Below are 42,675 nucleotides of genomic sequence, written 5' to 3'. Positions count from 1 at the left end.
AAAGATCCCAAGCCTTTTGTATGGACCGCCACTGCGGAACGCATTTTCGAAAAGATTGAAAAGTTTTGCGGTAAACTAACCTAACACAATACTAGCATGACCTCAAAAACCGCATCTGCCGTCATCCTTGCGTTGTCTAGCTTTGTGTTGTGTGCCTCTGGGCAGCCGGCGGCCAAAGATGCCAAGGCGGACCTGAGCAAAAAATACCCCTCCCTCCACATCCAGGCCAAGGTGGGCAAGCGCAACGCTCCCTATCAGGGGTCCACATACATGATGACGATGACCATGACGCCGGAAGTCGTCATCGAGAGCGCACGCACCCAGCCCATGGCGTCAGCTTCAGCCACCTTTCTGCTCGTGACGAGTGATACCTCCGCCAAGTACAGGCGTGGAGAAGAGCAGCTCGTCATCGCTACTTCGGAGACCCTGGGGATACCCGCCGTGTCCAAAGGATCGCGCCGAAGCATTGAATTCAAGCCTCTGTCAACACGCTATGACTCTGACCGCGATGAGACCAACGTCGGCGGTCAGGAATACAAATACTTCATCATGGCTGTTTTCTCCGATGATAATCAGTTCCTGCATATCGAGACGAACTGTGCGGAGCTGTCGAGACATCTTCAGGCACATCCAGACCTGCGGGTGCAATTTCTTGGCATGAAGCCAGGAGCAAAGTTTACCACGAATTTCAAGTGAGGAACCTGTCCGCGACAGCGTCCCCGGATTGCGGTGCTTGAGCACCGCTTTTGTCAGCTCTATTGCTCACTCTCTGGTTGAAAATCATCCTCCACCTGAAGCCGGTCCGTCTTAAAGCGTGAAATTGCACGCATCATCGCTGGTGGTGTCTCTTTCTCAAACCAGGCTGCCGAGCACCATGGGTAGTCCCGGGCAGCACTGACGAGCCCGTGCTTCACCGGATTGTTGTGCGTGTAGTTCAAGCGTGCAAAATATGACGTCTGCCGGGTTAGCAGGGTTTCCCGGTAGTTGTGCCAGACCTGACGTTCTGGTGCTTCGTCCAGTTTGTTCACCCAAACGGATAGCGGACCATGCAGGGCACGAATCATTTTCGGCAGTGAGTTGGCGTCCTTGGCATCCGGAGGTGTTTTTGCGATGAAGTGGTAGTGATTGGAGAAAATGGCCCAGGCTTCGAGTCGCCAGCCGAAGTCGTGAGTGACTGTGAGCAGGCCGCGCTGCAGGACATCCAGGCGGGCAGGTGAGCGGAAATGGTGTTGTTTCAGATGCGTGGAGGCGGTGACGAAATAGATGCCGGTGGCGTCGAGCAGATGTGTGGGAGCGTGTGGCCAGGGTGGCGGCTGATCCGAACGGCGAAGCATGTGCGCACGGTGTGAGGTGGGAGTGGCGGGGGCAAGGGAAGACTTGTTTCCGCTGGGCGTGTCGAGAGCGGTGCTGAAGCACCGCACTCCGGGGACGCTGGCGCGCGCTAGAACGCCATGCGCAGAATCATGACGAGTTCCTCATGCGTCAGCGAAACCGGATTGGCCTTCATGCTGCTGGCGGCAGCTGCTTTGAGGGCGATTTCTTCAAGGTCGCTTTCCTGGATGCCCCATTGGCTGAGTTTGGGAATCTGCAGGCGGCTGGTGAGGTGGTGAAGATAGGAAATAGCATCGCCGCCGAGAAGGGTGTCCACCTGGGTGAACTTGGCGCGGTCCTGCACGCGGCGGGAGTTGGCCTCCCACACAGGGGCCAGCAGGGCGGCGCAGACGGCACCGTGCGGGGCGTGAAACATGCCGCCGATGGGAGCGGCGAAACCGTGCACAGCGCCGAGTCCGGCATTGGCGAGGGCGATGCCGCTGTTCAGTGCGCAGAGGGCCATGTCTTCGCGGGCGTCGATGTCGTGGCCGTTTTCAAAGGCGCGTTCCAGAGAGCGCACGGCGCGCTGGATGCCATCGAGGCAGAGGGCATCGGTCATGGGCTGCGCACGGGAGCAGACGAAGGCCTCGAGGCATTGCGTCAGGGCGTCCATGCCGCTGGCGGCGGTAACGGATGGCGGGACATCGACCGCCAGTTCGGGATCGATGAGCGCGATGCGCGGCAGCATGGAGATGTGGCGCAGGCTGGCTTTGACGCGGTGCGCGGAGCTGGCGATCACGGCATTGCGCGTGGCCTCAGCGCCGGTGCCGGCGGTGGTGGGCACGGCGATGAAGGGAAGGGGGGAGGCGTCGAGCGGTTTGCCTTCGCCGATGACCTCGATGTAGCGCAGCAGATCTGCCGGCTGCGTGCTCATCGCGGAGATGGCTTTGCCAGCGTCGACGGCGCTGCCGCCGCCTATGGCGACGATGACATCGGCACGCAGTTCTTTGGCGAGTGCGACACCGCTTTCGATGTCCTGAACGGTGGGCTCGCCACTGATGGAGTGGATGCCCACGTGGGGAAAGCGGTCTGCCCACTGCTGCGGGCGGCTGCCGGTGACGAGCAGCGTGCGCTTGCCGAAGCTGCGGCAGAGATCCGGCAGCTCGCGGAAGACGCCACGGCCAAAGATGATGCGCTGGGCGGTGGCGAATTCGAAACGGTTCATCGGCTCAGAGTCATGACGCACTCGAGATGCTTGGTCTGCGGGAAGAGGTCAAAGGGCTGCACGGTACCGAGCTTGAAGCCTGCTTCGGTGAAAAGAACGAGATCGCGCATCTGCGTGGCGGGATTGCAGGAGATGTAAACGACGCCCTTGGGACCGAAGGCGAAGAGCTGCTGCAAAAACTCAGGGCTGCTGCCAGCGCGCGGCGGATCAATGATGACCACGGTGTCGGCTCCGGCATGCGGCACATCTTTGAAAACATGCTGGGCATCGGCGGCCATGAAGCGGCAGTTGGTCAGGCCGTTGATCTCGGCGTTGTGAGCGGCTTTTTTGACAGCGGTTTCAGAGATCTCCACGCCGATGACCTGCTCAAAGTCGCGGGCGGCGCTGATGGCGAAAAGGCCGCTGCCGCAGTAGGCATCCACGAGATGCTTGGCACCGGTGGCCTTGGCCTCGTCGATGGCATGGCGGACGAACTTGGGCAGGATGAAGGGATTGTTCTGGAAGAAGTCGCCAGCCTGGAATTCGAAACGTACGCCGTCCACGTCTTCGACGGCGATTTCATCGGGGCGGGTGAGGACGCCATTGCTGGCGGCGCGCATGAGGAGGGTGGCGCCGTTTTTAAACTCGGCGGAGTTGGCGCGGGCGCGGGCACGCACGGCGGCCAGCTGGTCATTCAGCTGCGGCATGGCGATGGGGCAGTGCTCCACATCCACCATCGCATTGCGCGTGCGTGCACGCAGGAAGCCGATGGCGCCGATGCCGCCCTCCTTGGGCCGATGGAAATGCGGCGTGATCTTGGAGCGGTAGCCGTATTGCACCGGCGAGGGGATGACCGGGCAGACGGGATGCTCGATCTTGGCCATGTGCCGGAGCAGATCGGCCACCTGGCGCTGCTTGGAGAGCAGCTGCTCCTCATAGGAGAGGTGCTGGTACTGGCAGCCGCCGCACTGGCCGAAGAGGGCGCACTGCGGTGCGACACGCTGCGGCGAGGGCTCGATGACGGAGACGAAGTCGGCCTCGCTGTAATTTTTGTGATTGCGGAAGACACGGCATTTCACCAGCTCGCCCACGAGGGTGAAAGGCACGAAGACGACCCAGCCGTCCACGCGGGCGACTCCGGCGCCCTCGTTGGTGAGGCTCTCGATGCGGACGTCCAGCTCCTGGTGGTAGGCGAAGGGGTGGGGATTGAATTTGCGCGGCGGTTGCATGCGTCGCGTCAGTTGTTCTTCACCGGGTCTTCCAGTGTCATGTATGTGCGGCCGATGACATCGCCATTGGCAGGATTGACGGACTCGATGCGCAGCTCCTTGAGGGTGGTAGCCCCCTCCACTTTCTGCACCTTGGTGACCTGGTAGCGTTTCACGATTTTGCTATCCCAGTCAAAGGCCTGCATTTTGGCAGCACCGCCGCTGCCCTGGTGCACCCAGAGATCGACCGCGTAGTAGGGACCTCCACGATCCGGATTGGTGACACGCACGACCCAGCATTTCTGGCCGCTGACACGGTCCTCATTCATGAGCTGGGGCCTCGGCCAGTAGAGGAAGGCGAGGGAGAGGTCCTCGTAGTTGAACTCCATGCCGCGCACTTTGTTGCCATGCTGGCTGGTGGGCACCACGGAGGAGCCGCCCTGGCGCACCTGATAGAGGGTGGCGGGAGAGGTGTTCATGTCCAGGTGCACGATTTCAGGCGGCGGGTTTTTGAAGAGGAAGCGCATGACGCGCTCCTGCATCGTGAGCGTTAGCGGCTCCACGCGGCCGGTGGAGTCGTCGCGCAGCTGGCCGTTCATCTTGTAGTTTTGCAGGGCGTAGCTGTTCTGCACGATGCGGATGATTTCCTCGGCAGTCTTTGGCTGGGCGTCCTCGGCACGCAGGGCCGGGGCCAGAAGCAGCAGCGGGAGCAGGTAAAAGAGTTTCATGAGAGTGGACAGGTTGGGGGTGACGACACTTTGACATGCGCGTGGCGTCCTCTATTCAATGCGCCCAACCATCATGCCGCGCCAGCGCTTTCTCTTAGCCGCCCTGGGCCTGCTCACGCTCTGGCGCTGGGCCCTGCTGCCGACGCTGGAACTCGCGCCGGACGAGGCGCTGGCGGTTTTTCAGGCGAAACACGGGCCGTGGAGTGGTTTTTTTGGCCATGGGCCGCTGGTTCCCCTGCTGGCCAGGCTGGGGATGCTCTGCGGCGGAGCCAGCGAGGCTGGGGTGCGGCTTTTTGCACCGCTGCTGGCGCTGGCGGCGTCTCTGCTGGTGTGGCGGCTGGCGCGGGAGCTGCATGATGAGCACATCGCGGGCTGGGTGGTGGTGATTTTGAATGTGCTGCCGGTCTTCAATCTCGCTGCCGTCACGCTGACTCCGGCGCTGCTGGTGTGTGTGCTTCTGCCTGAGGCGGTGCTGCTGATGCGCCGGGCGTTGCGGGAGGAGGATCCCCGGCAGCGGCACTGGAAAGCGGCTGCGGCATGTGTGGTGGGGGTGGCGCTGGCGCAGCCGCCTGCTCTGGCGGTCATGGTGGCGGTGGCTCTTGCGCTGGCGTTTCCGATGCAGGCACGGCACCAACTGCGCGCAACGGGATTTCGCTGGATCGCGGGCGGTTGGGCGGCGGTGCTGGTGCTCTGGCTGATCTCGCAGGCTGCGAGCGGTGGGCCTGCCTTCATGGCATGGCGCTGGCTGCCGGAGTGGCGGATGGTGCCCAGTCTCATGCGCTGGATTGTGCTGGCCTCGCCCATGCTGCTCATCTTTCTGGTACTGAGCGTGCGTGCGGGGCTGGCGGGCGGCATGCTGCAGACCGCTCGCGGGCTGCCCCTGGCCCTGCTGCTGCCGCTGGCAGGTATAGACTTTTTCTATGGGCCGCACGAGAGCTGGCCTGGGACCAGCGGTGCGGTGTGGATGCTCTTTGGCGCGGTGCTGCTGGCGCATCGCGGCACTGTGGCGCGCGCAGCGGTGATCGAGCAAAAGATCAGCCTGCGCACGGTGGCACTCGTGCTGGCCGCGCTGCAGAGCGCTTTCCTCCTGCAGACGGACCTGCCGCGCACGCTGGGGCTGCGGTGGCCTTTTTCATCCGGCACAGGTGCTGCCACAGACTATACGCGTGCCATCCTGGCCGATCCGGCCCGGGTCATGCACGGCTGGCGGGAGAGTGCACGAGTCGTCGCCTCGGTGCTTGAGCAGTCGGGAGGCGGATATTTTGTGGTGGCGGATGACCAGGTGCTCGCGGCAGAGCTGGATTTTTACCTGGGGCGTGCTGAGCCAGTGCAGTCTTCTGAGGCAGATTGGGGTGCTTTTGCGGGGCGCAGTGCGCTGTTTGTCGCGGAAGACAGGGATGCCAGCAGGCCGCCCATCTGGGTGCGGCGGCGCTTCCAAAGCACCGAGCTGCTCACAGTGGCGCGGGTCATGCATGCGGGGAATGAGGTCCGCTGGCTCAAAATCTTCGCTTGCCACGGGGGGCGTACGCCCGACTCTTGATGCCCTTTTTCACCCTTCGCCATGCCCTCGTCTCCCGCCGTTTCCGTCGTCGTGCCTCTTTATAATGAGGAGGACAATGTCGTGGAGATGCAGCAGCAGATCGACACCGCGCTGCGCGGCCTGGACTACGAGCTGGTGCTGGTGGACGACGGCTCCAAAGATCAGACCCTGGCGCGTGTGCAGCCCGGCCCGCGCGTGCGGGTGATGGTCTTTGAAAAGAACAGCGGCCAGAGCGCGGCCATGCACGCCGGCATCCACTCCGCGCTGGGAGATGTTATCGTGACGCTGGACGGCGACCTGCAAAATGACCCCGCCGACATCCCGGCCATGATCGCCAAGCTGGACGAGGCCCCCGGTTACGACCTTGTCTGCGGCTACCGCGCCAAGCGCAAGGACACCGCCTTCAAGCGGCTGCAGAGCCGCATCGCCAATTTTGTCCGCTCCCGCTTTGTGGGGGACCATGTGCGCGACACCGGCTGCACGCTGAAGGTCATGCGCCGTGACTGCCGCGAGGCCCTGCTGCTCTTTAATGGCATGCACCGCTTCATTCCCGCCCTCATCCGCAACATGGGCTGGCGCGTGACCGAAATGCCGGTGAACCACCGCCCGCGCATCCACGGCGTGAGCAAGTACGGCTTTGGCAACCGCGCGCTCCGCGCCACGATGGACATGTTTGGCGTGCGCTGGCTGAACAGCCGGCGCACCCGCTATGTCATTCGGGAGGAGCGGCGCGGCTGATGCGTTTCTCTTGTTGACGAAACAACTGCTTCGCGGCCATGCTGTACCACAGCACCAAGGATGAACCTACGCGAACAACTGCGACTACTGCTGCCCGAAATCTTACCGCAAGATCCTGCGGATTCGATCAAGGGCACCGAACTCATCCGTCTCGTGCGCCTGCGCCTCGGCGATGGCTACAGCGACGCCACGCTGCGCTACCATTTTTCCATCCTCAGCTACGACCCGACGTCCCCCATCGCCAAGGTGGATCAGGGGCAGGGCTACTACCAGCGGCAGAAGAAGACCTTTGCCGGGACCAACGGCACCACACGCCAGGGCCTCTTTGACAGCGAGCTGGGAGAGAGTGACCAGTGCTGGTCGCGCTACCTGCGCATGGTGGCCATCTATGAGCGGCTCTGCCTGCAGCGCTCGCGCTACCCTTTTCTGCTGAACCGCAACAGCAGCGGAGCCCCCAGCATGGAGGGAGAGTGGGACATCCCCGACCTCGTCGTGGCGGACTGGGATCTCGACACCGGCAGCGACGATGCACCGCGTTTTGACCCCGCCATGCTCGATCTGCGTCGCCATCTCGGCGGGCCTGAAGTCAGTCTGGCCGGCGTGCAGCTCAAGCTCAGCGTGGCGCTGGACACCTTCAGCGCCGACTTTTTCCAGGCGCTCAGCGCCACCCGCTGGACGCTGCAGAGCGAGCTCGTCATCGCCGAAGGCCTGAACGACGAGGCGCTGGTGGATGCCCTGCGCAGTCTCGGTCATCAGTTTGGCGTGGGCATCAGCACCCTGGGAGTGCCGCTCAACGTGCTGGACGAACTGCCATCCGCCAAGGACCTGCGCGCTATGAGCGCGGCGGAGTTTGAGGCTGTGCACAATTTGCTGCACATCCAGAAGATCACGCTGCCAACGCCACGTCATACCATCGACTGGTCCGCGCTCAACGCCCTGCGGAAGAAGCATGAATCGGTGGCCGATCTGGTGCGCTGGCTCTCCGAATGCCTGGCCAAGCGGCAGCCGGAGTGGGTGGGCGGGGTGGTGAGGTGAAGATATTTCAAAGCCATGATCCAAGGATGGTGCCAAAAGGACTATTTCATTCTTTTTGAAGATCAGGCGGAGGCGTCTCTCATGACAGAGCGTTATGCTGTGAACAGCTTCCTGCCCGGCTACATTCTTGTTGGCATCAAAAGCTGGGACGATTTCATCCTATGCGATGCCGACAACAATCTATACACAGTACCTACCATTCCGTTGGCTGCCAAAGAGCTTTGTCCGTGTTCCTTGGAGATTGATTCAGCCGGGCTTCGTGCAGACACTCAGGTCGCCGATAAGATCAAATGGTACATTCAGCCTATCATCTTCGGTGGTGACCCCAAGCCCGGTGAAAACATGACATGGGTTACGCTGGATCAGCATATCGATTTGGTTAAGTGGTGGAACAATCAATATCGCAGTCTGCAGTGAGGCACCAATTTTTGTATCTGCATTCCCAGCGAGGTGCGCCAAAATGGTTGGTGGGTTCAAGTAAAACAAACCTATCAATTCGTGCGGCCAACAAAATGCTAGCGAAGGCATCTGGAAATCTTTGCCTGCTCATCTTCGTTCCCTGAAACCCAATGACCCGCCGCACCTTCCTCACCTCCGCCGCCGCTTTTGCGGCCGCCCTGCCTTCATCGGCTGCTTTGCAGGGGAAGAGGATGGGCATTGTGATCCACTCGTACTGGAAGCGCTGGCAGGGGAAGTACTCGAACATCAAATACCCGCCCTTTGAGCACGCGCTGGATGTGCTGGATCATGTGCGTGATCTAGGCGTCGGTTCGCTGCAGACGATGGTGGGCGGTTGGACGGCGGAATTTGCCGGGCAGGTGCGCGCCACCTGCGAGTCCTACAGCATCAAGCTCGAGGGCAGCATCACCCTGCCGAAGAATGAGAACGATGTGGCGAGGTTTGAGCAGGAGGTGCGCATTGCCAAGGAGGCCGGGGCGGTGATCTTTCGCTCCGCCACGGGTGGGCGGCGCTACGAGCTGTTTTCCTCGCTTGAGGAATTCAAGCACTGGAAGGAAGGCGCGTTCAAGTCCATGCAGCTGGCCGAGCCGGTGGCACGGCGGCAGAAAGTGAAGATCGGCATCGAGAATCACAAGGACTTCCACGCCGCCGAACTGGCGGAAATGCTGGGTCGCCTGAGCAGCCCGCACATGGGTGCCTGTGTCGATACCGGAAACAGCATCGCGCTGCTGGAAGATCCGATGACGGTGGTGGAAACGCTGGCTCCCTTTGCTGTGACCACGCACATCAAGGACATGGCTGTGCAGGAGACACCCACCGGATTCCTTCTTTCCGAGGTGCCGCTGGGAGAGGGCATCCTGGATCTTCCGCGCATGTTTGCGCTGTTTGAGAAGTACAATCCGCAGGTGAACTACTTGCTGGAGATGATCACGCGCGATCCGCTGGACATCCCCTGTCTCAAGCCCGCTTACTGGGCCACCTTTCCAGAAAAACCCGGCACCGAACTGGCGCGCACGCTGACGATGGTGCGCGAGCGCAAAGCCGCCAAGCTGCCCAAGACCACCGGGCTTCGTCTGGAGGAGGCGTTGGAGTTTGAAGAGACCAACATCGTCAAATGCCTGAGGCAGGCGGGGGAGAAGTATGGCTTCACACCGTCGCTGAAAGCGAAGGATGCGAAGAAGAAGGACGAGCATTGAAGGGGGCGCTTTGGCCGTAGGCTGGGTGTGTTTGGCGTCCAGATCATGCCGATGCTTCCACGCTTCTTCGCCAAACCGCCCGGCTGCGAGGACGTTCGTGCGCCGTGGTGTTTGCCGTGCGCTGATGGACGGGCGGGCTGTCGCCACACCCATCCTACGAGCTGGCATGATGCGCCGTGCCGGAAGCGCGCTGCTTGGAAGCATGGCCTTTGATATTTTTGCGTCTTCTTGCGGCCATTCCTCATCGCATCCAAGATGCGCGGTCCGTGTCCGACCTTCTTCCCACTGCAGACTCCACACCCATTCATGACGCCAAGATGGCGTTGCAGAAGTACTTTGGCTTCCGCGAGTTTCTGGACGGGCAGGAGACGGTGATGGCCAGTATTCTGAGCGGCCGGGACACCATGATCATCATGCCTACCGGTGGTGGCAAATCGCTGTGCTACCAGCTTCCTGCGATGGTGATGGATGGCGTCACGGTGGTGGTGAGTCCGCTGATCGCGCTGATGAAGGACCAGGTGGATGCGCTGGAGCGGCGCGGCATTCCCGCCACGCTGATCAACAGCTCGCTCTCGCTGGGAGAGCAGCAGGAGCGCATCCAGGCGCTGCGAAACGGAGAGTACAAGCTGGTTTATGTGGCGCCGGAGCGCTTCCGCAGCCGTACGTTTACGAATGCGCTGCGGCAGGTGCAGATCGCGCTGTTTGCCGTGGACGAGGCGCACTGCCTTTCGCAGTGGGGGCATGATTTCCGCCCCGACTACATGCGGCTGGGCGAGGCGCTGGCGCAGCTGGACCGCCCGCAGGTCGTGGCCCTCACCGCCACGGCCACGCCGGAGGTGCGGAGCGACATTCTGAACACGCTCGCGCTGCGCGATCCCTTTGTGACCATTCGCGGGTTTGAGCGGCCAAATCTCAGCCTGAACATCATCCACACCAAATCGAACGCGGACAAATACGAGCGGCTGCAGAAGCTCATCGCGCAGTTCAAGACGGGCATCGTTTATTGCTCCACCCGCAAGCGTGTCGAGGAGGTGGGCGAGGAGCTGCGCTCGTGGAAGCTCAAGGTCATCGAATACCACGGCGGGCTGGACGACAAAGAGCGCGAGTCGCGGCAGACGAAGTTCATCACCAAGAAGGCGGATGTGGCCGTGGCCACGAATGCCTTCGGCATGGGCATCGACCGCTCGGACGTGCGCTTTGTGGCCCACTTCGACGTGCCCGGCAGCGTGGAGGCTTATTATCAGGAGGCAGGTCGTGCGGGGCGTGATGGCGAGCCCTCGCAGTGCGATCTGTTTTTCAACTTTGCCGACACCCGCACACAGGAGTTTTTCATTGATGGAAACAACCCCGGCGTGGACGTCATCCGCAGCGTGTACCAGACCCTGCTGAATGCGGCAGACGCCAGCCACGAAGTGCAGGCATCCATCGATGAAATCACCGAGCGTTCAGGGGCCAAGAACAGCATGGCGATCGGATCGGCGCTCATTCATCTGGCGCGCAGCGGCTACATCGAGCGCTTTGACATTCCCGGCAAACGCATCCGCGGCACACGGCTGCTGCAGCCAAACATGCTCACGCGGGACCTGGAGTTTGACGTGGATGCGCTGCGCGAGAAAGACCGCCGCGACCGATCCAAGCTGAAGGCGATGATCGACCTCTGCTACGATGACAAGGCCTGCCGTCAGGAGCAGATCCTGCGCTATTTTGGCGAGACCGAGAGCACGCCCTGCGGCACCTGCGACGTGTGCCGCGCCGAGGGCGTGCAGCCTCCGCGAGAGGGCACCGCCGAGGAGGTCACCATGCTGCGCCAGGCGCTGAGCGGAATCGCACGCATGTCCACCAAGCTGACCGATGGCACCTGGGAGGGGCGCTTTGGCAAAGGGCGTATCATTCAGATGCTCGTGGGCAGCAAATCGAAGGAGATCGTGGACGCAGGGCATGACCAGCTCACGACCTACGGCCTGCTCAAGCACATTGGCACCCAGGCGCTGCACCCGCTGTTTGCCGAGTTGGAAAAACTCGGGCTCATTGAGACCAGCACAGGCGAGTATCCGAAGGTCACACTGACCTCACGCGGAGCGGAGGTGATGAGGAAGGGGCTGAACGTACGCATGCGCTGGCCCTCGCTGCATGCGCCTGTGTCCAGCAAGCCGAAGGGCAAGACCGCGATGAACGAGGAGCTGGCCGCGCGAGAGCTCGGCTTTGACGATGCGCTGTTTGAAAAGCTCAAGCGCCACCGCACGGCCGTGGCTGAGGCCGAGGGCGTGCCGCCCTACCTCATCTTCAGCAATCAGACGCTGGAATTCATGACACGCCTCAAGCCGAAGACGATCGATGCTGGTCTCAAAATCCGTGGTGTGGGCGAGAAGAAGGCGAAGGAGTACCTGCCGGAATTTATCCAGATCATCAAGAAGCACGGCTAGCGCATGCTCAGTAGCGCGGCACCGGGCGTTTCACGATCTGCGCCCGGCGAATGATGTCGGAAGGATGCTCCGGCGTGCCGCGATCCATGAGGTTTTCGAGACTCTGCGAGGCATCGAGGATGGAACGCACCTGCCCACCGATAGAGGGAGCGGGATTGAGATAATCCTCAAAGCCCGCCACCGCTTTATAGACGACAGACATCTCGACCACGAAGAGATCATCCAGCCGGTAATACTCGCTGCCGGTCAGCAGCCCTGATCCAGGCCTGCCTGTGGGGGTAGCCGGTGAGGCTGGGGGGAGAGTTTTGTAAAGACGCGCGCGGCTTACAGGAAATTCGAGACTGTGCAGGCGGAGCTCGTAAAACTGGCGGCGGCCGTACTCATCACGCGGTGGCGTGTTGCAGCCAGCAGCGGTGAAAATGAGCAGGAGCAGAAGGAGAGCGTGAACGGACTTCATGAATGGTAAGTCAGCAGCGGAGTTTAAAATGCTCAAAGTGCCGCAATGAATTCTTCCGCCGGTTTAAGCAGAGCTGTCAGTTGCATAAGAGCAATGTGACAAACAGGCCGGGTGAATCAAGCATGCAATGTGGTGCTCACCTGGCCTTGGCGGCCGTGCTGAACTGAGAGGCCTCGCCGGTTTCCATTTTGGCGGTCAGGCTGCGGTGGAAGTCGGTGCCGGAGGGTAGTTTTGCCAAGGCCTCGCTCTGCGCTGCCTCGACGGCCATGGTGTCCGCATGCTGCTGGCTGGTGGTCGTGAGGGCCATGACATCGCTGACCGCTGGATGTGCGGCGGAGCTGATGATGAGCTGCTGCGCACGGTGTGCTGCCGGGATGTCGTCGAGCTGGATGGCCAGTGAAACGATGCTGCGCAGGGCATTCTCATCTCTCTGCGATTCGGGGATCGACTGCAGCGTGCGCAGCGCCTGCGGGTATTGTGCGCTGGCCATCTGGAGCTTCGAAAGCTCTCCCAGGGCATGCACATCATCGGGAAAGCGTTTGAGCAGAGTCTCCCACAGCACGGGTGCCGAGGCCTCTCCGCGCTGCATGATGTCGATCTCTGTCAGCAGATGCCAGGCGGCGCGATCATTTGGCGAAGCTTCGAGGTGCGGAGCCAGCACGGCGCGCGCCGCAGCCGGAGCGCCTCCGTCTGCCAACGCCTGCGCCAGCTGGATGGGGCCGAGGCGACTCTGCAGGCTGGCAATCACGCTGGAGAGTTCCTTGTCGCGCCGCATCTGCGTCGCGAGCGTGTGCAGGCGGGCCAGCACGCGGGTTTCTCCCATGGCAGCGAGGCGGAAAAACAGATCGCAGGCGATGCTGCTCTGATGGTTCAGGTCGGCAATGCAGGCGCCCTCATTCACCCAGCGGCGGTATTCCGGATCCACCTTCGTGCCTGTGGACAGAGATGAAACGGAACGCTGATGATCCGCAAAGGTGCGCAGCTGAAACTCGATCCATGGCAGCAGCTCGGCGGATTCACCGGCAGCGCGAGTGGCCAGCAGGGCGCGCTCCAGCATACGTGGCGGCAGGCCTGCGGAGGGCTTGAGGGCACGCAGGGCATCGAGGGAGATGCGGCTGGCCTCGGCATAGCGGGAGCCTTCCAGCAGGAGAGAGAGCTGCAAATCCAGCGCCTCTTCCTGCTGCTTGGCATCGAGGCGCGAGGGTTTGGCAGCGAGCCATTCATTCACCACTCGCAGTGCTGCGGCCGGACGCCGGGCAGCGTGTGCGGCCTCGGTAAGGCTCAGCACATTTTGCCATATGGCGGAGGGAAACTCGCACACGCGCTCGTGAATGGAGATGGCCAGGCTGTGTTCGTTGGTTTCAAGAGCCTGGGTGGCGAGCATCTCCAGCGCGGCGATCTTGTCCGCCTCTTCCATCCTGTCTCCCGATGCACTGACAAACATGCGGCTGTCTTCGAGGAGAGGTGCGTCAGGCTGTTGGATCTCGGCAAAGATTAGCGCGGTGTTCAGCGGGCTCGGGGTGGGCAGCGGTCCGTGCTGCACGGTGAGCTGGCGCACGCGCTGCTCGGGCATCATCTTCGTCCAGTTTTGCAAGGCCCTGAGCTCAGCATCCGGCAGCAGTCCCAGCTGCATGACTGCGGCCATTTGCAGATGTTTCGGGGCATGTGCCAGCTTCGCGGCCAGGCCGGTGCGCGTGGCCTCCAGAGAGGCGTCCACTTTCGCGTCCGGGATCTTGTCATTGGCATGCAGGCGCCAGCCCCACGCCACGGCCAGCATGGAGTAGGAAAAGATGAGCAGCAGTGCCTGGCGGGCGGAGCGTGACATGTGGAAGTGGCAGAGAGTGGGAGGAAAGATCAGCGCATCGCGGCATTGGCAGCCGGAGGCAGGGACTGGAGGGAGACGGTGGCGCGGCAGGTGAGATCCAGACGGACGATGCCCTGGGCATCTGCGTGCGCAGTGTAGGGGCGGCCGTTTTCCAGATAGGCGCACTGGCCGCGCGGCTCAAAGCCCGCCAGCACGATCTCCACCGGGCGCAGATCGCAGACCTGGAAGGTGGCGCGGCGGGAGTTCAGCTCCAGAAACTCCACCTGGGCGCTGCATTCGGCGAGGCGCAGATGCTGCACCGGCACGCTGCGGGTCAGCACCAGGTCGGTGCGCTGCCGGCCCATGGTGTGGATGTAAAGCTGCCCGGCATGCAGATTGTAGCCGGAGACGCCCTGGCAGCGCGCCATGTCCGGCACGCCAGCGGTGGCTGGCATGCGCAGGGTGCGGCACTGGCCGCCGTTCAGGATGATCCAGCGGTCTGCACCAGCGCTCAGCACGCGGGTGTGGCGGGCGTCGCGCACGCTCGCGGCATAGGTGGCGGCGGTCATGGCATGCAGGGGCTCGCTGGCGCAGGTGTCAAAGGCCCTGCCCAGAGCGGCCACTCCCGCCTCGGTGCGTGCATCGGCAAAGCTGAAACGCAGCGCGGCTGGCTCCAGGCGTGCCGTCACATCCGGACTCACGGTGGCACCTGCGCCAGCCTGCAGGTTTTCGATGCCCATGGAGCGGCAGTATTCCACTGCCTCGCTGCTCGGGGTGGCTTTGGCAGGCCACAGCATGAGGCTCACGGATTTGCCTGTCGGCAGCAGGCGCCGGTGGATGTAGCTCATGGAGCCTGCGATCTCGCGTGGCAGGTCATGACGTGCTGTATTGGCGCGCTCATTCAGCTGGCTGCTGATGTCAGCGCCAGCAGTCCAGGTGGCGGGGCGGGAGAGGGAATTTGAGGCCGCCTGGATCTGCGGCATTTCAAAGAGACTCCGTGCCACATGCTCCAGCCGTGCGGCTTCCGTCGCTGGCTGGCCAGGCAGCCAGGCTCGCAGCTCGGCCTCGCACACGGAGACGGTCACGGGCAGCAGGTAGCGGCTGAGGACCTGATCGCGCAGCACCTCGGAGCATAGCGGGAGGCCTGGCAGAGTGCTGGGCGTGGAGAAGCCGGTGCCGTCGATGTGGCTGTAAAACACCCGGCGGCCTTCGCGTGTGGTGGTGTCTGGCACCGGGCCGCTCTGGGCGGCCTCCATCCAGCGGGCGAGAAAGGCTGGGAGATTGAACTGCGTCGGCGCAGCAGAGGCGGCGGGCTCGATCCATGCCCCACCCCAGGTGGCGAGAAAGGCCTGGTCAAAGCGATGCTCCGCACCCATGGCATCCAGTCCGCTCTGGGCCAGCACCACGTGGGCCTCTGCCGGTGCGGTGAAGTCAAGGAAACCCAGCGAGCGCGGGCTGACCCGGCCATTCGTGCCCAGCAGACTGGAGTCCATGGCCACCACCTGGGTCTTGGTCAGGCGTGGCGCGGGCTTGGTGCTGCCGCCCATGCCGAGATGCTGCATGGCCATGTGCAATGCGGCACTGTCGTTCCAAGGCATGCTGGTGAGCAGCAGCGGAATTTTGCGCGCCTGGAGCGAGGGCAGCCAGGAGGCCAGCGTGCGCTGCTGCTCGGCGCTGAGGATCAGGCCGGGATCGAGAATGACGGCGGTGAAATCGTGATCTTCTGGCAGGAAGTCTGTGCCGCTGGCAGTGCGGTATCGGAGTTCGCAGCCCAGCCATTCCAGCGACTGGCCCAGCACACGTGCGGTGGTGGTTCCACTGGCAGGAGTGGGTTTCTGACCCACATGCTTTTCATCCCAGCCATGCAGCACAAGCACCCGGCGGGAGGATTCCTCCAGCGGGCCGAGGTTCACCCCGCTGAGCGCAGGCGTGGTGATGAACGGCAGCACTCCCGCACTGGTCAGGCGCTGGGCAGCCTCGCGGCAGGCGCTGCGATCATCGGCGGCAGCATAGTCCACACCAAAGACGCGCATGCCCTGCATCTGCACCGTGCGGATGCTGCGAAGCACGCGCTGGGTTTCCGCCAGCGGCACCCACTCCATGGCACCGTCTTTGCCTTCACGGGTGAAAACTCCCAAGGCCAGAAAGCCTTTCGCCACAGGCACGGCCTCGATGCCGTGTCCCATGCGCAGGTCCAGCAGCAGAGGCTTGTCATGATAGCGCTGGCGCAGAGCAGTGGCAAGAGACAGCACCGCTGCGCGTGCGACAGGTGTGGAGGGCTCTTCGCCCAAGCTGATGACGAAGCCGTCAAAACCCTTCTGCGCCGCAGGATCGGCCATGGTTTCGATCGCCCATGCGACCCAGTGCTCATCGCTGAGATCGATGCTCCGAAGCTGCGCTTTTCCATCCACCGGCTTGGAGCCCATCTTGCGGCTGGCGCTGAGCATGGCGGCTTTGGAGCCGGTGCTGAAGTGCGCCACATCCAGCAGCGCGTAGTAGTGATTTCCCAGCGCATGCCCGGGCTCCATCTCGACTTCCGCCTGCGGGTTCAAAACACAGAGGTCAAAGGCCGCGAGAGAGCGCGCATCTGGGCGCGTCGAGAGATCCACAAACAGGCTGCGGTAGGCGGGCAGGTCTGCCGCCATTGCGGAGACTCCTGTCAGTCCTAGAAGACACAGCGCGCCGAGTTTTGAAAGCAGGCCGGAGGCGTGACTTTGATGCCGTGGAGTGAGTGATGCGGAGTGCATGACAATGGCGTTGTGCTTTCAAAACTGCGAACGCTGTCATGATAGAGATTCAATAATTAGAAGCAATGCACGAGGCATTGGCTTACAAACAACTTACCCGCCTCACACAATCCAGAAATCAGTCGCTAAAATGGCTGTCGTGGGAATCATGACAGTCATGATTCCAGCTTCCCCTATCCGCACTTTCGCTGAAGGCCTTTTGATCGACCAGCCGTGGGGAAAACTCACCTGGCTGGCCTCGCGTGAAATGGGGAACTCCACCACCATGACCTTCGGTCATGTGATCATCCCGGCGGACCAGACCAACCCACGCCATCGCCACCCGAACTGCGACGAAATCCTGCACCTCCTCAAAGGCAGGCTGGAGCACAGTCTGGGAGATCAAAAATTCATCCTCAATCCCGGCGACACCATCTCCATCCCCGCCGGTCAGTGGCACAACGCCCGTGCACTCGATGGCGTGGATGCCGAGATGGTCATCTGCTTCTCTTCAGCGGACCGGGAGACGGAGTTTGAGACAGCGTGAGTTTGATCTCGGCGCAGTCAGGGAGTGGAACCTTTGATAATCGGAGTGAAGTCGCTCCAATTCTCAATGCGGAACCCCCGGATATCCCGCACGACTTTGGCGAACCACGGCAGAGCCTTGAGTGCCAGCAGGGCGGCAAACCGATTCGCCATGTCATCCTTTTGCTCACGTAACACTGCCCTGTACCCGGTCGAAGGAGTACTTTTTCAGTGTGACGCCAATGTCGGTGTAGGCAGCCGTCGCGCCACGTGGATGGTGCTGAACAGCGTCGGCCACTACAAGGTCAAAAGCGATGGCAAACATGATTACCTGGCCGCTGGATCCTGGATCGCCTGTTCGATCGGGTAATCAAGTTCTTCGCCTGTCTGGACGACAACAACGTGAACTTTCTGTCCGTTGACCCTGTCTGTGATCTGATAGACCGGGCCATACTCACCAAAGCTGCGGAAGCTGCCGACCAAGTCCGCAGGCACAGGTGTTGTGGCGAGAGTTTCCATGCGGCGAAGTTACCCTTTTTGGCCGAGGTATCAATCCATGATTTGGAGATGGTGCCTCACCCCTTCGTCACCACCTCATCCAGGTTCAGCACGAGATTGGCCACCATCGTCCAGGCGGCGAGTTCGGCGGGGTTGAGTTTGTCATCGGGCTTGGATTCGCCGTAGCTGATGGCTTTTTTGGCTTCCTCGGGCTTGGCGGTGTAGGAGGCAAGTTCCTTCTGGTAGGACTGTAGGATGATCTCGGCCTCCTGGGCGCTGGGGTAGCGACCGGTGGCGGTGCGGAAGAGGGCGGTGATGCGTGCATCTGTGCCTGTCTGTGACTGCATGACGCGCTGGGCAAAGTTGCGCGCGGCTTCAAAGAACTGCACATCGTTCATCAGCGTCAGCGCCTGCAGCGGGGTGTTGCTGCGTTCGCGGCGCAGGCAGTAGCTCTCGCGGTTCGGCGCGTCAAAGGCGGTCATGTTCGGCGGCGGGGCGGTGCGCTTCCAGAAGGTGTAAAGGCTGCGACGGTAGAGGGACTCGCCGTGGTCCTGGATATAGTTGCGCGTGTTGCTGCCGCCAAAGCCCACGGGTTCCCAGATGTTCTCAGGCTGATAGGGCTTCACGCTCTTGCCGCCGATTTTGGGACTGAGCAGGCCGGAGACAAACAGCGCCTCATCGCGCACGGCCTCGGCATCCAGGCGGAAGCGCGGGCCCCGTGCCAGCAGGCGGTTTTCGGGGTCCTTTTGCAGCACGACATCGGAGCACTGCGCGCTCTGCCGGTAGGTATGGGAGGTCACGATCAGGCGTGCAAAGGCCTTCATGTCCCAGCCGCTCTCACGGAAGGTCACGGCCAGCCAGTCGAGCAGCTCGGGGTGGCTGGGGGGCTCGCCCTGGGAGCCGAAGTCGTTGCTCGTCTTGACCAGACCGATGCCAAAGAACTGCTGCCACAGGCGGTTTACCTCCACACGCGCGGTCAGCGGGTGCTGCGGGCTGAGAAGCCACTTGGCCAGGTCCATGCGCGTGTGTTCGGCCTGCTGCGGCAGCGGCGGGAAGATGGCCGGCGTGCTGCGCGTCACCTTGTCCTTGGGCTTGTCATACTGCCCGCGATCCATCACAAAGCTCTCGCGCTTTTCAGGCAGGTCGGCCATCACAAAGGTGGCGGGGATCACATCGTAGAGCGTCTTCTTTTGCCCCTCCAGAGCCAGCTTCTCGGCGCGTGCTCCATCCACCAGGCTGCGTGCGCCTTGGTATTCGTTTTCAAACCACCATGCCTTGAGCTTGGCCACTTCCTGCTCGGACCACTCGGCGGCTTTCTTGCCACGCACCAGCGTCTGCAGGTCATTGGGCAGCTCGGCCACGCGCGTGCCCTGCTTTTTCTCCACCCACTTGCTCCAGGACCACTGCGTGTCTTTGGCGGGATCGACACGGGAGTTCATAGCCAGACGATCCCAATAGACGGTTCCGTCAAACTGCGTGAAGGCAAAGCCGTTGACCTTGATGCCAGGCTTCAGGCCCAGTTTCTCAGCGGGCACTTCCAGCTTCACCCACTCCCCCTCCTTGGGCAGCGCTCCCATCTGCACCTTTTCCGGCGTGCGCACCTGGCCAAAGGGGATGGCTCCCTCCTGACCCCACACGGCGCGATGGTTCCAGCCCGAGGTGTGGAACTGCAGCATGATGGCCTTGGGCGGATTGGCGGGATCAATGTAGCACTGCACGCTGATCTTGCCGTTGGGCGGGATTTCATACTTGGCGCCATTGGTGAAGAAATCCTGCGCCACACCGGTGGCGGTTCGTTTGAGCGCGGCATTCCCGCTAAACACCGGTCCCTTGTCCTTGGTCACAAACTGAGTCGGCGCTCCAGCCACGCCGACCTTGGCACCTGCAGGGAATGCATCCTCAAACCACACCAGCTCGCTGCTTTGCACGGGGGGAGGCGGGTTCAGCGTGGCGGGGTCGGTGTATTGAATGGACTGGATGGCGTTGCGGATTTTCGTTTCCGTGGCGGCCAGCTTTTGATCCAGCACCGCCAGCTGCTTCTTCTGCTCCTCGTTGCTCAGGCGCAGGATCGGCGGCGTCAGCAGAATGTTGCCGTCCATGGCCGGATCTGCAGCGCTGTTGAAGAAGGCGTACAGGGAGTAAAACTCCTTCTGCGAGATGGGGTCAAACTTGTGGTCGTGGCACACGGCACAGCCAGCGGTGAGCCCCATCCACACTGCCACGGTGGATTCCGTGCGGTCCACGGCATAGCGGAAGATGAACTCCTCATTGATGCTGCCGCCTTCGCTGGTCGTCACATTGCAGCGGTTGAACCCGGAGGCGATCTGCTGGTCGATGGTGGGGTTTGGCAGCAGATCTCCCGCAAGCTGCCAGATGGTGAACTGGTCGTAAGGCAGGTTTTGGTTGAAGGCGCGCACCACCCAGTCGCGGTAGGGCCACATGCTGCGCTCATTGTCCAGATGCAGGCCGTGGGTGTCGGCATAGCGCGCCGCATCCAGCCAGTAGCGTCCCATGTGCTCGCCATAGCGTTCGGACTTCAGCAGGCGGGACACGACTTTTTCATACGCATCAGGGCTGTTGTCTGCCAGAAAGGCATCCACCTCCGCCAGCGTGGGCGGCAGGCCAGTCAGGTCCAGCGTCACACGACGAATGAGTGTCTCCTTCGATGCCTCAGGCTGCGGTGTCAGTTTTTCCTCCGTCAGCCGTGACTGGATAAAGGCGTCGATCGGATTGCGAATGGTGCCGCCTTTAACTACCGGGGGCGCTGTTTTGACCGGCGCTTCAAAGCTCCAGTGCTTCTTGTATTCCGCGCCTTCCTTGATCCAGCGCTTCAGGATCTCCACCTGCGCCGGACTCACGTGCTTGTTGGACTCCGGCGGCGGCATCACTTCATCTTCATCCTTGGTCAGGATGCGCTGGATGATGGTGCTCACATCCGGGTTTCCTGGTTTGATGGGGAAAGCACCGTCGATGGCTTTGTAGGCACCCTCGGCCACGTCCAGCCGCAGATCGGCCTTGCGCTTCTTGGCGTCAAAGCCGTGGCAGGCAAAGCAGTTGTCGCTCAGGATCGGCCGGATGTCGCGGTTGAAGTCGAGCTTCGTCGCCGCAGAGGCGGTGGCGGTCAGAAGGGAGGCTGCGATAAGGGCGCGGTAAAGCATGACCTTGGAGTACGAAGGCCGGGCCGCCGGGCTTTCCGGCTTCAGCGTCCAAAGAAATAGCTCGTGGCGTGGAAAAACACCGGCGCGGCAAAGGCCAGGGAGTCAAACCGGTCCATAAAGCCGCCGTGGCCGGCGATCGCCCCGCCCCAGTCTTTCACCCCTCGGTCACGCTTGATGGCAGACATCACCAGCCCTCCTGCAAAACCCATCACTACCACGAGCGCCGCCATCGCCGAAGCCTGCAGCGGGGAGAAGGGCGTGGCCCACCACAGGCCAGCTCCGAGCGCCGTGGTCGTCAGACCTCCACCGATGAATCCCTCCCACGTTTTGCCCGGACTCACCGTGGGGGCTATCTTGTGCTTCCCGCAGGTCTTGCCCCACACGTACTGCATCACATCGCTGAGCTCCACGACCGCCACAAACCAGAAAAGCAGATTGGCCCGCGGCTCCTGCCAGCCGGGTACATCCACCCAGAGCAGTGCTGGCGCGTAGCTGATGCAGTACACGCAGACCATCAGGCCCCACTGTATCTTGGCCGTGCGCTCCAGAAAATGATCACAATCTCCTGCGAGGGCGGAGCGCAGCGGGATGAAAAGGAAAGCGTAGACCGGGATCAGGATGAGAAACAGGATGTACCACCACGTGGCCAGAAAGTAATAGTGCAGCGGCGTGATGACGAAGAACACCCAGAACAGCGTGCGGTGGTCTCCGGGCCTCGTGGGCGTCAGGGTGATGAACTCCCGCAGCGCCATGAAGGAGCTGATGCCAAACATCAACACGGTGCCCTTGGGGCCCACAGCCAGTGCGGTGGCAAAGACCGCCACCATGCCCCACCACGCCCGGGTGCGTGCATTCAGGTTGGCCACCGTGGCCTTGGCGGCGTCTGTGGCCGCTTTTCTGGCCAGTGCCCGGCCGATGACCGAGGCGAGGACGAGCAAAACCAGCGTACCCAAAAGCAAACGCCTCAGCGCGGGATCGGAAAGAGCAGCCATAGCTGCGCAAGATTCACGGCCATTCCGCTTCTTTTGCAAACTGGTTTGCTCCGCAGTCGTTCTAGCGCCCTTCGAATATGCGTCACTTCGTCCTTTCTCTTCTATTCTGTCAGCTCGTCTCTCTGCCTGCCGCAGAGCCCATCAGCCGCATTTACAAAAAGGTGGGAGAGCGCGAGCTGAAGCTCACCATCGTCAATCCGCCAGACTGGAAAAGCACCGATCAGCGCCCGGCGCTGGTGTTCTTCCACGGTGGTGGCTGGGTGGGCGGCGGTCCAACCCAGTTCACCCAGCACAGCGAGTACCTGGCTACGCGCGGCATGGTCTGCATTCAGGTGGAGTATCGTCTGATCAAGAAGGGAGATGCTGGTCCGCCCATCGACTGCGTTCACGATGCCAAATCCGCCATGCGCTGGGTTCGCGGCCATGCCGCAGAGCTGGGCATCGACCCCGCCCGCATCGGAGCCGGTGGCGGCAGCGCCGGTGGCCATCTGGCGGCATTCGTCGGCATGGTGGAGGGGCTGGATGATCCACAGGATGATCTGAAAATCTCCCCCAAGGCCAACGCGTTGGCCTTGTTCAATCCGGTCTTCGACAACGGTCCCGACCAGGGCTGGGGCCACGCCAGAGTGGGAGAGCACTACAAGGAATATTCTCCAGCGCACAACATCACCGCTGATGATCCGCCCGCGATTGTGTTTCTCGGCACCCAGGACAAGCTCATCCCCGTGGCAGTGGTCGAGCGCTTCAAGGAGAACATGACCAAAGCAGGCGTGCGCTGTGAGGCCGTCTTTTACGAAGGACAAGGGCATGGATTCTTCAATCCCGGCAAAGGCGGCAAAGTGCAGTTTTACTACGAGACCCTGCTGGCCACGGATAAGTTTCTGACTTCTCTCGGCTGGCTCAAAGGCGAGCCGACGCTGCAAAAACCCTCCGGCCCCTGACCACGGCTGCCTGGATTCACCACGGCAAAGCTCTTTCGTTGCAGGCCTGTCGTTGACAGCAGGGGGATTCCTTCGCTAGACAGAGAAGCCCAACCCGCATGAACCTGCCCAACAAGCTCACTCTCTCCCGCCTCGTCCTCACGGCGGTGTTTGTGGTGTGCTTTTATATTCCTTGGGCCAACACCGTGTCGCTGGCCCTGCTGGTCTTTGGCGTGGCCTCCATCACCGACTACTACGACGGCAAGATAGCGCGGGCACGTGGCATCGTGACCAACTTTGGCAAGCTCTTCGACCCGCTGGCAGACAAGATCCTCATCGCCGCCGCCTTCATTCTTCTGGCCTCCGACACAAACATCCCCGAGGCCTCACGGCTGCCTGCGTGGATCGCCATCGTGATCCTTTCGCGGGAGTTTTTTGTGACTGGTATCCGGCTGGTGGCGGCAGGGCAGGGGGCGGTGCTGGCCGCAGAGACGTTGGGCAAGCACAAGATGCTCTGGCAGATCCTCACGGTCATCTACTTCATGATGCGCCAGGCTTCGGGAGAACCCATTTTTGGTTTCACCCATGCGGCCTTCACAGCCAGTCCGGAGGTGGAACGCATGGTTGCTGCAGGGGTGATGTACTTCACCACACTGCTCACCCTGGTGTCTGGTTTCAGTTATTTTTGGAAGAACAGGCACATGTTTGACGATGCCTGAATCCAGTCATTTCACGAACTCCCCCTGACCTCCATGAGCGCAGAACAGCAAATCACCACCCTCGGACTCACCCTGCCATCAGCCCCACCGCGCGGCGGTGTTTACAAACCGGTCGTGATCGTCGGAAACATTGCTTACGTTTCAGGTCACGGCCCCTACCTCGGAGATGGGGAATACCTCACCGGGCGAGTTGGTGCAGATCTCACCCTCGAAGAAGGCAAAGCCGCCGCCCGGCAGACTGCCCTGGCCCTGCTCGCCACGCTGAAAAGCGAGCTCGGCAGCCTGGACCGCGTCAAGCGCGTGGTGAAGCTGCTGGGTATGGTCAATAGCACGCCCGATTTTGGAGATCATCCCAAGGTCATCAATGGTTGCAGCGAGCTCTTTGGCCAGGTGTGGGGTGAGGAGAACGGCATCGGTGCCCGCAGTGCCGTGGGCATGGGCTCCCTGCCAGGAAACATCGCTGTCGAGATCGAGGGCATTTTCGAGCTCCAGTAACGTGGCATGAAAAACCCGCGCTGTGCTGCCACAGCGCGGGTGTCAAAGTAGGAGCTGAAGTGCTGATCAGAACCAGCACGATCCCAGCCCGAGGCCGATGCCCCAGTTAAAAGGCTGGCCAAAGCCGTAGCCACCACCCCAGGGCCGGTTGGTTCGGCTGTAAACGGAGGAGGAACTGCGGCTGTAGTAGGGGCTGCTATACAGACTGTTCGAGTAATACGGATGCAGCTGGTACGAGCGCGGGTAGATGGAGGCCGGTCGGCTGTTCACTGGCCGGGCGCCGTAGTAGCGCTTCCCGGCATCATTGCCACGGATCACGTAGTAGTAGTGGTCGCGGTTGGCACCCAGCGCACTGGAGGACAGGTCACCGATCGGGCCGCGACCCGTGTAGCGGTAGGGAATGAAGGTGCCCGCATATGGGCCCGACGAGTTGTAGCCGTAGCCATACGGATACTGGCAGGAGGTCATGGCCAGCGAGACGCCGACCAGAAGCACCAGAAGGGATGAGAGAGACTGCATTTTCACGGCGAGCGGGAGTTAGTGACTGGATTAGCCACAAAATCCCCCGCACTGGCAACGTTTTAGCCTGAGGTCGGGCAAAGTATAATTTCGCCCAAATGGAGTCGCTCTGGATATTATGATGGAGAGCGTTACAAATCTTAGGATTTCTTAAAATCCAATGATCTGGAATGGCATGCTGTCCTTGATCTGCTTGTCATCGGGCGTGCTCATCAGCTTCTCAAACTGTGTGGCCCATTCCCGGATGGCAAACTTGGCCTGTCCCGTGGGAAACAGCTCCTGCGGGAAGAAAAAGAACAGGGTCTTGGCCTCTTCTTTGTCAGCAAATTCGAAGTAAGATTTGCCTGTCTTGGGTTCTGTCAGGACACCTTCGATGGCAATGGTGCCACGCGAGGGTTTGCCCAGCACACTGCCTCCCACCATGGGCAGGGTCACCAGATCCACCGCCTCACGCACCACGAGGCCGGAGTAGGTGTTGGGCTCCCACTCGATGATGGAGAGTTTCAGGGTCATCGCGTCCTTGGCCGGTTCGTCCACGACGGTGAAGCGAGACTTTTTGTTCGCTTTGAAGGCGCTGACAAATTTGTCATGCGCGTAGGTCAGCAGCATCTTCATCTTGGCGTCGCGGCGTTTTTCGCTGAACTCCATCTGGGTGAACTTCTGCTTCATGGGGCGCAGCTGATCCGAAACAACCGGGGCGATGTAGATGGTCTTCACCTTCTCGGTGGCTGCCAGCACGCGCTTGTCGGTCGTCCACCAGTTGCCGATGAAGGGAGATCTTTTACGGTTTTCCTTCAGTTCACTGGCATGGGGCAGGAAGCCTGTAGGTTTCACATCGACTGCGGCCACCACGCTTTTGGCGGTACGGCAGGAAATCATCATCCAGGGGATGAGCAGCATGAGGATGGCGCGAGTCAAAATCATGGTGATAGGGGCAAGAGGCTACGGGGATACGCCTGACAGGCGGGGATGGCAAATATTTCACTCCTTAGATTTGTCATAAACTTCCCCACATCATTTGCGCCACCCGTGGGGGGGTGTTAAATTTTCGCCTGCATCAGGCGAATGCGTGGCAATCCCGCTGCTCTCCTTCTGATCCCCCCCAACCTCCGTTTCTATGGCATGGCTTTCCTCTCTCGGCACCTTTGGTGAGATGATTCGTTTCATCATTCTCATCCTGGAGGTGATCTTGGTCTTCAACCTCATGATCGTCGTGCACGAGTGGGGCCACTTCCTGGCAGCGCGCTGGCGTGGTCTGAAGATCGACAAGTTTTACATCTGGTTTGGCAAGCCCATCTGGAAGAAAACCATCAACGGCGTGGAGTACGGCCTCGGCAGCATTCCCGCTGGTGGTTTTGTGGCACTGCCGCAGATGGCGCCCATGGGCGGCCTGGAGGGCGAAGCCAGCACCGAGCAACTGCCTCCCATCACCCCTCTGGACAAAGCCATCGTCGCCTTTGCCGGCCCCCTTTTCAGCTTCATGCTGGCCTGTGCTTTTGCCGTGTCGGTCTGGGTCGTGGGCAAGCCGGAAAGCGAAGCCCACACCACCACCGTCGTGGGTTATGTGGCCAAGGACAGCCCGGCCTCCAAGGCGGGCATCCTGCCTGGAGACAAAATCCTCAAGGTGGACGGCCAGCCGGTGAAGCGCTTTGAAGGTCTGGTGGACAGCGTCCGCTGGGGCGTGGTGGCCAGCGAAGGAGACAAAATCGAGGTCGAGCTGGAGCGCGCAGACAAAGGCGTGATGAAGATGGAGATCGATCCCAAGGCCTGGCCCAAGATCGAAGAAAAAGCTGAGCCTGCTTCCTGGTGGAGCTCTGTTTTCAAGCGCCCTGAGCTGCGCACCGTCGGCTGGGAAGGCCAGATGACACCCATGGTTGGAGGCGTGGCCAAAAACAGCCCCGCAGACGAGGCTGGCATCAAGCCCAATGACCTCGTGCTCCGCGCGGATGGCAGGCCTCTGCGCAGCATTGGAGATCTTGGCGACTACATCCGCGCCAACCCGGGGAAGAGCATCACGCTGGACATTGAGCGCGAAGGAAAAGTCATTCAGATCTCCGTTCTCCCGCGCATCCCCGACAAGAACAATCTCAAGGAGGTCACCGAGGACCATCAGGAATACCCCATGGTGGGCGTGGCCTGGGACGTGGAAGGCAAGCGCACTCCCACCACCATCACCCCCTGGGAGCAGATCAGCGATGCCGTGCGCCACATGGGCAATCTGGTGTCCAAGCTCATCTCTCCCAAGTCCGACCTCAGCCCTGCGCATATGAGCGGTCCCGTCGGTGTCGGCCGTCTTTACTACAAGCTCTTCCAGCATCCCGATGGCTGGCGCCTCGTGCTGTGGTTCAGCGTCGTTTTCAACATCAACCTCGCCATCCTCAACATGATGCCCTTCCCCGTGCTGGACGGTGGTCACATCACCATGGCCATCGCCGAGGCCATCCGCCGCAAGCCACCGCAGGGCAGGATCCTCGAATACGTCCAGACCGCCTGCGCTCTCATGCTCTTTGGTTTCATCATCTTCGTGACCCTCAAGGACACCGGAGACATCTTTGGCGGTGGCAAGGACAGCGGAGGCAAGGCATTGAAAATCGAATGGCTCTCCAAGGAGCAGCGTGCTGCCCTCCCTGCTGCGGGCGCGTGATGTCCGCAGGCCATGCGCGTCCTCATTCTGGTGGAGAACCTCCCCGTGCCCTTTGACAGGCGCGTGTGGCAGGAGGCCTGCGCGCTGAGGGATGCCGGGCATGAAGTCACCGTCATCTGCCCGCAGATGCGCGGCTGCACTCAGCCGGAGGAGGTGCTGGAGGGCATTCAGATCTACCGCCACTGGATCAGCGGAGAGGCTGGCTCACTTGGCGGCTTCATCACCGAGTACGCCTCCGCTCTGTGGGGGGAACTCACCTGTGCGCTGAAGGTCTGGAGACGTGGTGGCTTTGACATCATCCATCTCTGCAATCCGCCCGATCTGCTCTTTCTCGTGGCCCTGCCCTTCAAGCTGCTCGGCGGTGTGAAGGTCATCTTTGATGTGCATGATCTCTGGCCGGAGATGTTTGAGGCCAAGTTTGGCCGGCGTGGCCTGTTCTACTGGGCGGTGCGCCTGGCAGAGCGCTGCACACTGGCGCTTGCAGATGTCGTCATCGCCACCAACCAGAGCGTGCTCGCTGCTGTAAAAAAGCGCGGCCGCTTGCATGATGACCGCGCCTTCGTCGTCCGCACCGCGCCGAATCGCATGAATGCCGGCGCAGCTCCAGATGCTTCTCTCCGTGCCGGGAAAATGCATCTCGTGGGTTATATTGGTGTCATGGGCAGTGCAGACGGGGTGCAGTATCTCGTGCATGCCGCCGCTCATATCCTCAAGACGAGGGGGCGTGCGGACGTGCACTTTCTTCTCATGGGCTCGGGGCCGGAGCATGCGGACCTCCTGGCGCTGCGGGATCAGCTCGGCCTGCAGGATCACATCAGCATGCCTGGGCGCGTGAGCGATGAATTTCTCTGCCGTGCCCTCAGCAGCATCGACCTCGGCGTGGCCTGTGATCCCATCAATGCCTACAACGACCACTGCACCATGAACAAGGTGCTGGAGTACATGGCCTTCGCCAGACCCGTCGTCATGTTTGACACCGTGGAAGGGCGCTTCTCCGCAGGAGATGGTGCGGTGTATGTCGGTGAAAACTCCGCTGAAAAGCTCGGAGATGCCATTCTTGCCCTCCTCGATGATGAAGCCCGCCGCCTGGCTCTGGGTGCCGCCGGGCATGCACGCCTGACACAGGAGCTGAACTGGGAGCGCAGCGTGGAGCAGCTGCTGGCGGCTTATCAGAAGGCGTAAGGTTTTCCTGGCTCAGCCGCTGCTGAGGAAAGCTCAAAGTGGGAGTTCAACGTGCGTGGCAGCCTGGAGCGGTTGACAAGGCGGTGCAAAAAAGTCCTGAACCGCATGGTGGGGTCATGCCATTTCAGGTGTCCCGGTTTCCCCGGCGGGTGTTTCTGGCGGTGCCCGTTCCACGAGGGAGGCGGGTTTGTCGAAGCTGCCTTCCCACATCTGACGGTGGCGTTCGATCCAGTTCACGGCTTCGTGGAGGGGTTTCGGATTGGCGGTGATGTAATGGGTGCGGCCATTAATTCGGCGCCTGAGCAGCCCTGCATCCTCAAGCACACGCAGGTGTTTGGAGACGGCCGGCAGGGACATCTGCAGCGGCTCCGCCAGCTCTCCCACCGTGGCTTCGCCATCGATCAGGCGCGTCAGCAGCCCGCGCCGGGTGGCGTCGGAGAGCGCGGCAAACACGAGGTCTAGGAGCATCGGCTTGGGGGTGCGTCTCATGGAGAATCGAGTGGATGCTGCATACCAGACTGGCAAGCGGGCTTGCGGCATACGCTCAAAGTTGAAGATCGGTTTATCCGGAGCCTTTTGCTGTCGGCGTTGATCTCCCTATCCGTCCTCAGTTTTTTCAACAGCGTGCGCGCTTCTGCATCTACGCTTCGAAAGGGAGACGAGATGTCCCTGCGGGGTCGGAACACCACTTCCGCGCCCCGCAGGTGTCTGATCCAACCTAATTCAGATCAAAATTTCAAGCTGCCGCCGACGTAGAAGTTGCGGCCATAGGCAGGGATGATGCCACTGCTGTTGACGAGTGAGTAGTAGTGCTTGTCGAAGACGTTGTTGAGGCCGGCCATGACGGAGAAGTTTTTGCCGATGGGGACTTCGGCGGTGAGATCCCAGGTGGTGTAGGCGGGAATGTCGAAACGGCTGTCCGCGTTGTCACTGCCATTGTGGCGGGCCATCAAGGTGCCGAGAAAGGCGATCTTCAGGCCGCTCTTGCGTTTGTAGATCGCGCCGGTGCGGATGATGTAGGGCGGTGCGTACTGCGGGCGCCCGCCGTCGTTTACGCCGCCGGACAGACGGGCTTCGAGCACGGAGATGTTGCCGTAGAGATTGAGGGCGCCGAGGCGCTCGCCGCGATGGGTGCCATTGAGGGCATCGAGCCCGCCGATGATGTCGAACTGCGCGGCGCCTTCCCAGCCGTAGTTGATGCTGCGGCCGACGCTCTGGATGTTCACGCCGGCGGTGCCCAGCTTGTCATCGAGATCCACGAGGAACAAGGAGGTGTCATAGCTGAACCAGGGTTTGGGATTGCCACGGAGGCCGAGTTCATAGCTCCAGCCCTGAGATGGGGCCACATCGCTGGCTGTACCACCTGCGGCAGGAATCAGCGACTGGCCGAAGGTGGTGGCACGGTAGCTCTGGGAGATGTTGGCATAAACAGCGGTCTGGTTGCCGAGATCGTAGGAAAGACCGAGGCCGAAGAGCGGCTGCTTGTCGAACTTGCTCGCATCACGCTGCGTGGTGGCGACACCAATGTTTTTGACGGTGATGTTTTGATTGATCATCTCCATGCGGAAGCCGGGAGTGATGGTGAGGCGGCCAAAGGTGAACTTGTTTTCAACGAACATGGAGCCGTAGATTACATCACGGGAGGCGACGGTGTTGACGGTGCCGATGTTGTCCGTCGGATAGGCGCCAGTGGCATCTTTGCGGGGAGAGTGGCACATGTAGAACTGCATGCCTGCGGAGATGGAGTGGTCGCCGCCCCAGAGCTCGTAATCATGGCGGATGCGGGGCTCGATCCCCCAGTTGTAGAACTGCTGATGCTGGATCGCCGACGTATTGGCGGTGACGGTGCCGAAGCCGCCCGTCTGACGGTTGCTCCAGCGGTCGTAGGCGCCAGCCCAGGTTTTCACGCTGAGTTCAGTCCTGCTGGAAAACTTGTGCTGCAGCTCTGCACTGGCGACGACACGGCTCAGGTGGAATCGGTCGGTTCGGCGCACGGTTTGATTGCGGTCGGCGTTGTAGGCCGCTGCGGTCAGTCCGCCGGGTTCGCCATGGCGGTCAGAGCCGGCATCGAGGGAGAAAATCCAGCGTGTGTCGGGGGCCTGCTGGTAGATGAGCTTCAGGCGGCCGCCATCCACGTTGAAATCGCTGTTTGCCTTGCGGAAACCAGTGCCGGAACGGTGGTTAAACCAGCCGTACCAGCTCCATTTGCCTGCGCTGCCGTCGATGGAGGTGAAGGTGGAGTAGAGGTCGTTGCTGCCAAAGATGTGCTTGGTCTGCATGCCAAACAGGCGGTCTGTGCGCGGCATGGAGGAGACGTAGTTCATGGCACCGGCCGGCTGCGGGCCGTAGAGCAGCGAGGCACCACCTCGGACGAAGTCGATGCGCTGGGTGGACTCCAGCGGCGGGGTCCAGTAGGACTCGGGGTAGCCTTGAGGGTCGGCGGCGATGGGGATGCCATCCTGCAGCATCATGAAGTACTGGGCACGATCTGGCGATCCGATCCCACGATAGCCCAGGCTGACCAGCGGAGTGCTTTCTTCGGCAGTGATCAGGCCGGGCGTCATGGCAAAGGCCTGGCTGTAATTGTTTGCCTGCACCTGAGGTAGCGCCTGGATGTTCAGGGAGCTCGCTTTCTTGCCAGCGTAGATCTTGGTGCCCTCGACGGGAGGAAGGTAGGGAATGATGACCTGTGGCTCAGGTTCGGCTTCTGCGGTGATGGTGATTTCAGGGAGCTGCTGCGATGTTTGTCTGGCAGTCTGGGAACGACTGTGAGACGCCAGTGCAAGGAACAGGATGGCCGAAGCAGCGATGATCGGTCCGGCGGAAAGGCGGATAAGAGGAGCGAAAGTCGATGGCATGAGAGTGTTGATACTGAGATTCCGTCGCAAAGAGGGCTGGATACTGAGCGGAATTGATTAACGCTCAAGTCCTTTCTGCGATAGAGTCTCAATTGCAGTATTTTGAGCCTATCTTGCGCTTCCGTTTTTCTTACGGAGCCTCATGGCAGGCGTTACGGCTTAACAAAACGTCGCCAAGCCAGAGCAAAACCGGTCCAAATCAGGATGATGGTACACAAAGTGCAGAGGGCTGCCACTGTTTGGCCAAAGAAGCCAAAGAGCTCGCCGGTGTGGAGAAAGCGGGCATACATGCGCAGCCTGCGGCCCAAGTTCTGCTGCAGGAAGTCATCCGGGCTCGGCAGCACTTTTCCCTGGGATGCATCGAGATTCAGCATGGTGCGGAGATGCACCTGACCTCGGCCGCCTCGGTCCACCATGAGCGAAAATGGGGCCCCAGGCGTCTGCGGCATACGCAGACTCAGAGTGGTCCAGCCAGGCATTTGCTGTTTTACTTGCGCTAGCAGCGGGGCCAGACCCGACAGCGTGGGCATGCTCTTTTCACGGGGGCCGCTTGCCTCGCGGCGGTCAGGACCGCCCGCACCTCGGGGGCCGCCTTCGCGGCGCTCTTTGGGGGGCGGCGGCTTGCTGCCAGCAAGAGTGAATAGCAGGTTGTTGGCCCAGCCGTAGGACATGACCAGCCCTGTCAGAATGATGAACAGCAGCGGCAGCGCACTCCAGAAGCCAAAGACGTTGTGCCAGTTCCAGTTGCGGGCACGGCCACGCAGTCGCGGGTTGAAAAGCAGCACGGCTCGCACATTGACCCAGCGCCATTGGCGGGGCCACCAGAGATAAAGACCGGAGAGCAGCAGCAGCCCAAAGAGCAGGTTGCCAGCTCCCGTGATGGCTTTCCCAGTTTCACGCGGCAGTCCGGTTCCTGACAGAAAGCGGTGCCACTCAGTCGCGGCGTGGAAGAAGTCGCGCCATGCGCGGTGTCCTTCTCCCAGAAACGCGCCCGTGTAGGGGTTGGCATAAAAGACGCCTTCTTTGCCGACGGTCAGGGTCACCGGCATTTCCGGGTTTGCTTTCCATGTGATGCCCGTAGGAACCAGCTCCGGCTTCGCCTCACGCACTTTTGCCACCAGCGTCTCAACATCCAAATGCGCACCACCAGGAGTGACACGCAGATCCCGGTGCGCCCAGTCAAGAATCTGGGTCTCATAGGAGATGAGCAGCCCGGTGACGGCCATGGAGAGGATGACCACACCGGCCAGCAGGCCGATGATGAGGTGACTCCAGAAAATGAGGCGGTGAAAAGTCGGCTTCACAAAAGGGGTAAGGAATCACATTTCCGCCCACTGGCGAAGAAGATTGTGGTACACGCCTGTGAGCTGCACACCGGTCTGCTCGGCGGTGGCGTTGTTGGGCAGGTCGCGGCCCAGGCGCTGGATGGCCAGATCGAGATCAAAAAGCAGCGAGCGCCTGCTGTCATCGCGGATCATGCTCTGCAGCCAGAAGAAGGAGCAGACGCGCGCACCGCGTGTCACAGGCGTGACATGGTGCAGGCTGGTGGAAGGATAGAGCACCATGTGGCCGGGCGGCAGCTTCACGCGCTGCACGCCATAGGTGTCCTCGATGCACAGCTCCCCGCCATCATACTCCTCCGGCCCGGCAAAGAAGAGCGTGGCGCTCAGATCTGTGCGGATGCGCACCGGCAGGCTGCGGTGCTGGCGGATGGCATTGTCCACATGCGTGCCAAACGACTGGCCGCCGGAGTAGCGGTTGAAAAGCGGCGGGAAGATTTGCAGCGGCAGTGCTGCGGCCAGAAAGAGCGGATTCTTGGACAGCGCAGCCAGGATCATCTCCCCCAGCTCACGGGCAGCAGCGCTGTCTTCCGGAAGCTGCATGTTATCCTTGGTCTTGGCGGATTGGTAGCCCGCGGTGCCCTTGCCATCCACCCACTCGGCGGAATCAAGAATCTGGCGTGCTTTGGTGACTTGTTCTGCGGTGAGTACGTCGGGGATGGCAATGAGCATGGGGGTGTGGGGTTAGAACTTGAAGCTGGCTGTCAAAGCTGCGGAGCGTCCGGGGCCGGGGACAAACTGGCCGCCACCCACGCTTCCGACGTAGCGTTCGTCGGCCAGGTTGTAGATGTTCAGGCGCAGGCTGAGTTTCTCGCTGAGCTTGTAGTTGAGCATGGCGTCCAGCGTCCAGTAGCACGGGGCCACGCGAATGCCGGAGGTGGCGGTGGAACCGTTGCTGCTGGTGCGAATGCCCATGTACTGAGCGCCAAAGCCGGCCTGGAACTTCTCGGTGACGTTGTAGGTGGTCCAGAGATTGAACGTCTGGTTGGGCGCATTGGAGAGCGACTGGCCCACGTCGCCGGCGTTGGTCGAGGCCTTGGTCTCGCTCTTCATGTAGGCGTAGCCGCCGAAGACCTGCCAGTTCTTGGTGATGTTGCCGGTGGCGCTGAATTCAATGCCCTGCACGATCTGGTTACCCGCCAGGGTGGTGATGCCGGAGGCATCGGTGGTGCGTGCGTTGGTTTTTTCAGTGCGGAAGAGAGCAGCGGTCAGGGAGAGCCTTTCCTCCAGCACGTCCCACTTGGTGCCCAGCTCATAGGTGCCGGTATGTTCCGGGTTGAGGCCGACGGTACTCACGTTGGTGTTGCTTGCAGCCAGGCCCAGGCCAGCGCCGGAGGCTCCGTCGATGGTGGGGTTGAATGAAGTGCCGTAGCCAAAGTAGAAGCTGCCCTGCTTCACCGGCTTGTAGATCAGCGCGGCCTTCCAGCTGAAAAGATCATCGGCATTGGAGTAGCCAGGGGCATTGCCCGGCAGGCTCACCGTGGCGTACATGTGGTCATAGCGCAGGCCAGTGCTGATCTCCCAGTGTCTGCCGATTTTCATGGTGTCAAAGACGTAGGCGGACACCGTGTAAAGGTAGGCCTCTGTCGGTGCTGGCAGCCCCGGATACTTGCTGGTGATGTCCTGCGCATTGGCCGGAGGCACGGCACTGGGCGGGAGAATGAGGCCGGGGTTGTAGAGATCGGTCAGGGTTGCAATGCCAGCCACGTTGGCGTTCTGCTGGTGCTCCAGGTAAAACTCCATGCCGGTGACCAGCGCGTGTTTGATGGGCCCGGTGGCAAAATCGGCCACGAGATTCGTCTGATTGCCGAACATTTCAGTAAACTGCTGGCGGCGCTGCAACTGACGGTTGAGCACGGTCGTGTATTGATTGCCCACAGCTGCGCTCGTGTCTCGAAGACGTGGCGCCGTGCTCACTGAATCACGGTGGCTGCGCGAATAGCGCGTCACATTCCGCAGACGCACGTCTTTGGTGAAGTCGTGCTCAAAAATGGCCGTGTAGTGGTCGGTCTGGATCTTTTCATAGTCCACGCCGGGAAGACCGTAGAAGGTATTGAAGCTCACCCCGGGAGGCGCCTGGTTTTGATACCCGGCAAGCACGGTGCCCGAGCCGCTGAAGGTGCCGTTGCTGGGGATCCAGGGCAGGCCGTAGTCGGGAATATTGCTTTCCTCCAGACGCTGGTAATTGAGCATGAAACGCGTGTCCGTGCCCAGTCCTGCGCCCAGAGAGGCGGCGATGCCGTAGCGTTCCATCGAGACATCATCGCGCCCAGGCGTGTCGGCCGTGTGGTACATGCCGTTGAGGCGGAAGGCCGTGTGCTCTGACAGCGTCTGGTTCACATCCAGGGTGCCACGGTAGAGGTTGCTGGTACCAGCGCTGACCGTGCCGGAGGCGGAGTCGGTCAGGTTGGCCATCTTGCTGACGGTGTTGATGGAGCCGCCGGTGGAGCCGCGGCCCACGGTCGAGGAGGAGGGGCCTTTGGTGATCTCGACCTGCTCGGTGTTGAAGGGGTCGCGGTTGTAGTTCGCATAGTCGCGCACGCCGTCGAGATAGATGTCGCTGCGGGCGCTGAAGCCGCGGATGGAAAGGTTGTCTCCTGAGACCGCACCACCTTCACCGGCCTGCATGGAGATGCCGGGGGTGTTTTTCAGCACGTCGCGCAGGCTGAAGGCCCCACGGTCTTCGATGACTGCCTTGGGAATGACCGTGATCGTCTGTGGGATGTCGCGCAGCGGCTCGGTGTATTTGGGGGACTGCAGGCGCTGAGGATTGTAAACCGAGCCCGAGGCCTCGATCACGACTTCGGGCATCTCCATCGGGACATCTTCGGTCTTTGGAGCCGGTTTCGTGGCTGCGGTCTGGGCGTCCAGGTTTCCTGCGGCACACAGCAGGGAAGTGAAGGAGAGTGCTTCGGCACCGGATTTGAGAACGCGGCTGCTGAACGAAGGAGCGAGAGTGTTTTGCATGGGGACGGTTCTGGCAAAGAAGGCTTAAACTCTGCTAATGAGATTCATTTTCATTAACATGTTGCGATTAAGTCTCAGCTTCAGACTGCGTCAATCTCGGAACCTAGAAGCATCTTGTGGAAAACTTGCGCGCTTTTGCGGTTTCCTCAGAGAAGGAAAATGGGCCTTGGATCACACGGCTGCCGATCCAAGGCCCACCAGCCACCAACCAACAGGGTCAGAATTTGATGCTTGCCGTAAGGGCGGCGTATCGTCCCATGCCAGGTGTGGCGCTGCCCGTGCTGCTGACGGTGTCGAGGTAGCGGTTGTCGGCGACGTTGTAGATGTTCAGGCGCAGGCTGAAGTTTTGGGTGAAGCGGTAGCTGACCATCAAGTCCGTGGTCCAGTAGTCTGGGATGACACGGGAGGCATTGCCGGAACTGCCGATGATCTTGCCCATGTACTGGGTGCCGCCACCGATCTGGAGATTGTCCGTGATGTTGTAGGTGGTCCAGAGATTGAAGGTGTAATCAGGAGCATTGGGGAGCATCTGACCGAGCTCTGCCGCCGTGGATGAGGCGTTGACCTTGCTGGCCATGTGAGTGGCACCGGCAAAGACCTGCCAGCGGCTGGTCAGCTGGCCGGCAAGTCCGATTTCCACCCCGTCCACGGTCTGGCTGCCAGCGTTGGTTGTGATGTTGGCATTGGTGGTACGGACGTTGGTTTTCTCCGTGCGGAAGAGGGCGGCAGTCAGCGACAGGCGCTCCTTGAACAGGTCCCACTTGGTGCCCAGCTCATAGCTGGTAGCCTTTTCGGGATTAAAGCCCGCGAAGGTGTTGTTGCCGATGCCGCCTGCACCGCCCGGGATGGTCAGACCAAGCTGGCCGGAGTTTCCACCATCTGCCGTGGCGTTGTAGGAGGTGGCATAGCCGAAATAGAAGCTGCCGTGATCCACGGGCTTGTAAACAAGAGCGCCTTTCCAGCTGAAAAGATCGTCGTTGTTGGTAGGACCGGGATTGCTGCCCCCAAAAATGTCATTGGCCCCGGTGTAGTAGTAGCCGTGCTGCACGAAGTGGATGTGGTCGTAGCGGATGCCGCCGCTGAGCTGCCAGTGCTTGCCGAGCTTGACCGTGTCCATGGCATAAACCGAAACTGTGGACAGGTGAGACTCCGCCGCCGCCGGGAGATCGGTGGGGCTGACCCCCTGGATGGTGGTGGTGCGCCGTGGGTTGGCGGCCTGCTGGCCGGGGGTCAGTGCCCCGCGCACGCTGGAGTCGAACAGGTCAGAGACAATGACATTGCCTGCGCGGGAGGCGGTGAGCTGCTGCTCGTAGGCGAACTCCAGACCCATCACGAGGCCATGATGGAGCCTGCCGGTGTCAAAGTCCGCGTTGAGCAGGGATTGGTTGGTGAAGCTCGAGTTGGTCTGTCTCCTGCGCTGATCTTCCAGAACAAGCTGGCTGGTGTATTGATTGCCAGGTGTTGCGGTGTCTGTGTCAATGAAGCGCGGAGCTGCGGTGCGGGCGTCATAGTGATTGCGTGCCCAGCGTGTCGTATTACGGAATCTCAGTGATTTGGAGAAGTCGTGCTCGAAGATCGCGGTGATCATGTCGGTCTGGATCTTCTGGAAGTCGTAGTTCCGACGGGCGTAGGAAGTGTCGAAGCTGACCGGGGCGATCTGGTTGGCAAAGCTGTTCAGGTAGGCGTAACCCCCAACAAAGGTGCCGTTGGTCGGGACGAAAGGCAGGCCGAAGTCGGGAAGATTGTTTTCCTCCTGACGCATGTAGTTCAGTGTGAAGCGGGTGTCGGTTTCCAATCCCAGAGCCAGGGAGGCCCCGATGCCGTAGCGGCTTTGGAAGATATTGTCACGTCCTGCCACGTCATTCGAGTTCCACATGCCATTGAGACGGAGGGCGCTGTGGTCGCCGAGCTTCTGATTGGTGTCCACGGTGCCGCGATAGAGACTGCTGGTGCCGACGGTGGAATTGATGACGGTGGATTCCTGCAGATTCGCCATTTTGCTGACGGTGTTGATGTAACCGCCGGTGGATCCACGGCCCATGGTGGTGGAGGCCGGACCTTTGGCCACTTCCACCTGCTCCATGTTCCAGGGGTCGCGGTTGTAGTTGCCATAGTCGCGGATGCCATCCACGAACCAGTCGCTGCGGGAGCTGAAGCCGCGGATGGCCAGGCTGTCTGCACCGCTGTGCCCGCTGATGCCTTCTCCTGCCTGCATGGAGATGCCGGGAGTGTTTTTGAGCACATCGCGCAGAGTGAAGGCACCGCGATCTTCAATCACCTGCCTGGGGATGATGGAGAGTGTCTGAGGAATGTTGCGGGCAGGCTCCGTGAACTTGGGAGACTGCATGCGCTTGGGATTGTAAACCGAAGCCTCGATGACGACTTCCTTCAAGTCGGTCGGCTTTGTGGTGCTCTTGGTTTCCTCCGCAGGTTTGGTTTCGGCATTTTGTGCAGCCAGGCTGCCTGCGGCGCAAAGGAGTGTGGTGATCGACAGCGCTTCTGAGGAGGACGTTTTAAGCATGAGCGACGGGAATATTGATTGAGGGCGTTGGGCTTTGGCGAAGGCCAGTTAGCGGAAAGGCCTAAAGACCGTCAATAATCCTAGGTGGAGAACCTCGCTCTTGGACAGAAACTGCCCGGTTCAATGCTGTTCTGAGCGCATTTTGATCCGTCCGGCGGCCTGGCTGAGGGATTCCAGCACGGCGAGGAGCCGGTCCATGCCCTGCAGGCCCAGGTCCAGGGGGCCGCGGCGGCGCAGTTCTTCGGCGGCGAGGTTCAGGGCTTGGAGACCTGCCTGGCAGAGGGCCTGGTCCCGAGCCAGGAGGGAGGAGCCGTTTTCGGGATCCAGGACGTCGAGGAGGAACTCGGCCATGAAATGGGGCTGATAGGCCAGAAGCAGGCTGCAGCCGAAGCGGAAGAGCTCGTGACGGAGGGCGTGGAATTGCCCGGGCATGCCGGGTTTTTCCCAAGTGGCGGTGAGATGCATGGCTTCGTCCACTTTGTCGGTGGCCTGGTGGATCCAGTCGTCGGCACGGCTGGTGTCCACGGGGGGAGTCTCAAGCAGCATGGCCACGGCGCGGCAGAAGATGTGGCGGGCCTTGAGCCCGAGCTCTGCTGACTGCAGCACGTGGTGTTCGGTGGAACGACACATCTCCAGGGCCTCCTCTGCGGCATGCATCGCCTCCTGCATGCGTGGTGGGGAGACTTCCAGCAGCAGGGCGGCGCGATTGACCAGGAGGGTGCAAAGCATGGAATTTCCCAGCGGACGCCCGTGGGTGGCGCTTTCCTCCAGAGTCCTCTGGGCGTGGGAAAGGCACTCAAGTGCCTCGTATGTGCTTTCGGGGGTGGCTTGTGCGCGGAGAGCGAGGGAGCGGTTCATCCATGCCAGGGCGAGACGGCTGCGATACTGGGGGTCTTCCTCCAAAGGGAGGAGCTGGAGGTGGTGGATGGCTTCGTCAAAGCTCTGGATGGCAGCGGCGAGGTCGGCGGGGGTGCCGAGGCGGGTGAGGACGTCTCCGCGGTTCATCCAGCAGGCAGTAAGCAGCCAGCGGTAAAAGGAACTGGAATCAAATGGCAACTCGCGGCGGATGGCCAGGGCGTGGTCGAAGCACTGGAGTGCCTCGGGGAGGGCGGAGGGGGTGCCGGCGGTGAGGAGGGCGATGCCGCGCTTCATCCAGACCTTGGCCTCGGCATTGCGAGCCTCCGGGGAGCCTTCGGGGGTGGGATGAGCGGGGGGCATTAAATCGGGGAAAAGGACAATTTTTGTGTCGGATTTGGCAATGGATGCACAATGATGCGACTGAGTCGCAATTGCAAGTTGACATCGTGGCAAACCGTATCAACCTCAGATCCCGCCGCGATTGTCTATGACCTCCACAGCGCTACATTCCCTGCCCGCCATGGGATTTCACTCCACCAACACCGCTGCCAAAGCAGGCTCAGGCTCTGCCATGGTGGCGAGCATTTTGCGGCAGCAGGGGGTGGTGAAGGGGGTGATCATTCTGAGCTGGCTGGTGGGGATCACGGCGAGCTTTCTGACGGTGGGGGTGATCGGGATGTTTGCGGATGACCTGCCGCCGATCCATCTGAAGACGCTGGAGGATCTGGAGGCTGAGAAGGAGCTGCCGATGGTGGAGACCTCCATGGCGGAGCTGATGTCGATGGAGGCGAGTGCGGAGCAGACGGCTGAAGCTGAGCCGCTGCTGCCGACGGAGGTGCTGGAGACGCCTGAGACGCCGATGGAGAATCTGGACCTGCCGGAGATCGCGGAGGCGATGACGATGGAGGACATCTTTGCGGTGCCGACGGCGCCGAAGATCGAGCAGGCGCTGACGCCGGTGGATCCGGTGGTGAAGCCGAAGCCTGCGCCCACGCCGAAGCCTCGCACGACGGCTACTGCGAGCGGGGGGGGCACACAGTCCAGCACGCCGCAGGCAGGTGTGGCGGGCGGCCGTGGTGCGGCTGGCAGCAGCGGCAGGGGGACTTTCCCGGCTCCGCCGTATCCGAGCTTTGCCCGCAGCGGTGGTATGCAGGGGACGGTGCGTCTGAGCATCAGCGTGGGGCCATCGGGCTCGGTGGAAAGTGTGACTGTCATCGGGAGCACGGGCTACAGTGCGCTGGATGAGTATGCCTCCTCCTGGGTGCGGAGGAACTGGCGCTGGTCTGGCGGTGCCGCGAGCCGATACACTCTACCGCTGACTTTCCGCCTGCGCTGAGATATCCCTATTTCATTTTTACTTTTGATCTGATCCAACTTCCCATGCCCATTCTTGCCAACGTTGTCGTCGAGCTTTTTCACAAAGGCGGTCCCATCATGTACCCCATCGCGGTGGTCAGCCTGGTGGCCATCTGCATCTTTGTGGAGCGTGTGTTCTGGTGGGTGAGATTTGCGACGAGGCGGAATTCGAAGCAGCTGGACGAGGTGTATGAGAAGCTGGAGGCGGGTGATCTGGCGAAGGCGATTGAGTTTTCCAAGGGCTCCCAGGATCCGGTGGTGCGCATGATTCATCATGGGCTGAACCACCGGCATACGAGCATGCAGGGTGCGCTGGAAGTGGCGGCCGGGCAGGAGCTGCGGGATGCGGGGCGCTACCTGAGCGCGATGGACACGATCGTGACGCTGGCGCCGCTGCTGGGCCTGCTGGGCACGGTGACGGGGATCATGGGGAGCTTTACAAGCATCGGCAGCAGCGAGCTGGCGGTGGAGAAGGTGACTGGCGGTATCGGTGAGGCGTTGATCGCGACGGCGGCGGGTCTGGGCATCGCCATTGGCACGCTGGTGCCGATGAACTATTTCCATTCACGGCTGGCCGGGCTGAAGTTTGACCTGGAGGCTGCGGCGAACAATGTGCTGATCCTGGCTGCGCAGCATGGTTTTGACAAAGTCACCTCGAAGGCCTGATCCACGCCGTGAAGCTTCATTCCCCACTGCCTGAACGCAAGACGCGGCTGGAGATCATCCCGCTGATCGATGTGATGTTTTTCCTGCTGGCCTCCTTCATGATGGTGAGCCTGACGATGACGAAGCAGCAGACGATCAAGGTGAACCTGCCGGTGGCGTCTTCTGCGCAGTCGGACTTCAAGCCTGACATGATCAACCTGGCGGTGAACGCGACGGGTGATGCGTTTTTTGACAAGGCCGCGATCACGCTGCCTGAGATGGAGCGCAAGCTGGCGGAGCGCTTTGGGAAAGACCCGGCGACGCCGGTGTACATCAGCGCGGATGTGAACACGCGCTATGCAGACCTGGTGAAGGTGCTGGACGCGGCGAAGCGGGTGGGCTTTACCAAGGTGGCGTTTAACGTGAAACCCAACAATGCAGCCAAGACGGCTCCCTGATTCATGAAGCGCCTGCTGAACACGCTGCTGGTCATCATCTCCCTAGGTCTGTGCGCCGTGTGCCTGGTGCAATGGCAGCGCGAGGCGCGGCTGCGCGGGCATATTGCCGATCTGGTGAAACGCCTGGAGGCGGAGAACAATCTGCGGATCGAGGCGGAGCGGAAGGTGCGTGCGTATGAGATGGAGATCGCGCGACTGACGGAGCTGCGCGCGGAGGTGGAGGCGAAGCTGGTGGAGGTGTCGCGTGAGTACAATGATCTTTCCAATGACTCGGTGGCACGAGGCATCACGATCGCGATTTACATGCGGGAGCTGATGCAGATGCAGCGGGGGCTGGAGGCGACGCAGCTGGCGTTTGGCAAGGGCAGCGAGGCGATCAAGAGTCACAACAGCGTGGTGGCGTCTCAGAATAGCGCGATGGAGAAGCAGAACGAGCTGCTGAAGCAGCTGGTGGAGGAGCGGAATGATGCGATCGCGAAGCTGAATGCGCGGACGCGGGAGTTTAACGAGCTGGTGGAGAAGTATAACAAGCTGGCGAAGGGACGGTGAGGGGGGCGGGGGAGTTGACGGTGGTTTGACCGGAGTTCCGGAGGGAGATGGCGGGGTGGGAGACTATCAGACAATGAGACAATCAGATGGGGAGAGGGATGGTGATTGCGGGACAATCGGGTGTTTGATTTTGCCGCATTGGAGCGGACGGGCAGCGGGGGCGGAGATGGTGCGTTGACGGTTGTTTGGACGGGGTTCCAGAGGGGGGGATGGCCGAAAGAGGGGAAAGAGGGTGAAAAAATGGAATGGGGGAAGCCTGAGGGGGGCAATCAGATGGGGCGAGATGGTGATTGTGGGGTGATGGGGGGGTGATATTGTCGCAGAGGAGTGGAGGGGCGGCGGGGGCGGAGAGGATGAGTGGGAGGATGGTTTGTCGTGGTTGTCTCCAATTGCGCTCTTTATGAAGCTGGCCGCTGGTAAGGCTGGTGGTTGATGTTGAAGCGCTTTTGCTTTGGGTGTTTGCGAATGACTGGCATCTTTTCGGTAATGTGCCACCGAGTGACGACCAAGGGGGAAGCCGGACGTGAGTATCAAATTGTCAATTATGTGCACCCTTCTCTGAAAAAGCCGGTCAAGTAAAAAGTCATCGTACGCAGGGGCTGGGGAGTGATTGAGCGCGGATGAATGAGTTCGCCGCAAAGC

General features: G+C 61.2%; 36 protein-coding genes and 1 pseudogene. 17 read left to right on the top strand and 20 right to left on the bottom strand.

Features of this window, described 5'->3' with window-relative positions; genetic code table 11:
- Window positions 1-96: 96 nt before the first annotated feature.
- Complete coding sequence (locus HNQ65_RS25690) at window positions 97-696, top strand: hypothetical protein (RefSeq protein ID WP_184344582.1); 600 nt, start codon at window positions 97-99, stop codon at window positions 694-696.
- Between the two features lie 59 nt (window positions 697-755).
- Here the strand turns inward: HNQ65_RS25690 and HNQ65_RS25685 are convergent, their stop codons facing one another.
- The 4 genes from HNQ65_RS25685 to HNQ65_RS25670 form a co-directional block, all read right to left on the bottom strand.
- On the bottom strand, window positions 756-1,334 hold the full coding sequence (locus HNQ65_RS25685; RefSeq protein ID WP_184344580.1) for an REP-associated tyrosine transposase: 579 nt from the start codon (window positions 1,332-1,334) through the stop codon (window positions 756-758).
- Window positions 1,335-1,441: 107 nt separating this feature from the next.
- The gene (locus tag HNQ65_RS25680; RefSeq protein WP_184344578.1) at window positions 1,442-2,536 is read right to left on the bottom strand and encodes an iron-containing alcohol dehydrogenase; all 1,095 of its coding nucleotides are present in this window, start codon (window positions 2,534-2,536) and stop codon (window positions 1,442-1,444) included.
- Window positions 2,533-3,744: a class I SAM-dependent RNA methyltransferase gene (locus tag HNQ65_RS25675; RefSeq protein WP_184344576.1), complete on the bottom strand. Its 1,212-nt coding sequence runs from the start codon at window positions 3,742-3,744 to the stop codon at window positions 2,533-2,535. The genes HNQ65_RS25680 and HNQ65_RS25675 overlap by 4 nt, the downstream gene beginning before the upstream one ends.
- Window positions 3,745-3,752: 8 nt before the next feature.
- On the bottom strand, window positions 3,753-4,451 hold the full coding sequence (locus HNQ65_RS25670) for an outer membrane lipoprotein-sorting protein (protein ID WP_184344574.1): 699 nt from the start codon (window positions 4,449-4,451) through the stop codon (window positions 3,753-3,755).
- Window positions 4,452-4,509: 58 nt separating this feature from the next.
- Between HNQ65_RS25670 and HNQ65_RS25665 the strand changes: the two genes are divergently transcribed.
- The 6 genes from HNQ65_RS25665 to HNQ65_RS25640 all read left to right on the top strand — a co-directional run bounded on the left by HNQ65_RS25665 (window position 4,510) and on the right by HNQ65_RS25640 (window position 11,842).
- Window positions 4,510-5,991: a glycosyltransferase family 39 protein gene (locus tag HNQ65_RS25665; RefSeq protein ID WP_221306300.1), complete on the top strand. Its 1,482-nt coding sequence runs from the start codon at window positions 4,510-4,512 to the stop codon at window positions 5,989-5,991.
- 21 nt (window positions 5,992-6,012) lie between these two features.
- Window positions 6,013-6,729, top strand: coding sequence for a glycosyltransferase family 2 protein (locus HNQ65_RS25660; RefSeq protein ID WP_184344569.1), 717 nt, complete (start codon window positions 6,013-6,015; stop codon window positions 6,727-6,729).
- 60 nt (window positions 6,730-6,789) lie between these two features.
- Complete coding sequence (locus tag HNQ65_RS25655; RefSeq protein ID WP_184344567.1) at window positions 6,790-7,764, top strand: hypothetical protein; 975 nt, start codon at window positions 6,790-6,792, stop codon at window positions 7,762-7,764.
- A gap of 15 nt (window positions 7,765-7,779) precedes the next feature.
- On the top strand, window positions 7,780-8,181 hold the full coding sequence (locus tag HNQ65_RS25650) for a hypothetical protein (protein WP_184344565.1): 402 nt from the start codon (window positions 7,780-7,782) through the stop codon (window positions 8,179-8,181).
- Window positions 8,182-8,333: 152 nt separating this feature from the next.
- On the top strand, window positions 8,334-9,419 hold the full coding sequence (locus tag HNQ65_RS25645; protein ID WP_184344563.1) for a sugar phosphate isomerase/epimerase family protein: 1,086 nt from the start codon (window positions 8,334-8,336) through the stop codon (window positions 9,417-9,419).
- A gap of 266 nt (window positions 9,420-9,685) precedes the next feature.
- Window positions 9,686-11,842, top strand: coding sequence for a RecQ family ATP-dependent DNA helicase (locus HNQ65_RS25640; RefSeq protein ID WP_343076583.1), 2,157 nt, complete (start codon window positions 9,686-9,688; stop codon window positions 11,840-11,842).
- Between the two features lie 7 nt (window positions 11,843-11,849).
- On the opposite strand, the gene HNQ65_RS25635 is transcribed toward HNQ65_RS25640, so the two are convergent.
- The 3 genes from HNQ65_RS25635 to HNQ65_RS25625 all read right to left on the bottom strand — a co-directional run bounded on the left by HNQ65_RS25635 (window position 11,850) and on the right by HNQ65_RS25625 (window position 16,850).
- Window positions 11,850-12,299 carry a hypothetical protein gene (locus HNQ65_RS25635; protein ID WP_184344561.1) on the bottom strand — a complete coding sequence of 150 codons (450 nt, stop codon included), beginning with the start codon at window positions 12,297-12,299 and terminating at the stop codon, window positions 11,850-11,852.
- Window positions 12,300-12,435: 136 nt separating this feature from the next.
- Window positions 12,436-14,124, bottom strand: a complete 1,689-nt coding sequence (locus tag HNQ65_RS25630; RefSeq protein WP_184344559.1) for a tetratricopeptide repeat protein — start codon at window positions 14,122-14,124, stop codon at window positions 12,436-12,438.
- Between the two features lie 29 nt (window positions 14,125-14,153).
- Window positions 14,154-16,850: a hypothetical protein gene (locus HNQ65_RS25625; protein ID WP_184344557.1), complete on the bottom strand. Its 2,697-nt coding sequence runs from the start codon at window positions 16,848-16,850 to the stop codon at window positions 14,154-14,156.
- Window positions 16,851-17,007: 157 nt separating this feature from the next.
- On the opposite strand from HNQ65_RS25625, the gene HNQ65_RS25620 reads away from it, so the two are divergent.
- Window positions 17,008-17,376 carry a cupin domain-containing protein gene (locus tag HNQ65_RS25620; protein ID WP_184344555.1) on the top strand — a complete coding sequence of 123 codons (369 nt, stop codon included), beginning with the start codon at window positions 17,008-17,010 and terminating at the stop codon, window positions 17,374-17,376.
- A 17-nt stretch (window positions 17,377-17,393) separates the two neighbouring features.
- Here HNQ65_RS25620 and HNQ65_RS27075 read toward each other — a convergent pair.
- The 4 genes and pseudogenes from HNQ65_RS27075 to HNQ65_RS25600 form a co-directional block, all read right to left on the bottom strand.
- Window positions 17,394-17,679: pseudogene (locus HNQ65_RS27075) on the bottom strand (virulence factor).
- Window positions 17,680-17,681: 2 nt separating this feature from the next.
- Window positions 17,682-17,873: a DUF5397 family protein gene (locus HNQ65_RS25610; RefSeq protein ID WP_184344553.1), complete on the bottom strand. Its 192-nt coding sequence runs from the start codon at window positions 17,871-17,873 to the stop codon at window positions 17,682-17,684.
- 56 nt (window positions 17,874-17,929) lie between these two features.
- The gene (locus HNQ65_RS25605; RefSeq protein WP_184344551.1) at window positions 17,930-21,010 is read right to left on the bottom strand and encodes a PSD1 and planctomycete cytochrome C domain-containing protein; all 3,081 of its coding nucleotides are present in this window, start codon (window positions 21,008-21,010) and stop codon (window positions 17,930-17,932) included.
- Window positions 21,011-21,051: 41 nt separating this feature from the next.
- Complete coding sequence (locus tag HNQ65_RS25600; protein WP_184344549.1) at window positions 21,052-22,002, bottom strand: phosphatidate cytidylyltransferase; 951 nt, start codon at window positions 22,000-22,002, stop codon at window positions 21,052-21,054.
- A 77-nt stretch (window positions 22,003-22,079) separates the two neighbouring features.
- On the opposite strand from HNQ65_RS25600, the gene HNQ65_RS25595 reads away from it, so the two are divergent.
- From HNQ65_RS25595 to HNQ65_RS25585, 3 genes are all read left to right on the top strand, one after another.
- Window positions 22,080-22,943, top strand: coding sequence for an alpha/beta hydrolase (locus HNQ65_RS25595; RefSeq protein WP_184344547.1), 864 nt, complete (start codon window positions 22,080-22,082; stop codon window positions 22,941-22,943).
- A gap of 98 nt (window positions 22,944-23,041) precedes the next feature.
- A complete protein-coding gene (pgsA, locus tag HNQ65_RS25590) occupies window positions 23,042-23,641 on the top strand; it encodes a CDP-diacylglycerol--glycerol-3-phosphate 3-phosphatidyltransferase (RefSeq protein WP_184344545.1) in 600 nt (199 codons plus the stop codon).
- Window positions 23,642-23,674: 33 nt separating this feature from the next.
- Window positions 23,675-24,136: a RidA family protein gene (locus tag HNQ65_RS25585; protein ID WP_184344543.1), complete on the top strand. Its 462-nt coding sequence runs from the start codon at window positions 23,675-23,677 to the stop codon at window positions 24,134-24,136.
- Between the two features lie 66 nt (window positions 24,137-24,202).
- Here HNQ65_RS25585 and HNQ65_RS25580 read toward each other — a convergent pair whose 3' ends face one another.
- Both HNQ65_RS25580 and HNQ65_RS25575 read right to left on the bottom strand, forming a co-directional pair.
- Window positions 24,203-24,661: a hypothetical protein gene (locus HNQ65_RS25580; protein WP_184344541.1), complete on the bottom strand. Its 459-nt coding sequence runs from the start codon at window positions 24,659-24,661 to the stop codon at window positions 24,203-24,205.
- A 144-nt stretch (window positions 24,662-24,805) separates the two neighbouring features.
- Window positions 24,806-25,579 (bottom strand): DUF3313 family protein, encoded by a 774-nt coding sequence (locus tag HNQ65_RS25575; RefSeq protein ID WP_184344539.1) that lies wholly within the window; start codon window positions 25,577-25,579, stop codon window positions 24,806-24,808.
- A 193-nt stretch (window positions 25,580-25,772) separates the two neighbouring features.
- Between HNQ65_RS25575 and rseP the strand changes: the two genes are divergently transcribed.
- Entirely contained in the window at window positions 25,773-27,299 is a 1,527-nt protein-coding gene (gene rseP / locus HNQ65_RS25570; protein WP_184344537.1) for an RIP metalloprotease RseP, read from the top strand.
- A 12-nt stretch (window positions 27,300-27,311) separates the two neighbouring features.
- The gene (locus HNQ65_RS25565; protein WP_184344534.1) at window positions 27,312-28,481 is read left to right on the top strand and encodes a glycosyltransferase family 4 protein; all 1,170 of its coding nucleotides are present in this window, start codon (window positions 27,312-27,314) and stop codon (window positions 28,479-28,481) included.
- A 114-nt stretch (window positions 28,482-28,595) separates the two neighbouring features.
- Here HNQ65_RS25565 and HNQ65_RS25560 read toward each other — a convergent pair whose 3' ends face one another.
- From HNQ65_RS25560 to HNQ65_RS25530, 7 genes are all read right to left on the bottom strand, one after another.
- A complete protein-coding gene (locus HNQ65_RS25560; RefSeq protein ID WP_184344532.1) occupies window positions 28,596-28,970 on the bottom strand; it encodes an ArsR/SmtB family transcription factor in 375 nt (124 codons plus the stop codon).
- A 239-nt stretch (window positions 28,971-29,209) separates the two neighbouring features.
- Window positions 29,210-31,339 carry a TonB-dependent receptor family protein gene (locus tag HNQ65_RS25555; RefSeq protein ID WP_184344530.1) on the bottom strand — a complete coding sequence of 710 codons (2,130 nt, stop codon included), beginning with the start codon at window positions 31,337-31,339 and terminating at the stop codon, window positions 29,210-29,212.
- A 152-nt stretch (window positions 31,340-31,491) separates the two neighbouring features.
- Entirely contained in the window at window positions 31,492-32,643 is a 1,152-nt protein-coding gene (locus HNQ65_RS25550) for a PepSY domain-containing protein (protein ID WP_184344528.1), read from the bottom strand.
- 15 nt (window positions 32,644-32,658) lie between these two features.
- Window positions 32,659-33,351: a Fe2+-dependent dioxygenase gene (locus HNQ65_RS25545; protein WP_184344526.1), complete on the bottom strand. Its 693-nt coding sequence runs from the start codon at window positions 33,349-33,351 to the stop codon at window positions 32,659-32,661.
- Window positions 33,352-33,363: 12 nt separating this feature from the next.
- A complete protein-coding gene (locus tag HNQ65_RS25540) occupies window positions 33,364-35,646 on the bottom strand; it encodes a TonB-dependent receptor (protein ID WP_184344524.1) in 2,283 nt (760 codons plus the stop codon).
- 217 nt (window positions 35,647-35,863) lie between these two features.
- Complete coding sequence (locus tag HNQ65_RS25535; RefSeq protein WP_184344521.1) at window positions 35,864-38,167, bottom strand: TonB-dependent receptor; 2,304 nt, start codon at window positions 38,165-38,167, stop codon at window positions 35,864-35,866.
- Between the two features lie 120 nt (window positions 38,168-38,287).
- Window positions 38,288-39,385 carry a hypothetical protein gene (locus HNQ65_RS25530; protein ID WP_184344519.1) on the bottom strand — a complete coding sequence of 366 codons (1,098 nt, stop codon included), beginning with the start codon at window positions 39,383-39,385 and terminating at the stop codon, window positions 38,288-38,290.
- Between the two features lie 160 nt (window positions 39,386-39,545).
- Here HNQ65_RS25530 and HNQ65_RS25525 point away from each other — a divergent pair, with 160 nt between their 5' ends.
- The 4 genes from HNQ65_RS25525 to HNQ65_RS25510 are packed head-to-tail and all read left to right on the top strand — an operon-like array spanning window position 39,546 to window position 42,033.
- Window positions 39,546-40,361, top strand: a complete 816-nt coding sequence (locus tag HNQ65_RS25525; RefSeq protein ID WP_184344517.1) for an energy transducer TonB — start codon at window positions 39,546-39,548, stop codon at window positions 40,359-40,361.
- Between the two features lie 44 nt (window positions 40,362-40,405).
- The gene (locus tag HNQ65_RS25520; protein ID WP_184344515.1) at window positions 40,406-41,047 is read left to right on the top strand and encodes a MotA/TolQ/ExbB proton channel family protein; all 642 of its coding nucleotides are present in this window, start codon (window positions 40,406-40,408) and stop codon (window positions 41,045-41,047) included.
- Between the two features lie 8 nt (window positions 41,048-41,055).
- Complete coding sequence (locus tag HNQ65_RS25515; RefSeq protein ID WP_184344513.1) at window positions 41,056-41,484, top strand: biopolymer transporter ExbD; 429 nt, start codon at window positions 41,056-41,058, stop codon at window positions 41,482-41,484.
- Window positions 41,485-41,487: 3 nt separating this feature from the next.
- Entirely contained in the window at window positions 41,488-42,033 is a 546-nt protein-coding gene (locus HNQ65_RS25510) for a hypothetical protein (protein WP_184344511.1), read from the top strand.
- Window positions 42,034-42,675: the final 642 nt, after the last annotated feature.

Source organism: Prosthecobacter vanneervenii, assembly GCF_014203095.1.
Lineage (GTDB): Bacteria > Verrucomicrobiota > Verrucomicrobiia > Verrucomicrobiales > Verrucomicrobiaceae > Prosthecobacter > Prosthecobacter vanneervenii.
Note: the sequence above shows the minus strand (reverse complement) of the source record. Positions and strands in the feature narration are given on the sequence as shown.

Excerpts from the sequence above, each read along its gene's own strand:
- HNQ65_RS25690 (WP_184344582.1), top strand. The coding sequence starts at position 97 with ATGACCTCAAAAACCGCATCTGCCGTCATCCTTGCGTTGTCTAGCTTT.
- HNQ65_RS25685 (WP_184344580.1), bottom strand. The coding sequence starts at position 1,334 with ATGCTTCGCCGTTCGGATCAGCCGCCACCCTGGCCACACGCTCCCACA.
- HNQ65_RS25680 (WP_184344578.1), bottom strand. The coding sequence starts at position 2,536 with ATGAACCGTTTCGAATTCGCCACCGCCCAGCGCATCATCTTTGGCCGT.
- HNQ65_RS25675 (WP_184344576.1), bottom strand. The coding sequence starts at position 3,744 with ATGCAACCGCCGCGCAAATTCAATCCCCACCCCTTCGCCTACCACCAG.
- HNQ65_RS25670 (WP_184344574.1), bottom strand. The coding sequence starts at position 4,451 with ATGAAACTCTTTTACCTGCTCCCGCTGCTGCTTCTGGCCCCGGCCCTG.
- HNQ65_RS25665 (WP_221306300.1), top strand. The coding sequence starts at position 4,510 with ATGCGCCCAACCATCATGCCGCGCCAGCGCTTTCTCTTAGCCGCCCTG.
- HNQ65_RS25660 (WP_184344569.1), top strand. The coding sequence starts at position 6,013 with ATGCCCTCGTCTCCCGCCGTTTCCGTCGTCGTGCCTCTTTATAATGAG.
- HNQ65_RS25655 (WP_184344567.1), top strand. The coding sequence starts at position 6,790 with ATGAACCTACGCGAACAACTGCGACTACTGCTGCCCGAAATCTTACCG.
- HNQ65_RS25650 (WP_184344565.1), top strand. The coding sequence starts at position 7,780 with ATGATCCAAGGATGGTGCCAAAAGGACTATTTCATTCTTTTTGAAGAT.
- HNQ65_RS25645 (WP_184344563.1), top strand. The coding sequence starts at position 8,334 with ATGACCCGCCGCACCTTCCTCACCTCCGCCGCCGCTTTTGCGGCCGCC.
- HNQ65_RS25635 (WP_184344561.1), bottom strand. The coding sequence starts at position 12,299 with ATGAAGTCCGTTCACGCTCTCCTTCTGCTCCTGCTCATTTTCACCGCT.
- HNQ65_RS25630 (WP_184344559.1), bottom strand. The coding sequence starts at position 14,124 with ATGTCACGCTCCGCCCGCCAGGCACTGCTGCTCATCTTTTCCTACTCC.
- HNQ65_RS25625 (WP_184344557.1), bottom strand. The coding sequence starts at position 16,850 with ATGCACTCCGCATCACTCACTCCACGGCATCAAAGTCACGCCTCCGGC.
- HNQ65_RS25620 (WP_184344555.1), top strand. The coding sequence starts at position 17,008 with ATGATTCCAGCTTCCCCTATCCGCACTTTCGCTGAAGGCCTTTTGATC.
- HNQ65_RS25610 (WP_184344553.1), bottom strand. The coding sequence starts at position 17,873 with ATGGAAACTCTCGCCACAACACCTGTGCCTGCGGACTTGGTCGGCAGC.
- HNQ65_RS25605 (WP_184344551.1), bottom strand. The coding sequence starts at position 21,010 with ATGCTTTACCGCGCCCTTATCGCAGCCTCCCTTCTGACCGCCACCGCC.
- HNQ65_RS25600 (WP_184344549.1), bottom strand. The coding sequence starts at position 22,002 with ATGGCTGCTCTTTCCGATCCCGCGCTGAGGCGTTTGCTTTTGGGTACG.
- HNQ65_RS25595 (WP_184344547.1), top strand. The coding sequence starts at position 22,080 with ATGCGTCACTTCGTCCTTTCTCTTCTATTCTGTCAGCTCGTCTCTCTG.
- pgsA (WP_184344545.1), top strand. The coding sequence starts at position 23,042 with ATGAACCTGCCCAACAAGCTCACTCTCTCCCGCCTCGTCCTCACGGCG.
- HNQ65_RS25585 (WP_184344543.1), top strand. The coding sequence starts at position 23,675 with ATGAGCGCAGAACAGCAAATCACCACCCTCGGACTCACCCTGCCATCA.
- HNQ65_RS25575 (WP_184344539.1), bottom strand. The coding sequence starts at position 25,579 with ATGATTTTGACTCGCGCCATCCTCATGCTGCTCATCCCCTGGATGATG.
- rseP (WP_184344537.1), top strand. The coding sequence starts at position 25,773 with ATGGCATGGCTTTCCTCTCTCGGCACCTTTGGTGAGATGATTCGTTTC.
- HNQ65_RS25565 (WP_184344534.1), top strand. The coding sequence starts at position 27,312 with ATGCGCGTCCTCATTCTGGTGGAGAACCTCCCCGTGCCCTTTGACAGG.
- HNQ65_RS25560 (WP_184344532.1), bottom strand. The coding sequence starts at position 28,970 with ATGAGACGCACCCCCAAGCCGATGCTCCTAGACCTCGTGTTTGCCGCG.
- HNQ65_RS25555 (WP_184344530.1), bottom strand. The coding sequence starts at position 31,339 with ATGCCATCGACTTTCGCTCCTCTTATCCGCCTTTCCGCCGGACCGATC.
- HNQ65_RS25545 (WP_184344526.1), bottom strand. The coding sequence starts at position 33,351 with ATGCTCATTGCCATCCCCGACGTACTCACCGCAGAACAAGTCACCAAA.
- HNQ65_RS25540 (WP_184344524.1), bottom strand. The coding sequence starts at position 35,646 with ATGCAAAACACTCTCGCTCCTTCGTTCAGCAGCCGCGTTCTCAAATCC.
- HNQ65_RS25535 (WP_184344521.1), bottom strand. The coding sequence starts at position 38,167 with ATGCTTAAAACGTCCTCCTCAGAAGCGCTGTCGATCACCACACTCCTT.
- HNQ65_RS25530 (WP_184344519.1), bottom strand. The coding sequence starts at position 39,385 with ATGCCCCCCGCTCATCCCACCCCCGAAGGCTCCCCGGAGGCTCGCAAT.
- HNQ65_RS25525 (WP_184344517.1), top strand. The coding sequence starts at position 39,546 with ATGGGATTTCACTCCACCAACACCGCTGCCAAAGCAGGCTCAGGCTCT.
- HNQ65_RS25520 (WP_184344515.1), top strand. The coding sequence starts at position 40,406 with ATGCCCATTCTTGCCAACGTTGTCGTCGAGCTTTTTCACAAAGGCGGT.
- HNQ65_RS25510 (WP_184344511.1), top strand. The coding sequence starts at position 41,488 with ATGAAGCGCCTGCTGAACACGCTGCTGGTCATCATCTCCCTAGGTCTG.